Here is a 56,811-nt window from a genome sequence, read left to right as displayed (position 1 = left end):
CAGCTTTTCATGGACGAGGACCGGATAAGGCACGTCATCGACTATCACGCATTCCACGCTGCCTTCGATCCCCTCGATATATTCTTCGAGCAGAATGCTTTCGCCCGGTGCATAGCGGACCGGGGCAGCGCCCGCGAGGCGGATCTCGTGCGGCGCGCCGAAGAAGTCCGCCACCGTGACTGCATTGCGTTGCGACGTGAAGCGGTGGTAGTGGTCCGACAGTTCGCCCTCATCCCGACAGCGGGCCGTGAAAGCCGAACCCGCGCCATAAGGCGGCTTCGCAATCAGCGGATAGCCCACCTCCGCGGCCGCCTCGCGCAGCGCGGCTGCATCGCTGCACAGGGCATGGCGGACCGATCGAACGCCGTGCCGCCTCAATAGCGAGCGCATCAGGAACTTGTTGTTGCAGGCCGCAACGGCCGCCGGCTCCGAATGCACCCTGCCGGTCAGCCGGCAGACTTCCGCCACGATCGCGCCGACCTCGCCGAGCATCGAGGCTTGCCCAGCATGACAGAACACCGCCTTGATGTCGTAACGCGCATCGAGACGTTCGAGCAACGCGAGCAGCGAATCGGCCGTAAGCGTTTCGAGCGGCCAGACCTCATCGGTATCCGGCTCCGCGCCGGCCATGGACCCCGCCGGGCGCATCACGGCGGTGAGGCACGCAAAGCCCATTTTGCGGGCGGCGTCGAAGTGACGGTGCCCGTATGCAGTCACCGAGGGCACCGGGCTTTCTATCTGCACGAACAGCACCGCGGCTTGCCGCCTGGCGTCATCCGGACGGGAAATCAACTTGCTCATGCTGTATCTCCCGTTAATTGTCGATCCAGTCGCATGTTTCGCCCTGCCAGTTCACGAACCGGTAGATGCGCTGGCCGTCCGCCTCGACGAACTGCGGAATGTCGTTCTCGCTTTCGAACAGGGGCACGGTGAACTTGCCTTTGGCATGAGGCAGCACGTACTCGGGCATTGCGATGTTCGACACGCGCCGCTTCAGGCGCTTCATGATGCGGATGGCATCGCGGATGGACGCCTTGTAGACCGACGCGCCCGGCGAGAACGGCATGAAGTGATACAGGTAGTACGGTTTGACGCCGCAGCGATACAACTCGATGAACAGGCGATGCAGTGTCGCTTCGTTGTCGTTCACGCCGCGCAGGAACGGCATGTTGGAAAAGACGATGGGCACGGCCGACTGGATGCGCTTCACCGCGTGCATGAACGCCGGGCTGAGCTCATCCGGATGGCAGACATGCACGCCGAACGAATTGACCCGATGGCGTTTCAGTATGTCGATCAGTTCGTCCGTGATGCGGTAAGGATTAAAGGTCAGCGAGCGGGAATGGATGCGGATCAGGATGTCACGGTTCAGGTTCCGGAGCGCGCCGAGATGCTCATCGAGCTTCGCATCTGACAGCATCAGCGGGTCGCCGCCACTCAGAATGACTTCCTCGACCGCTGGATTGCGCGCCACGTACGCCACGCTGTCGAGGAAAGTGTCGCGGCTCGCCTTGCTCTTGTCGCTGTTGACTTCCAGCGTTCTCAGCGCCTCGAAACAAAACTGGCAATACGTATTGCAGGTATTGACCATGCGCAGAATGACGCGATTGTCGTATTTGTGCTGACAGATCGGCGTTTTCATCTCATGGGATAACTCCCAGTTCTCCGACTCACCGTCATATCCGCCCGCGGCCTCTTTATCCCAGAACGGAACGACCTGACGCCATAGCGGGTTATCGACGATGCTGGTGTACTTGTTGTTATCGAGAATCAGGCGGAGATAATAGGGCGTAATCTGGAGTTTGCGGCCCTGAAGATTATGCTGAATGCGTTGACTCAACTCTTCCGGAAAGTCGCCGCATGCGTTGCGCAGCGTCGCCTCATCGCGAATGGTATTCCTTTGATGCCAGCGCCAGTCCTGCCATTCGGAACACTCGGCATCCTTGAATTCAGGCATCGCCAGGGATATTTCAATTGCATCTGGTGTGGAAACCGACATTCTTTTTTCACGCTCTCGTTGATGTGGCGCATTGAATTTCCTATGGAAGGCCTTATGAAGGCCTGCCATGGATTAATTTCCTGTCGCCATGCTGAATTGAACGATCAAACGCCTTGCATCAACCAGGCGTCTGATTTCATTTTCACCGCCTGCGAAAAATTCTAAATTCGGGTTTCAATTACAGCAATACCCGCGAAGCAAATTGACATTCGTGGACTTATCGAAAGCCGGGATTAAAACCAATTACATTGCTTTCATATGGTTTGATAGACGGGCGCTGCATGCCGCGGGTCTGGAGATTGCTCAAATGCTTCCATTGCCGCCCACTCAGGAGGCCGACATGCCAACCCCATCCAGACCCGAACACGTGAACGCGGAAGAAATGGACGAGCCCACGGGCACGCCCACTCAGCAACGCGATCTCGATGCCCGCGAGAAACGCGGCCATGAGGATTCGGAAAACGCGCTGCCCTCGTCGCAGGAAAAGGACCGCGTGCCGCCCGATTCCACGCGTTAAACCCTGCACGAAGCTGAACGATGATCGCATGGCAAGCCCTGCTCGCCGGCGCGCTGATGGGCGCCGTGGTGTGCTACGCGCACTACGAGATCCCGCAATTCACCAGCGGCGCCGGCAAACGCCGGATCGCGCATCTGGTGCTGATCGTGGTGGGGATTGCATTCGGCGCGATGGGCGCTCTGACGCTGGATTTGCCGTTGCCGCGCTGGCTGGTCTTCGTGCTCGGCTTCGGCATCGTGCATGTGCCCGCCGCCGCCATCCTCGCGATCAAACGCCGGGGCGGCGCGGGAATGTCCTGACAGCTTGCTCAATTGCCAACATCGGAGAACGCATCATGTCTACCGAAAGCTATATGCGCAATGGCCACACCGTGAATATCGACATCGATCGTGATCCGACCGGGCTATGCACCTGGTCCTACACGATCGATGCCGATGGTTACACTGAGATGCGTGACCGCCCCGTCAAAACCGCCGAAGCCGCGTTGCACGCGGCCAAGGAGCACGCCAACGCGAAGGCGGACATGCTGCCGGCCGGTTAGTCCGCGGTTATCCAAGACGCTCCGGTGGTTGGCTGTTCGGCGGATCGCCGAACGGCTGCGGTGCATCAGGTGTGCGGTCCGGCGGCGGCGCCGGATCCGGGTCGCTGTCGGGCGTCGGAACGTGCAGGTGTTGCGCGCGTGCTTGGGTGTAGTCCATTCGATCCATCCTCGTCCAGATGACATATCCAGTCCGGCGATGAACGCATTCGCCGTGCCGCGTCATGGCAGAAGTGTCGAAGAGTCGATCTCGTTCAGCTTGACCAGCTCATCGCGCCGCGTGTCGCACGCCTCACGCACGTCCCGCGCGAACCCTGTCCAGATGGCGAACGCAGCCAGCGAGAAACTGCCAAGCACGAGAAACGCCACCGGATAGCCGTACTGATGCGCAAGCCAGCCGCCAAGCAGCGGACTCAGGCACGCACCGCCCGCCTCCACGCCTTGCACCGCACCCTGCCCGAGATTCACGCGCCCCGTGCCATGCAGCAGATGCACGATCAGCGACGGCACCGCGACGCTTTGCAGGCCCGCGCCGATGCCGTCGAAGACCTGCACCGGCAGGAGGCCCCATAACGGCGGTGCCCACGCGGCTGTCATGGCGCGCAACGGCAGCGTCGCGAGCGTGACGAGCAGGATCCACCAGAAGCCCCAGCGACGCGTCAGGCGGCTTGCATAGGCGGCCGCAGCAAGCATCACGACCTGCGAGATCACGATGTTGGCCGCCGTCACCTGACTCGGATCCGCCACGTGCGCCGAGGCGACCGCGAGACTGTAAAGCGGCAGCATCGCCGAATTGCCGAGATTGAAGAGCGCGAGCGCGGCGGCCAGCACCAGCAGCGGACGATTGCGCCACAGCACGGAGAAACCTTGCGCGCGGATGTCGGAGGCATCGTCGTCATCGTGGCGGGCGAGGCCGCGCGCGAAATGCCGATGCACCGAGCGGCCAGGAATCCAGAACGCGGTGGCGATACACGCCAAGCCGAACCCCGCGCTCAGCGCGAAGATCCACGGCATGCCCAGCGTCGCGCCGAGCCATCCCGAGAGCAGCGCCGCCGCGATGTTGCCCGCGTGATTCGCGACCTGATTGCGGCCGAACTGGCGATCGAAGTTCTGCCGTCCGACCATGCCGAGCGTGAGCCCCACCAGCGCCGGGCCCATCGCCGCGCCGCCGATCGCCGTCGAGATCTGCGAAAGCGTGACGGGCCAGAAGCCCTGCCACATCCAGATGATGAGCGCCGCAACGATGCTGAGACCGCTTGCGAGCGCGACGATCATGCGCCGGTAGGTGCTGGCATCGACGAGCGCGCCCGCCGGCGCCGTGACCAGCATGGCGACGATGCCGCCCATGGTCAGCACCGAGCCGATGCGGTCGGGCGTCCAGCCATGCGCCTGCAGAAAGATGCCGAGAAACGGCCCGACGCCCGCCTGCACGTCCGCCGCGAAGAAGCTCAGTGCGAGCAGCGGAACAGTCGGCTTCACATCCTTCACCGGAAGTCTCTTCACAGCGCGACCTGCACGCCGAGCTCGACGACATCCTCGCTCCTGAGGCCATAGTATTCCGCGCTCGATGCGGAATGCGCCGACATCGCGCCGAACAGCCGCTCGCGCCAGCGCGACATCTGGCCGTGCGAGCAGCCGGGCACGGCTTCGTCGCGCGGCAGGAAGTACGTGGTGTGCTTCGGGTCGAAGCGCCAGCCGCCGAGTTGCCCTTCGAGCGAGGCAAGCAGGCGCGGCAGATTGGGCCGTTCGGTGAAGCCGTGCCGCGAGATGACTTCGTAGCAGCCCGCGCCGAGATCGCGTACTTCGATACGTGTCTCTTCATCGATACGCGGCGCGGATTCCGAGCGGTTCGCGAACACGATCACGGTCCGGTGCAGCACACGGTTGTGCCGCAGGTTGCTTGCCAGCGCGGCGGGCGTCGAGCCGGGCATGCTGCCAGGATAGACCGCCGTGCCGGGCACGCGCGCAGGAGGCTCGGGGTCGCGGCATGCATCGCGCAGGAAGTCAGCGAGCGGCTGGGCGTGCGAAGCATGCACCACCTCGAGCGCGCGGCCGCGATGCCAGGTCGCCATCGCGACGAACAGCACGATGCCGATCGTCACCGGAAACCAGCCGCCGTCCGGGAGCTTGTGAATGTTCGCCGCGACGAGCAGCGTATCGATGGCGAGCAGCGGTGCGCTGATCATAACGATGGCTATCCACCGCCAGCGCCACAGCTTGCGCGAGAGGCTCACCATCTGCATGGAGGTGACGAACATCGTGAGACCGACCGCGATGCCGTAAGCCGAAGTGAGTCGCGCCGAACTGCGGAACGTCAGCACGAGGAACAGCACGGCGGCGAAAAGCACCGCGTTGACGGCGGGCACGTACACCTGCCCATGTTGCGACGATGAAGTTTCCACCACGCGCAAACGCGGCAGAAAGCCGAGTTCAATGGCCTGGCTCGTCATGGAAAAGGCGCCGGAGATGACGGCCTGCGACGCGATCACCGTGGCGAGCATCGCGATGACCACGGTGGGGATGAGCGCCCAAGAAGGCGCGGCGAAGAAGAACGGCTGGCTGGCCGCGCCGGGCTGATACAGGATGGCGGCGGCTTGCCCGAAGTAGCCGACGATGATCGCCGGGAACACGACGAACAGCCACGCACGCCGGATCGCACGCTTGCCGAAGTGCCCGATGTCGGCATAAAGCGCCTCGGCGCCGGTCAGCGCGAGGATCACTGCGCCGAGCAAGGTGAATGCAAGCAGCGGACGCATGCGCACGAGGTCCCACGCGAACGACGGCGACAGCGCGCGCAGCACGTCGGGATGCTGCACGATGCGATATACGCCGACCGCCGCGAGATAGACGAACCACACCGACATCACCGGTGCGAACCATTTCCCCACGGCGGCGGTGCCGCGATGCTGGAACGCGAACAGCGCGATCAGGATCAGCAGCGCGAGCGGCACGACGAACGGTTCGAAGGTCGCACTCACCTGACGCAGCCCTTCGACGGCGGACAGGACCGACACGGCCGGTGTGATCATCGAATCGCCGTAGAACATGGCGGCGCCGAACAGGCCGGCCGTCAACAGCAAACGCGGCACATGGCGGCCTTCGCGTTCGTAGCCGGAGCGCACGAGCGCCGTCAGCGCGATGATGCCGCCCTCGCCTTCATTGTCGGCACGCATCACATAGCAGACATACTTGCCCATCACGACGATCACGACGGCCCACACGATCATCGAGAGGATGCCCAGCACCACGCGCGGGTCCAGCGTGCCCGACTCGCTCACGGCTTGTCGCAAGGCATAGATCGGGCTCGTGCCGATATCCCCGAACACCACGCCGAGCGCGCCGGGAACGAGGACCTTCAGCGACCGGTGCGACGAGTCGCGGCCGGGACGCGAGGCCGTTTGCTGTCCGGCAAGATGCCCGCGGGCATCGTTCGATGTCGATGTCATGCGGCGTGTGCGCTCCCTGATGCGTGTCGATCCCGTAGCAAAGCGCGTTCCGCGAACACGGTTTAGTGAATCCGCGTAATCAAAGGTAAGCGTTGCTTACACATGCTCACGTCATTTTAGAGAAGCTTTGCGTAAAGTCGCCTCCAACGATTCGCAAGGCGCGAAAAGTGCTGAAGGTGCGCAACAAACCGCCTGAGCGAATCGGCAATTTGCAAACACGGAGAGGAAACCACATGAAAAAAGCTCGAATCGTTGCCGCGCTCATCTGCGCGAACCTTGGACTCACGACGGGCGCGGCCTTCGCGCAGCCTGCGCCCGGCGGTCCGGATCAGCATCACGACATGCATGGCGGCCCTGGTGGTCCTGGCGGTCCTGGCGCGCATCAGGCTCGTGGGCCGCAAGGCGGCGCGGATCATGGTCCCGGTCCCGGGATGAACGGTCATCAGCCCGGCGGTCCTGCCGAGCACGCGAATCAGCCGCCGCCGCATGGGGAATGGCGCAAGGGTCAGCGCCTCTCGTCGGAGTATCGCGACCATGAGTACGTGGTCGACAACTGGCACGAACATGGGCTGCGTCAGCCGCCGCGCGGGTATCAGTGGGTCGGCGTCGGCGCGGACTATCTGCTGGTTGCGGTCGCATCGGGCGTGATCGCCCAGGTCATGCTCTCGCAGTAAGGTTTATTGCACGTGTCCGCGCGGTGCGCGGATACGTGCCGACCTTCCTTGTCTTCTCGTTGTCTGCACGCGGCAAGTCATTGATTGGTCGGTTCACCCGGATCTTCGACGCCCTTCTCGATGTTCTTCTTCTGATCGCCGTAATCCTTGCGATTCGCGCCGTTCGTGATCTCCACATCACCCTTCACCTTGCGGTCCTCGTTGCCCGTGACCGTGCCGACGGCGGTATCGACCCAGCCCTTGACCTGTTCCTTGATGCCTTCACGCTGATCCTTGTTCATGCTGTCCTCACGGCAACGTTGATCGTTCCTCGACCGCAGCAACGGCCATGCCCCGCAGCGACGCCCATACATTAAAAAGCCCGCCACAATGGGCGGGCAAGGATGCGCGCAACGAGAGGGACATTGCGCGCCTTCAACACCGTGTGCCGCAAGGCGTCCGTCATTCAGGTCCGAGGTCGGGGGGCGGCGGAGCGGGCGGCTCCTTCGGCGGCATCGACTGCCGGCGCATGCGGAACAGCAGCCTGCTCGAAGACGATACCCATGGCGATGTATTCAGTTTCCGTTGAACCGCAGGCCGGACAAGTGCCATCGTTCAACGCATCGTCGGAATAGATGAGCTTGTTGCACGCAGCGCAGCGAATCAGCATCTCGACTCCTGACAAATCGAATCAAGCTACTTTGTTATACGCCATAGCGCAGCGGCTTCCAATTGTTCGATATGCTCGCGTTCCGTTCTCTTCAGCGGGACGCGTCTCCACTTCATCTCACGAGATTCCATTCGGATCCCGAAGCCCCGGCCGCCAGTGCCGCTTCGTTGAAGGCGGGAAGAAGAGGTTCGTCGGGCCGTCCATGCCAGCGTACGTTGAACTTCTCCTCGATCAACCCGTCTGCTGTCTTCACCGATGCAGCCACGCTGAACAGCGTGCAACCCGACATCCGCAACGCTTCAGCAAGTGCTTCACGCGAGAAGCGTCCGCGCTGATAGGTGATGTGCAGGTCGGCCTGGTTCTCTCGCGGTATGCGCACTTCGAGCGCCTTGAGAAACCACAGCACGACAATGCCGAGCACGAGCCCGGCCACGCCGAGTCCCAGTTGACCGCCACCGAACAACAAGCCGATCACCGTCACGAACCAGAGCGTCGCCGCAGTCGTCACGCCTTTGACGAGGCCGTCCTTGCGCAGGATCGCGCCTGCACCGATGAATCCGACGCCAGAGAGAATGCCGAGCGGCAGGCGCATCAGGTCGAGTACCGCGAACGATTCCGGCGTCTTGCCCGCCTGAAGCAGCAGCGCGTTGACCTGCAGCATCGCGAGACAGGCAGCGAGACACACGAGCAGCGTGGTGCGCAGACCGGCCACCTTGCCTGACTCACCGCGATTGAAACCGATCAGGATGCCCGCCAGCACCGCCAGCGACAGCCGCATGCACACGTCTGTCCAGTGCAATGTCAGTGGCATGAGCGCCATATCGCCTGTTCCTTGAGTAATGTTGGCGAGCGCATCCGGCAAGCGAAGCCCGGCGCGTCGCCATAGTCATGACTGTCCAGCAATCGTCGAGCCCGTATGAACGCTGACTGCACGCGTGGCCAGCTTTCCAACTTCTTTCCGTCATCGAACAAGCTCCCGACAGAAGCCCCGTCGGCATGCGGTTTGCGCTGCACGGCTTGTCTGCGGTTCGGTATCCCGCGCTTTGGTTCACGACTTTCGGAGAGCTTTCCATGACCACCACTGTCGGTGATTTTCTGATCGACCGTCTGCATGCCTGGGGCGTGCGCCGCATCTATGGCTACCCTGGCGATGGCATCAACGGCGTGTTCGGCGCCCTCAATCGCTCGAAGGGCAAGATCGAATTCATCCAGGCACGCCATGAGGAAATGGCGGCGTTCATGGCGTCGGCGCATGCGAAGTTCACGGGCGAACTGGGCGTGTGCATCGCCACATCAGGCCCGGGCGCCGCGCATCTGATCACCGGTCTCTACGATGCCCGGCTCGATCACATGCCCGTGCTCGCGATTGCCGGTCAACAGGCGCGCGCCGCGCTCGGCGGTCACTACCAGCAGGAAGTCGATCTCCCCGCGCTGTTCAAGGACGTCGCCGGCGCGTTCGTGCAGCAGGCGAGCGTGCCCTCGCAGATCCGGCATCTGGTGGATCGCGCGGTGCGCATCGCGCTGTCCGAGCGCAAGGTGACCGCGCTCATCCTGCCCAACGACCTTCAGGATCTCGACTACGAGCCGCCCGGCCGCAAGCACGGCACGCTGCATTCGGGCGTGGGTTATCGCGCGCCGAAGACCGTCCCTTATGACGAAGACCTGCAACGCGCAGCCGACGTCCTCAACGCCGGCAAGAAGGTGGCGATTCTCGTCGGCGCAGGCGCGCTCAAGGCCACCGACGAAGTCATCGCCGTGGCGGACAAGCTCGGCGCGGGCGTCGCGAAGGCTCTGCTCGGCAAGGCCGCGCTGCCCGACGACTTGCCCTTCGTGACGGGCTCCATCGGTCTGCTCGGCACGGAGCCGAGCTACAAGATGATGATGGAATGCGACACGCTGCTGATGATCGGCTCGGGCTTTCCGTATGCCGAGTTCCTGCCGAAGGAAGGCGCGGCGCGCGGCGTGCAGATCGACCTCAAGGCGGACATGCTGAGCATCCGCTATCCGATGGAAGTGAACCTCGTCGGCGACAGCGCCGAGACGCTGCGCGCCCTGCTTCCACTGTTGCAGCAGAAGACCGAACGCGGCTGGCGTGAGGACATCGAAGGCTGGTTGGCAAGTTGGTGGAAGACGCTGGAGAAGCGCGCGATCGAACCGGCGAAGAGCGGCGTGAATCCGCAGCGCACCGTGTGGGAGCTGTCGCCGCGCGTGCCGTCGAATGCGATCGTCACGAGCGATTCAGGCTCGGTCGCGAACTGGTATGCGCGCGACCTGAAGGTCAAGCGCGGCATGCTGTGCTCGCTGTCGGGCGGGCTCGCTTCGATGGGCGCGGCCGTGCCCTATGCGATTGCCGCGAAGTTCGCGCATCCGGAGCGGCCCGTGATCGCGCTCGTCGGCGATGGCGCGATGCAGATGAACAACATGGCCGAACTCATCACGGTGGCGAAGTACTGGAAGCAGTGGAGCGATCCGCGCTGGATCTGCATGGTCCTCAACAATGAGGATCTGAACCAGGTCACCTGGGAGCAGCGCGTGATGGAAGGCGACCCGAAGTTCGAGGCGTCGCAGGACATTCCTTCGGTGCCTTATCACAAGTTCGCGGAGCTGATCGGCCTGAAAGGCATCTACGTCGATGACGCCGAGCGCATGGCCGCCGTATGGGACGAAGCACTGGCTGCGGACCGTCCGGTGGTGATCGAAGTAAAGGCCGACCCGAACGTGCCGCCGCTGCCGCCGCATATCACGATGCAGCAGGCAAAGGCTTTCGCGACCACGCTGATGAAGGGCGATCCGAGCCAGGCCAACGTGATCGTCGATACGGCGAAGCAGGTGCTCGGCGCGGTGTTGCCGGGACACAAGGACAAGTGATCCATGCAGCTGTCTAAGCGTGAGGCGCCGATCGAAACGATCCGGGCGCGCGCCTACACCATTCCCACCGACAAGCCCGAAGCCGACGGCACCTTCACCTGGGACGCGACGACCCTGATCGTCGTGGAGATCGTGGCGGCCGGCAAGACGGGCCTCGGTTACACCTACAGCGATGCGAGCGTCGCGAAGATGATTGAAGCCACGCTCGCGCCTGTACTGCAGGGCGAGGACGCATGGCACATCGACGCACTGTGGCAGCGCCTGCAACAGCGCGTGCGCAACATCGGTCGCTCGGGCGTCGCGGCGACCGCGATCTCCGCGCTGGATTGCGCGCTGTGGGACGTCAAGGCCCGCCTGCTCGACATGCCGCTTGCGCGTCTGCTCGGCATGGTGCGCACACGGGTGCCGCTATATGGCAGCGGCGGCTTCACCACCTATAGCGACGACGAGATGCGCGAGCAACTCACGCGCTGGGTGCATGAGGACGGCTGCCGCTGGGTCAAGATCAAGATCGGCAGCGAGCCTGCGCGCGATCCGCATCGCGTGGCGGTGGCGCGTGAGGCGATTGGCGCGCAGGCGGGCCTGTTCGTCGATGCAAACGGCGCGCTGACGCGCAAGCAGGCGCTGCATTGCGCGCAGATCTTCGCGGAGCAGGCGGTCGAATGGTTCGAGGAGCCGCTGTCATCGGACGATATCGCCGGGCTCGCCTCGCTGCGCGGCGTGCTGCCCGCGCGCATGGAACTGGCGGCCGGCGAATACGGCTACACATTGGACGACTTCCGCGTGCTGCTCGACAACGCGGCGGTGGATGTGCTGCAGGCCGACGTGACACGCTGCGGCGGCATCACCGGCTTCCTGCGCGCGGCCACGCTGTGCGATGCGTTTCATCTACCGCTCTCGGCGCATTGCGCACCGGCGATGCATCTGCACGTCGCCTGCGCCGCTCCGCGTCTGCGGCATCAGGAATGGTTCCACGATCACGTGCGCATCGAGCAGATGTTGTTCGACGGCGCACCGCGCGCGGTGGACGGCGCCATCACGCCAGACCTGTCGCGGCCCGGCTGCGGGCTCGAATTCAAATATACGGATGCACACCGGTACGCGGTGTGAAGCACACGGGGCACGGCATGAAGCAATTCACGGCAGGCAATCTGGCAGTGGCGGCCGGACTCGCCGCGGCGGGCGCCGCTTTCATCGGCATGAGGTCGAACCGGCGCGCGGCGCCCGTGCAGACCCATATCGACACGGCGCGCAGTTTCAATCGCAGCTCGGCGCTGCTCGCGCTCTCCGTGCTGGCGGACAGCGCGATGGAACATTACCGCGGCTCCTATGACAACCCCGCGATGGTCACGCCGCTCGTGGTCTCCGCGCTGTCGCTGCTCGCGGGTGTGCATGGCGGACGCGATCACGAGCCGCAGCGGCACCCGGTGCGCGATTCGGTGTATCTGGGCGCAGCGCTCGCGGGCGTCGCGGGCACGGGCTTTCATCTGTACAACATCACGAAGCGTCCCGGCCAGTGGAGCTGGCATAACCTCTTCTATGCCGCGCCCATCGGCGCGCCGATGGCGCTGCTGCTGTCGGGCGCGCTCGGCGCGGCAGCGGAGCGCCTGCGCGACGAACCGCAACACGAGCCGCGACTCTTCGGCCTGCCCGCCGGGCAGGCGCTGGCGCTGCTGACGAGTGCGGGACTGATCGGCACAGTGGGCGAAGTCGCGTTGCTGCATTTTCGCGGCGCGTTCCAGAACCCCGCCATGTATGCGCCCGTCACCATTCCGCCGCTTGCCTCCGCGCTGCTGCTGCACACCGCGCTCGCCGCGCCGCGTCCGCGCTGGTTCACGCGGCTCTGGCTGCGCATGACGGCGGCGCTCGGTGTCATCGGCGTGGGCTTCCATGCGCGCGGTATCGCCCGCAATCAGGGCGGCTGGCGCAACTGGAGCCAGAACCTGTTCAACGGTCCACCGCTGCCCGCGCCGCCGAGCTTTTCCGCGCTCGCGCTCGCGGGCCTCGCTGCGCAGCGTTTGCGGGAGACCGAGCGATGAACCTGCCCCGCTATCCCGGTTATGACGTGACGGACAAGCGCGAAACGCCGTCATGGGACGAGGTCACGCGCGGCGTGATCGACGAACGGCTCGCAACGCCCAAGGAGCCGCGCTTCCTCGACGCCGTTGAATGGCGCGCGCTGACGGCGCTGTGCGCGCGCATCGTGCCGCAGGATCATGAACGCGAACCCGCGCCGCTGCCCGCGCTGATCGATGCGAAGCTCGTCAGGGACGTCGGCGATGGCTATCGCGATGCCCGTCTGCCGATGCTGCGCGACGCGTGGCGCATCGGTCTCGCCGCGCTCGACGCGGAAAGCCGCGCGCGCCATGAACTGCCGTTCGCGAGCATCGACGCAACCGGCCAGCACGCGCTGCTGCTTGACATGCAGCACGGCGCCCTGCACAGCGACGCGTGGCGCGGCATGCCGCCCGCCCTGTTCTTCGCGATGCGCGTGCTGCATGACATCTGCGGCGCGTACTACTCGCATCCGCGCGCATGGAGCGAGATCGGCTTCGGTGGCCCGGCGAATCCACGCGGCTATGTGCGCATGGTGTTCGACCGCCGCGATCCCTGGGAAGCCGCCGAAGCGAAGCCCGGCGCGGAAGCGCGTGCGCTGAAGGAGAATCGCCGTGTCCGATGATCCGCAACAGATCCCGCGCGGCAAGCATGGCCGCGCGCCCGATGTCTTCCATCAAGGCGCATGGCTGCCGATGCGCGAATACGATGAAAGCGAGGAAGTGGACTTCGCGATTGTCGGGACGGGGGCAGGCGGCGGCACGCTGGCCTGCCGTCTCGCCGAGAAAGGTTTCAGTGTGGTGGCCTTCGACGCGGGCGCGTGGTGGCGTCCGCTCGAAGAGTTCGCCTCGGACGAGACGCATCAGTCGAAGCTCTTCTGGACCGACGAACGCATCTGCGACGGAGAGGATCCGCTTCGCCTCGGCAACAACAACAGCGGCCGCGCGGTGGGCGGCAGCACCGTGCACTTCGCGATGGTGTCGCTGCGCTTTCGGCCGGAGTGGTTCAAGGCGCGGTCGCTGCTCGGCTATGGCGCGGACTGGCCGCTCGACTGGCGCGACATGTGGCGCTATTACGCGGAGGTCGAGCAGGCGCTGAAGGTCGCGGGTCCGGTCACGTATCCATGGGGACCGAAGCGGCCGCGCTATCCGTATCGACCGCACGAACTGAATGCGGCCGCGCTCGTGCTTGCGCGGGGCTGTGAGGCGCTCGGCATGGACTGGACGCCCACACCGCTCGCCACGCTCTCCGCGCCGCGCGGCGATGCCCATCCATGCGTGTATCGCGGCTTCTGCGTGTCGGGCTGCGCAACCAACGCGAAGCAGAGCGCGCTCGTCACGTGGATACCGCGCGCCGTGCAGGCGGGCGCCGAGATCCGCGATCTTGCGATGGTCGGCCGCATCGTCATGGGCGACGATGGCCGCGCTAAAGGCGTCGAGTATTTCCGCGAGGGTCGCTGGCGCTTCCAGAGGGCGCGCAACGTCGTGGTCGCGGGCTATGCGATCGAAACGCCGCGCCTGTTGCTGATGTCCGCCACCGACCGTCATCCCGAGGGCCTTGCCAACAGCTCGGGCCTGGTCGGCAAGAATCTGATGGTGCAGTTGAACCAGGCCGCGTGGGGCACGATGGAGGAGGAAGTGCGCTGGTACAAGGGCCCGCCTTCGCTCTCGATGACGGAGCACTGGAATTACGAAGACAAGGGCAAGGACTTCTTCGGCGGCTATTGCTACATGAGCCAGGGGCCGCTGCCGGTGGCATGGGCCTCGGTGCAGAACGGGCGCGGGCTGTGGGGCCAGGCGCTGGTCGACGAAATGCGCAAGTACAACCATCAGGCGGGGCTGAAGATCGTCGGCGAAACGATGCCGCAGGAGCGCAACCGCGTGACGCTCGCCGATCAACGCGACCAGTACGGCCTGCCGGTTGCGCGCGTCACCTATTCGCTCTGCGACAACGACAGGCGCATGGTCGCGCATGCGCTCGGCACCATGAGCACCGCGCTCGAAGCCGCGGGCGCACGCGAGGTCTGGCGGCAGGATGACGATACCTGTCATCTGAACGGCACCGCGCGCATGGGCGATGATCCCGCGACGAGCGTCGTCGATGCCGACTGCCGCAGCTGGGATATAAAAAACCTGTGGATCTGCGACGGCTCGGTGTTTCCGACCGTCGGCGGCGTGAATCCGTCCCTGACGATTCAGGCCGTCGCGCTGCGCACGGCGGACCGCATCGAGGCGCTGGCGGCGCGCGGGGAGCTTTGATCGAAGGGAGAGCACGCGATGAACACGCTCGACATCGACCGTCTGCGGCCCACGCAGATGACGCACGGCGAACGACAGATCAGGCAGAAAGCCGAGGCTTATCGGGCGCTGCATGCGCGCGACCTGAAGATGGCGATCGCAGAGAAGCCTGTCGCCATCGTGCTCGGTCCCGATGAAGCGCCGTACGTGATCGACCATCATCATGTCGCGGGCGCGTTGCTGCGCATCGGTGTAACGCGCGTGCCGTTCGTGCTGCTCCGTGATTTCTCGTCCCTGTCATCTGCCGAGTTCTGGCTGACGCTCGACAACCGCTCATGGACTTATCCCTACGATGCCGCGCGCCGCCGAGTCGCGTTCGAGGACATGCCGCACCGGCTGGCCGATGCACAGAACGACGAATTCCGCAGCCTCGCCGCCTTCGTGCGCGACGCGGGCGGCTATGACAAGACCGATGTCCCGCTCGCGGACTTTCGCTGGGCAGACTTCTTTCATGCGCAGTTGCCCTTCCCCGCGAACGACGCGGAGTTCGATGCCCTGCTCCAACCGGCACTTGCATCAGCCCGCAGCCCGAAGGCCGCGGGCCTGCCCGGCTTCATAGGGGATGCGCGGCGATGAAGTTCTTGAACGCTGCATACTCCGGCTTCTGCGTCGTGCCGTCGTTCAGCATGACGCCGTAGGGGCCCTGACCGGTCGGCGGGTCGTCGTAAAGCTCGTACATCTGCAACGACTCGATATCGTATTGCGGCGCGATGGAAAGCAGCGTGCCGAGCATGTCGCTGCTCAGGAAGGCTGCCGCCTGATCCTGCGTGCCGGGAAAGTCCGGACGGATGCCCACTTCGTTGATCCATATCGGCTTGCCGAACGACTTGAGCGTGCCGATCACGTCATGGCAACCGGAGCCGCCGCATGCATGACGCATGTCGCCCTGTTCCGAATACCAGTGCCATGCGGTGATGTCCCACGTCACGACGGGATGTCCGCCGGTGCCGTCCGGTTGCGTGCCGCTGGCGAGCATCTGGTCGAAGCCATAGTGCATCCACGTATTGCCGCCGATGATGATCTTCCCCGCCGGATCCACCGACTTGATGCCGGCAATCATCCCGCGAATGATGCCGCGCGCGATCTGGAAGCACTGGTTGTCGTAGTCGGTGGTGTGCACGCCGTCCACCCAGCCGACGAGACATTGCGGCGCCAGTTCGTTCGTTACCTCGTAGTACGCATACTTCTGCACGCCGACAATCTGCTGCGCCAGCGTGTACGACTTCTGATAGGCGGTGTCCTCGTCGGTGAAGTCCTTCACCACTTGCAGCAGCACCGGATAGACCGTCACGCCGGAGGGCAGCATCATCTGCGCGACGCTTGCCAGCTTCACCGCGTCGGCCTGGCTGGAGACATCGTTGCGATACATCGAGACGTTGAGATCCTTCAGTTGCGCAAGCTGCTGTTGCGGGCTGGAGGTGGCGTAGGCGTCGGCGGCGTTCACGTGGCCGTTCATGCCGTAGAAGATGCTGCCGGCCGGTGCGATGACGGCTGCGGGGGCGCTGGAGGTGGTGGCCGCGGGCGATGAGGCGGGAGTAGGAGACGATGCAGGGGTAGCGGACGCCGTCTGATTACCGTCGTTGTTTCCGCCGCCACCGCCACCGCATGCGCTCAGCGCGACGGTGACGGCGGTCACGCATGCAACCGATAACGATGGCAGGCGACGAGTTTGTTTTGGAATGAGAAGAACCGTAGAAAGCAGAGATGTCATGCGCATGAGTAAAGGCGGGATCCTCGTGATGGCGATGCAGGGAAGCGCCTGACGGACGCCTATTCGACTGAACAAACGGACGCTGGCGGTCCGTCGCGTGGGAACGCCATACATCAGAGAAGTTCAACCCGATTCGGTGCGGAAAGGCCCCGCGCGACGGTAAGCAAATCGTTGGGATCACGGATTGCTGAAGGTGGACAAACAGCGGACTCGGCGTCAGTGAGTTCACCACGTTCACTCATGTCGGGAGACGGCTGCGAATGCCTGCCACGCACCACACGACCCATCGTGCCGGGCGGCTGATTCGCAACACTCGCGCCGCGTCGGCAGCGCTCCTTGTGCTCGCCCGCCAAACAAGCGCCCATGCCGATGCACCGCTGAACTACTTCCTGCACGCCGATGGCCCCGCCGCCGCACCCACCATGCGACTCGGCTGGGCGCTCGCTGCATTGGCCGTCGTCGTGGCGGTGATCGTCAGCGTGCTGTTGATCGGCGGCATCCTGCGCAGGCGTCCGCCGCCCACCGAACACGATGCGCGCCACGTGCAAGGGGAAGGCGGCGGGCTGCATTGGGTATGGATCGGCACGGGTGTGTCGTCGGTCGCGCTGTTCGCGGCCCTCGCCTATGTACTGGTCACGCTCGAATCGGTGGCATCGCCGCACAGACCGCCCGCGCTGACGCTCTCCGTCACCGCCTATGACTGGTGGTGGAAGATCGACTATGCCGGCGACCCGGCAGTGACCACGGCCAACGAGATTCATATTCCTGTCGGCGAGCCGGTGAAGATCGAATTGCGCAGCGCGGACGTCATCCACGCGTTCTGGGTGCCGCGTCTTGCAGGCAAGACCCAGACGATACCGGGCGTCGTCAACGAGCAATGGATACAGGCCGACAAGCCGGGGATCTATCGCGGGCAATGTTCGCAATTCTGCGGGGCACAACATGCGCACATGGCGTTCGAGGTGATCGCCGAGCCGCGCGCGCAATTCGACGCCTGGTACGCAAGGCAGGCCCTGCCGCACGACGCGGCCACGAACCTGAGCGCCGGAGCCAGGCTGTTCGACGACAAATGCGCGGGCTGTCACGCCATCCGCGGGTCCGATGCGAACGGCAAGCAGGCGCCCGATCTCACGCATCTGAACTCCCGCAGGCTGATCGCGGCCGGCTTGCTGCCGAACACGGCAGAGAACCAGCTCGACTGGATCCAGCATGCGCAGCGCATCAAGCCGGATTCGCTGATGCCCTCGATTGCGCTCAGCCCGGCGGATGCCGCCGCGCTGTCCGCCTACCTTCGCACACTGCAATGACCGAACCCGCCACCTCTCCTCCGCCATTGCGGCGCTCGCTCAAGACAGGCCGCGTCGAGCCCGGCAGCGCCGACGAACGCGCCTTGCGCGCGCTGTGGGAGACGCCGCCCGGCTGGCGCGGCTTCTTCTCGACGGTCGATCACAAAAGCATCGGCCTGCGTTACCTCATCACGGCATTCGCGTTCCTGCTGGCAGGCGGCGTGGAGGCGCTCGTAATGCGCGTGCAACTCGCGCGGCCCGACGCGACGCTCCTGACACCCGAGCAATACAACCAGCTCTTCACGATGCACGGCGTCACGATGATCTTTCTCTACGCGCTGCCCGTGCTGTCCGGCTTCTCCAACTATCTGTGGCCGCTGATCCTCGGCGCTCGCGACATGGCGTTTCCGCGTCTCAACGCGCTGTCCTACTGGATCTTCCTGTTTGCCGGGTTGTTCCTCTATGCGAGCTTTCCGTTCGGCGAAGCGCCCAATGCAGGCTGGTTCAACTATGCGCCGCTCGCGGGACTGACCTACAACACCGGTCCCAACATCGACGTCTATGCGCTCGGCATGGTCCTGCTCGGCATCTCGACGACGGTCGGCTCGATGAACTTCGTCGTCACGTTCCTGCGCATGCGCGCGCCGGGCATGTCCATTGACCGCGTGCCGGTGCTCGTGTGGGGCACGCTCACCGCATCGGGCGGCAATCTGCTCGCGGTGCCCTCGGTGAGTCTCGCGTTCTTCCTGCTGTGGCTGGACCGGCGCATCGGCACGCATTTCTTCGACGTGGTGAACGGCGGGCGCGCCCTGCTCTGGCAGCATCTGTTCTGGATCTTCGCGCACCCGTGGGTCTACGCGGTCGTGCTGCCCGCCATGGGCATCGTCTCCGATGCACTGCCCGTGTTCTGCCGTCGGCCGCTGGTGGGCTATCTGCCCGTCGCGCTCTCGACGGTGGCTACGATGGTCGTTGGCTTCGTCGTCTGGATCCACCATATGTTCGCGACCGGCATTCCGGCACTCGCGCTGTCGTTCTTCGGCGCGGCCAGCATGGTGATCGCGATTCCGAGCGCGGTCGCCACTTTCGCATGGATCGCGACCATCTGGACCGGCAGGCCAGTGTTCCGCGTGCCGTTCCTGTACTTCGCGGGCTTCGTGTTCCTGTTCGTGATCGGCGGACTGTCGGGCGTGCTCACCGCCGCCGTGCCGCTCGACTGGCAACTCACCGACACGTATTTCGTCGTCGCACACCTGCATTACGTCTTGCTGGGCATCAACGTATTTCCGGTCATCGGCGGCATCTACTTCTGGTTTCCGAAGTTCACCGGACGCATGATGAGCGAACGCATCGGACGCATCGGGTTCTGGATCCTGTTTGCAGGCTTCAACGTCGCGTTCTTTCCGATGCATATCGCCGGTCTGCTCGGCATGCCGCGCCGCATCTACACGTATGCGCCCGACATGGGCTGGAACACCGTCAACATGATCACGTCGATAGGCGCGTTCCTGTTCGCCGCCGGCGTGCTCGTGTTCATGTGGGACCTCCTCTACAGCCTGCGGCGCGGGCCGGTTGCCGGAGACAATCCGTGGGACGCGCCGACGCTCGAATGGTCCACGTCGTCCCCGCCGCCGCCGTATAACTTCGCCGTCGCGCCGCGCATTGCGAGCCGTCATCCGCTATGGGAAGCGCGCATTTCAGGCCGCGCGCAATCGCAGCTTGCGCAGGGCTATGTGCTGAATCAGGGACGCGAGGCGCTGGGCACTACCGTGCTCGACGGCGACCCCGACGTCATCCTCAAGATGCCCGAAGACTCCTATGCGCCGTTCTGGCTGGGCGTGGCCTCGTTGCTGTTTTTCACGGGGCTCGCTTTGCAGGCGTGGTGGTTCGCGGGCCTCTCGCTGCTCGGATGCGGCGCGGCGATCGTCGCATGGCTGTGGCCGCAACGCGAACTCGGTCAGCGCGACGACGTGCCTCACGCGGAGGCCGCATCATGAGCGAACTCGCGGAAGCCTTGCCGGAACGCGCGAACCTGCCCGTCGGCAGTCCGGGGCAGCGCTCGGGCGGCTGGTGGGGATGTCTCACGCTGGTCGCGACCGAAGCCGCGCTGTTCGGCTATCTGATCTTCTCGTATCTCTATCTCGCCTCTCAGACCACCGAACGCTGGCCACCCGAAGGCATGCCGAAACTCGGGCTCGGCATTGTGAACACCGGCATTCTTCTGAGCAGCAGCGTCTTTGTATGGGCCAGCGAGCGCTTCGTGCGCAAGGGACGGCGCGGCATGGGCGTGCTGATGCTCGTCATCGCGATTGCGCTGGGCGCGGCGTTCGTCGCAATCCAGATGAAGGAATGGGCCGATCATCCCTATGGCCTGACGACGCATCTGTACGGCTCGCTGTATTTCACGATCACCGGCTTTCACATGATGCACGTGCTGGTGGGGCTGATCGTGCTCGCCTTCCTGCTGCTGTGGACCGCGCTCGGTTACTTCGACAGGGCGAGATCGGCGGCGCTGAGTATCGGCGGGCTGTACTGGCATTTCGTCGATGTCGTGTGGCTCTTCATCTTCGCGACGCTTTATCTGTCGCCCTATGTGCTGGCGCGATGACATCCGGTCAACATCCTGCGCGCCCCGGTGGCCTCTCGCTGACTTTCGGTCTGCTGCTCGCGCCGTTCGCGTGGATGACGCAGACGACGCTGGGCCAGACCTTGTCCGCGTGGGGCTGCTTTCCGCATCAACGGCCCGTGCATGCGCCCGCGCTGCCGTGGCTCGAACAGGGACTCGCGATGACGGCGCTGGGCGCACTGGTGATCGGCGGCGCGGGCGGCGTCATCGCATGGCGCAACTGGCGGCGCACGGGGCAGCTTGCATCCGAGCTCAAACAGCAGGGCTCGATCGACCGGCATGCCGCGCGCGATGCCTTCATTGCGCGTGCGGGCGCGCTGGCGAGTGCGCTGTTCGTGTTCGCGCTGATCGCCACCGATCTCGCGTGGCTGCTCGTCTCGCCCTGCGGAGGAAGGTGAACTCATGATCCGCCGCCTTCTATCCATATGCCTGACGTTGTTCGCGTGTGCACCATGGGTCCATGCTCAGACGCCGGACACGTCGCCGGGGCTCGTCGCGCGTGGCGACTATCTTGCCCGCGCCGCCGATTGCGCCGGTTGCCACACCGCCGCCCCGGTGCCGGGCAAGCCTCAGCCGCATCCGTTCGCGGGCGGGCTGCCGATGGGTTCGCCCTTCGGCACCATCTGGTCCAGCAACATCACGCCCGATCCGGTGCATGGGATCGGGGGCTATCGCTATGAGGATTTCGCGCGCGCGTTGCGCGAAGGCGTGGCGCCGGGCGGCAGGCATCTGTACCCGGCGATGCCCTATCCATCGTTCTCGAAGATCAGCGACGACGACTTGCATGCGCTCTACGCCTACTTCATGCATGGCGTCGAACCGGTAGCGCAGGCCGCGCCCGAAACAAAACTGCCGTTCCCGTTCAACCAACGCTGGGCCCTGACCTTCTGGAACTTCGCCTTCGCGCCGGGCAAACCCTTCGTTGCCGATCCGAAGCGCGACGCACAATGGAACCGGGGCGCCTATCTGGTGCAATCGCTCGGCCATTGCGGCGCGTGTCATACGCCGCGTGGCCCGGCCTATGACGAACTCGGCTACACGGACGGGTCGCCCGCCTATCTCACAGGCGGCACCAACGATCACTGGCATGCGCCGAACCTGACCGGCTTGCCGGGCGCGGGACTGGGCCGCATCTCGGCGGCGGACCTCGCCGCCTTTCTCAAGACCGGCCATGGCGCGGGACTGGCCACCTTCGGCGCCATGGTGCAGGTTGTCGAGGACAGCACGCAGTATCTCGACGATCAGGATCTCGACGCCATCGCCTCGTATCTGAAGAGCCTGCCTGCTCACGGCGAAGGGGGCACCTACGATGCTCATTCGCGCGAAGCCCGCCAGAGCGTCGCAGCGCTGCACACCGGCGAGCAGGAGCGACCCGGCGCGGGACTCTATCAGGGTACCTGCGCGCGCTGCCATCAGGCCGACGGCATGGGCGTTCCGCTCAAGTATCCCCGCCTGGCCGGCAATCCGGCGGTGCTGTCGCAGAAGCCGGATTCGCTCGTGCGGCTCGTGCTGCAGGGCGGACGCGCGCCGTCCACCGTCCATGGTCCTGAACCGAAGAAGATGCCCGCGTTCGCTGACCAGCTCACCGACACGGAGATAGCCCGCGTGCTGACCTTCGTGCGCTCGACTTGGGGCAATAACGCGCCGCCGGTCACGACGCGCGATGTCAGGACGATGCGCGAAGCGGTGGGAGGCGGCTCGACACACTGAGCCGCGCGCCAAGGCACAGCCATTGCGCCTGGCGAATGACCTGAACGACCGACACTCGATGATGCAGAAGCCTCCCCGACGCCTGCTGGTCATCTCCCCGCATCTCGACGACGCCGTTTTCAGTTGCGGCGCCCTGCTCGCTGCGGAAACCGATGCGTTGGTCTGCACGGTGTTCGCCGGAACGCCCGAGATGCCGATGGTGACCGGCTGGGACACGGAGTGCGGTTTCAGCGATGCTCACCAGGCCATGGAAGCACGTCGCGCCGAAGACATTGCGGCGCTGGAGATACTCGGCGCACGCGCCAGGCATCTCTCGTTCCTCGATTCGCAATACGCGGAGGACGGAGCGCAAACGATGCAAGCGATCGCTGACGCGCTTGCCGACGTGATCCACGCGGGTCGCCATGACGCCGTCCTGATCCCCGCAGGCCTGTTCCACTCCGACCATGATCTCGTGCACCGTGCCGCGCTCGCCGCCTGCATGGCCGATGCGTCGCAGCGCTGCATCGCGTATGAAGATGGCCTGTACCGGCGCATGGACGGGCTCGTGCAGCAACGTCTGGCGGCTCTTCAAAGCGACGGAATGGAAGCCACGCCCTGGCTCGAAACCATCGACGTAGCGGGCCTGCCTGGCTATCTGGAAGGGAAGCAGCGCGCAGTCCAATGTTATGCGAGCCAGTTGAGAGCGTTCGGTCCGCACGGTTATGACGACGTGCTCGCACCCGAACGCTTCTGGACCTTGCGAACGAAGCATCGCGATGCGTGAACCCGCAATGCTTGCCGATTCCGTGGGCACACGTCTCACCGTGGTCGTGCTGACCTACAACCGTGCCGATCAGGTGCTCGACACGCTCGCAAGACTTACCGCGCTGCCTGATCGCATCCACCTCGTAGCGGTCGATAACGCTTCCTCTGATGGCACCGCTGAACGCATCGAGGCCGATTTTCCGGATGTCGAACTCATCGTCGCGCCGGGCAACCTCGGCGCGGCGGGACGCAATCTCGGCGTAGCACGCGTGCAGACCGAGTACGTTGCCTTCTGCGATGACGACACCTGGTGGCACGCCGGATCGCTCTCACGTGCCATCGACATACTTGATGCGGCCCCGCGCGTCGGCGTGCTGAATGCGCGCGTGGTAGTAGGCGAGCCAGGCGCGACCGACGAAACCTGCGAACGCATGCGCGTCAGCCCCTTGGCGCACGATGGCTTGCCGGGGCCTGCGCTGATCGGCTTCATGGCGGGCGCTTGCGTGTTCCGCACCAGCGTATTCCGGCAGACGGGCGGATACGAGCCGAGACTGTTCATCGGCGGAGAAGAAACGCTGGTATCACTCGATGTTCTGAGCGCTGGTCATGAGATCGTCTATGCAGACGAACTTGTGCTCCACCACCATCCGTCACCGCTTCGCGACAGCGCCCAGCGGCGCAAGCTCCTGGCGCGCAACGCAGCCTGGGTCGCATGGATGCGCCTGCCGTGGCGCGAAGCGATCATGACGACCCGCGATGCGTTTCGCACCTTGCGCGCGGAAGCATCGTTAATCCGCGGGCTGCCTGAACTTCTTCGCGGCATCGCGTGGGCCGCCGCAAGACGCCGCGTCATCCCTTCACGAGTCCAGGAAATGCGCCGCATCGTCCGCGACGATGACCTGCGCCAAGTGGTTGAAACCTCATCCCGCCACGCATTCCGTTTTACACGCGATTCTTGAAAGCGCGTTCGCTGCGCAACGCACCCAACGATATTCGGTTCGTCTCCATGCGAACCGCAGATCGTTTCATAGTCCTCCGTACGTTCGCAACGAGTGGCATAGCGAATGCTGAAAGCTATCGACTGATCCACGCGACGACGCACCGCGCCCATGCGGAGAGGGATCTTGTGAAAAGGGGACATCCGTGAAGATCGCGTTGATCAGTGAACATGCTTCGCCACTGGCGGTGGCAGGTGGAGTCGATAGCGGCGGTCAGAACATCTATGTCGCCAACGTCGCGCGGCAACTTGTGCGCCTCGGTCATGATGTCGATGTATTCACACGTTGCGATCGTTCGTTGTTGCCGCTTGTCTCGCGTTTCGAAAACATCCGCGTGATAAACGTTCCGGCGGGGCCGCCGGTGCAGTTGCCCAAGGAGCAGCTTCTACCGCACATGGACGCCTTCGCGAACTTCATGATCGAGTTCATGAAGCAAGAACGACAGCCCTATTCCGTCGTGCATGCGAATTTCTTCATGTCGGGTCTGGTCGGCTTGCGCATCAAGGATGCGCTCGGCGTGCCGCTGGTCACCACCTTCCATGCACTCGGGCGTGTGCGGCGGCTGCATCAAGGCGAATCGGACGGCTTTCCCGATGCGCGCTTCGCCATCGAAGACGAACTGGTCAGCCGTTCCGATTCCGTCATCGCCGAATGTCCGCAGGATGAGAACGATCTGATGCATCTCTATGACGCCGATCCCGCACGCATTGATCTCGTGCCGTGCGGCTTCGACCGCACCGAGTTTCATCCGCTCGACAAGGCGCAGGCACGCACACGGTTGGGCTGGCCACAGGATCGCTTCATCGTGTTGCAACTGGGACGGATGGTGCCGCGCAAGGGCATCGACAACGTGGTGCGCGCAATGGGCGCCTGCCACGCCACGCACGGCGAAGCGGCCGAGCTCTATATAGCAGGCGGCAACTCCGACGAACCCAACGAGGGCGCCACGCCGGAGATCGGCAGGCTGCGCGGCATCGCGCGGGAATGCGGGGTTGAAGCGCATGTGCACTTCGTGGGCCGTCATGGACGCGGCGAGCTGAAGCACTTTTATAACGCCGCCGATGTCTTCGTGACGACGCCCTGGTACGAGCCCTTCGGCATCACGCCGCTGGAAGCCATGGCGTGCGGCACGCCGGTGATCGGCGCGGACGTGGGCGGTATCCGCTATTCCGTCGCGCATGGAGAGACCGGCTTGCTGGTGCCGCCGAGGCATCCGGACGCGCTCGCAGAAGCACTGGTCACCTTGAAACGCAACCCGGCCCTGGCCCGCAGGATGGGCGATGCCGGCCTGGCACGCGCCCATGCCATGTTCACGTGGTCGAGCGTGGCGCAGGCGCTTGCGCGGGTCTATGCACGCGTCAGCGGCGAAGATACGCAGACCGCCACGGCGCTCCAGATGAGCAGGGCCGCCCGATGATGCCGCCCGCAAGACCCGCCGTCTTCATCGATAAGGACGGCACGCTGCTACACGACGTACCGTGGAACGTGGATCCGGAACGGATGCGGCTTACGCCCGGCGCGTTCGACGCACTGCGCCTGTTCACGTCGCTCGACCTGCCGCTGTTCATCATCAGCAACCAGAGCGGCGTGGCGCTCGGCAAGTTCAGCCGCGAAGCGCTCGATCCAATGGAAGCTCGCCTGCGGACGCTTGCTGCCGAAGCGGGTGCTGCGTTCGAAGGCATCTACTGGTGTCCGCATCATCCGCAAGGCGTCGTACCCGAATATGCGATGCAGTGCGACTGCCGCAAGCCCGCGCCCGGCCTCATCATGCGGGCCGCACGCGAGCATCGCATCGATCTGGCGCGCAGCTGGTTCATCGGCGACATACTCGATGATGTGGAAGCTGGACATCGCGCGGGCTGCCGCTGTGTGCTGATCGACAACGGCAACGAAACTGAATGGCTGCGCGGTGAAGGGCGTGAACCCGACATCGTGGTGCGTGACATGCATGAAGCCGCGCTCGCGATCGTGAACGCGGAGTGCCCCGCATGAAGCGCGACACGGAACAGCCGGTGTCCATGACGCCGGTCATCGCAGCGCACGCCCGCAAGAGCGCGGCGAACGCTCCGCGCGAATGGGGCGCGGACGTGAAGCGCATTCTCTGCATCCGGCTGGACAATCTCGGCGACGTCCTGATGACCACGCCCGCGCTGCATGCGTTGCGCAACGCGCAGCCGGGCCGCCATCTGACCTTGCTCGCTTCGCGTTCGGGCAAGGCGGCGGCGCCGTTCATCGATGCCATCGACGATGTGATCGAATACGACGCGCCCTGGGTCAAGCAGGATGCGCCCATCGACCCGCTCGCTGACCTGGCCATGCGCGCGCGTCTCGACGAAGCGCGTTTCGATGCGGCCGTGATCTTCAGCGTCTATAGCCAGAACCCGCTGCCGGCGGCCATGCTATGTCATCTCGCTGGCATTCCGTTGCGGCTCGCGCATTGCCGTGAGAACCCCTATGGCCTGTTGACCGACTGGGTCGCGGAAAGCGAGCCGCAACTCGGCACGCGTCATGAAGTGGAACGGCAGCTTGCGCTGGTCGCGCAGGTGGGCGCACGCGCGGACGATACCCGCATGCGTTTCAACGAGCAGCCCGCCGATGTCGCTTCGCTCGCGCAGAAGCTGCTAGCACGCGACGTGGATATAGATGCGCCTTTCATCGTCGTGCATCCCGGCGCCACGGCGGAGTCGCGCCGTTATCCCGTCGAGCGCTTTGCGCAAGTGATCGCGTGTCTCGGCGAGCAGTTGAACGTGCCGGTGTTCGTCACCGGATCGGCAAGCGAAAGCACGCTCTGTCGCGAAGCTTGCGGCGCCAGTCCGCACGCCATCGACCTCTCGGGCACGGTGTCGCTCGGCGAACTGGGCGCGCTCATCCGCCGTGCGCGCGTGCTGATATCGAACAACAGCGGCCCGGTGCATCTCGCTTCGGCGCTCGGCACGCCGGTCGTGGATCTCTACGCGCTCACCAATCCGCAGCACATGCCCTGGCAGACGCCGCACCGCGTGCTCTATCACGACGTGCCGTGCCGCTGGTGCTACCGCAGCGTGTGTCCTGAAGGCCATCACGCCTGCCTGCTGGGCGTGCCGGTGCAGGACGTCGTCGATGCCGCGCTGGCCCTGCTCGAAACCGAACTCCCACCCATCAACACGACCACACAGGTTTTCTAGTCATGTACACACTGGGTATCAACGCCGTTTATCACGACAGCGCGGCCGCGCTCATCAAGGATGGCGTGGTCATCGCCGCTGCCGAAGACGAACGCTTCACGCATGTGAAGCATGCCAAGCGGCCCGTGCCGTTCTCGACGTGGCAGCTTCCCTTCGATGCCATCGACTATTGCCTGAAGGAAGCGGGCATCGAACTGGCCGATGTGGATCACGTCACCTATTCATACGATCCGCATCTGTTCTCGGGCATGCCCAAGGATGCGAAGGCCAGCATCACGCTGCCGATGATGCCTTCGGAACAACCGCTGTCCAATCCGTCCGACTCGCCGTGGGACCCGCTGTTCCTGAGCTACATCGTCAATGCGCAGGGACAGTTGCGCGACGGCGCGCCGCATCATCTGCGCAAGCGCTTCGCCAGTGGCGGGCGTGTGCCGCGTTACACCTGGCACAACGTGGATCATCACCTCTGCCATGAAGCGAGCGCATTCCTCGCCGCGCCCTTCGATGACTGCGCCGTGCTCACGATGGACGGCCGCGGCGAAGGCGTGACGACGAGTCTCGGGCAGTTCGTCGATGGCGAATATCGCCGGCTGAAGCAGGTGGAGCTGCCTCACTCGCTGGGGCTCCTGTATGAAGCGGTGACGGACTATCTGGGCTTCCTGCACTCCTCCGACGAGTACAAGGTGATGGCGCTGGCATCGTTCGGCAAGCCCGTGCATGCGGATCAGTTCCGCGAGATCGTCAGGTATCGGAACGACGGAAGCTATACGGTGGATGCGCCGCGTCTCGTCGAACGTTTCGGTCCGGCGCGCGAACGCGGTGGTCCGCTCACGCAGCATCACTACGACGTCGCGCACTCGTTGCAGGTCGTGCTGGAGGAAACCGCACTCGAACTTGCGAAGTGGCTGCACGCGAAAACCGGCCTGTCCCATCTGGCGATGGCCGGCGGCGTCGCGCTCAATTGCGTGATGAATGCGCGGCTGCGCGATCGCGGCCCGTTTGCCGATGTATGGGTGCAGCCCGCGGCGGGCGACGCCGGTACGGCGCTGGGCGCCGCGTTGTGGACCGACTGGCGCGAGCGGAGCATCGCGGGCGAACCCGGCCGCAAGTGGCGCATGAATCATGCGTATCTCGGCCCATCCTTCGCCGACGATGACATCGAAACCCTCCTGAAGTGGACGCGCGCGCCGTATCGCAGGCTCGATGACATCGCTGCGGAAACCGCCGACCTGCTTGCGCAAAACCGCGTGATCGGCTGGTATCAGGGACGCACCGAGTTCGGACCGCGTGCGCTCGGTGCGCGTTCCATCCTGGCCTCGCCCATCGATGCAACGATGCAGGCGCGCCTGAACGAGATCAAGGACCGCGAGGACTTCCGTCCGGTTGCGCCCGTGGTGATGGAAGAACACGCCGCCGACTGGTTCGTCGATGCGCGCGTCGCGCCCTACATGCTGTTCATCTTCGACGTGCGCGAGGACATGAAGGACCGTATTCCGGCGGTGACGCATATCGACGGCACCGCGCGCGTGCAGACCGTCAACCGCTCGCAGCATGCGCTCTATTACGACCTGCTCGCGGCCTTCAAGGCGCGCACGGGCGTGCCGGTGCTGGTCAACACGTCGTTCAACACGCGCGGCGAGCCGATGGTGAACTCCCCGCGCGATGCGCTCGAATCGTTCTGGACCTCGCCGCTGGATGCGCTGGTGATCGGTCCGTTCCTGGTCGAGAAGCCGGGGTTGCGCGCATGAGCACCTGCACCGGTCTCGTCGATCACGACGGCACTGCCGCTGCAGGCGATGCAAACGCGGCGGACCGTGGGGACTTCATCCCTGAGGTATCGGTGGTCGTGCCGACCTACCGTCGTCCCGCGATGCTCGAACGCTGCGTACGCGCGCTCGCCGCGCAGCAATACGACGCGGCGCGTTACGAGATCATCGTGTGCGACGACGGCCCGGACGCTGCCACGCAAGCCTGCGTGCAACGTCTGGCGCATGAGCACGCGCCGCAGGGTCTGCGCATCCGCTACGTGCCCGTCACGGCGACCCAAGGGCCGGCGGGCGCGCGCAACGCGGGCTGGCATGCTTCGCTTGCACGGCGCATCGCCTTCACCGACGACGACACCATCCCTGATCCGCATTGGCTCGCTAACGGTGTCTGCGCACTCGACGCCGGCGCGGACGCGGTCTCCGGCCGTATCGTCGTGCCGCTGGGACCGCGTCCGACCGACTACGAATGCGATGCAGCCGGACTCGCCACGGCCGAGTTCGCCACGGCCAACGCCTTCGCGACCCGTGCCGCGCTGGAGCGCACCGGCGGTTTCGATGCACGCTATACCGCCGCGTGGCGCGAGGATTCGGATCTGCAGTTCGCGCTGATGCAGGCGGGACTGACGATCGCGCGCGCGGAAGATGCGATCGTGCTGCATCCGGTGCGTCCCGCGCGCTGGGGCGTATGCATCTCCCAACAGAAGAAGAGCCAGTTCGACGCCCTGTTGTTCAAGAAGTATCCAGACCTCTTTCGCGCGCGCATTCGACGCGGCCCGCCGCTGCTGTATTACGCGATGCTCGCGGCGCTGGCGACCGCGCTGCTATCGTTCATTGCCGGTGCGCCTCGTGTGGCGGTCACGGCACTGCTCGTCTGGGCCGCACTGACGCTAGGGTTCGGCGCGCAGCGGCTCAAGCGCACCGCCCACACGCCCGCGCATATCGCGGAGATGCTGTGGACTTCGGCCATCATCCCGACTCTGTCGATCTACTGGCGCATCCGCGGCGCGCTCCGCTTCAAGGTGCTGTTCCTATGAATGCCGGACCGGTACAACGCATCGTCATTTTTCGCGCGCTGCAACTCGGCGACATGCTGTGCGCCGTGCCCGCGCTGCGAGCGCTGCGGCGCGCTCATCCGCACGCGCACATCGCGTTGATCGGCTTGCCATGGGCCAGCAGCTTCGTCGACCGATACGCGCATCTGCTGAATGAACTGATCGTGTTTCCAGGCGCGGTGGGCTTTCCGGAACAGGAAGAAACCGACGCACATCTGCCCGCCTTCCAGCAGGCCATGCGCGAGCGCCGCTTCGATCTGGCGATTCAGCTGCACGGCAGCGGCGGCGTGGCGAACGATATCGTCAAAGGCTTCGGTGCACGGCTGAACGCAGGTTTCCTCAAGCCCGACGAAGGCATGCGCGCAGGCGTGTTCATGCCATGGCCCGACGAGCTGCCCGAATCGGCGCGCTATGCGGCGCTGCTGCAACGCCTCGGTATCGATGCAAGCGATCTGTCGCTCGAGATTCCGCTCACGGTGGAAGACGAACGCGAATGCGCCGCGCTCATCGAAGCCTGTGCGATCGATTGCAACCGCCTCGTGCTGGTGCATCCGGGCGCGCAACTGCCGTCGCGGCGCTGGCCCGTCGAACGCTTCGGCGAGGTCGCGCGTGAGCTTGCTCGCACGGGATGGCGTATCGCCGTCACAGGCAGCCCGGGCGAAGCCGCGCTCACCGCGCATGTGACGCAGAACGGAGGACCGAATGCCATCGATCTCGCCGGTGCGACCTCGCTCGGCGGACTGGCGGCGCTCGTCGGCCGGGCGCGGCTGATCGTGTGCAACGACACCGGGCTGTCTCACGTCGCAGCCGCGATGCGCACGCCGAGCGTGGTGATCGCGTCAGGCAGCGACACGCACCGCTGGGCGCCCACCGATCACGCCCGGCATCGCGTGCTGGCCGACTGGCCCGCATGCCGTCCGTGCGCGTTCCGCGTGTGCCCTTATGAACACGAATGCGCGACCAACATCGGCGTGCCCGCCGTGCTCGATGCCGCCCGCGCGCAACTCGAAACGACCTTCCGCAAGGAGACGCTGATCCATGCCCATGACTAGCTCCCGGCGCTTGCGCGTGCTGACATGGCACGTGCATGGCAACTATCTCTACTACCTGAGCCAGACGCCGCACGACTTTTACCTCGTCACGCGCCCCGGTTATCCACCCGGATATGCGGGCACGGCGGGCGCGCTGCCGTTCGGCGCAAACGTGCATGAGATTCCGGCCAGCGAAGTGCAGTCGCAGTCCTTCGACGTCGTCCTGTTCCAGCACAAGCAGCAGTGGGACGACGACCGCATCAACCTGTTGAGCGATGCGCAGCGGCGCTTGCCACGCGTGTATATCGAACACGATCCGCCGCAGGAAAATGCTTTCGAACAGAAGCACTGGGTCCAGGATCGCGACACGCTGCTCGTGCACGTCACGCACTTCAACCGGCTCATGTGGGACAACGGCGAAACGCAGACGCGCGTTATCGAGCACGGCGTGGTCGTGCCGGAAGGCGTGCGCTACAGCGGCGAACTAGAGCGCGGCATCGCCGTCATCAATCACCTGCGGCAGCGCGGCAGGCGGCTCGGCAACGATGTTTTCGCGCATGCGGCCGAGCGCGTGCCGCTCGATCTCGTCGGCATGGACGCGCAGTCTGCGGGCGGCATCGGCGAGATTGGCAACATGGAGCTCGCCGCGTTCGTCGCGCGCTATCGCTTCTTCTTCAACCCGATCCGCTGGACCAGCCTGGGACTGGCGATCGTCGAGGCGATGACCATCGGCATGCCGATCATCGGGCTGGCCACGACCGAACTCGCAGCCGTCATTCGCAATGGCGAGAACGGTTTTGTCGATACGAATCCGCTTGCGCTCATCGATGCCATGCAACGCCTGCTGCGCGACCCCGCCGAAGCGCGACGTCTCGGCGAAGGCGCGCGCCGCACTGCGTTGGAACGATTCCATATCGCACGCTTCGCCCATGACTGGGACGAAACCCTGCGCCACGTATGCAGCTGAAATTGATCTTCAAAGGAATGGCGACATGAAAGAAGCCTATAGAAAGCGGATTCTGGTGACGGGCGGTGCGGGCTTTCTCGGCTCCCACCTGTGCGAGCGGCTGCTTGCGCAAGGTCACGACGTGCTGTGCGTGGACAACTTCTACACCGGCACGAAGGACAACATTGCGCATCTGCTGGACAGCGCGAACTTCGAACTGATGCGCCACGACGTTACGTTTCCGCTGTATGTGGAAGTGGACGAGATCTATAACCTCGCGTGTCCCGCGTCGCCCATTCACTATCAGCATGATCCGGTGCAGACGACCAAGACCAGCGTGCATGGCGCCATCAACATGCTCGGCCTGGCGAAGCGCGTCCACGCGAAGATCTTCCAGGCATCGACGAGCGAAGTGTATGGCGATGCCCACGTTCATCCGCAGCAGGAAGCGTATTGGGGCAACGTGAATCCCATCGGCCCGCGCTCCTGCTACGACGAAGGCAAGCGCTGCGCCGAAACGCTGTTCATGGACTACCGGCGCCAGCATGGACTCTCGATCAGGATCGCGCGCATCTTCAATACCTATGGTCCGCGCATGCATCCCGCCGATGGCCGCGTGATTTCCAACTTCATGATGCAGGCGCTGTGCGGCCAGCCGATCACCGTCTATGGAGAAGGCTCGCAGACGCGCTCGTTCTGTTATGTCGACGACATGGTCGACGCCTTCATTCGCCTGATGAACACGCCCGACGACGTCACCGGCCCGGTGAACCTCGGCAATCCGCATGAACTGTCGATGCTCGACATCGCGCGGCGCATCATCGAGTTGACGGGGTCGTCGTCCGAGATCATCTTCAAGCCCCTGCCGCTCGACGATCCGTGGCATCGCCAGCCGGACATCTCGCTTGCGCGCGACTTGCTCGGCTGGGCGCCGTCCACGCATCTCGACGAAGGCTTGCGGCGCACCGCGCAGCATTTCCGCGGCATCATCGAAGCCGCCGATGCACGCGCCGCGCATGCCGCTTAAACGCTGCGTGCGGTGACGCCCTCGATGGTGGCAATCAGCTTCGGCGCGGGCACAGGCTTGGTCAGGTGGGCCTGGAAGCCCGCCGCCTGCGCCCGTGCGCGCGCCTCGGCCTGGGCAAAGCCCGTCAGCGCGATAGCCGGCATGCGCTCGGCCAGCGACGCGCCGCGGCTTGCCTCTTCCTCGCGTATTAGCCGCAATACGTCATAGCCGTCCTGATCGCCGCCCAGCACGATATCGCACAGCAGGACGCCAGGCCATTGCGCCGTCGGCAGAGCGCGCAGCCGCGCCAGCGCTTCGTCGCCGGACGCACATGACACGACCTGCGCGCCGACGGTCTCGAGCACGGCTTCGAGTGCATCGCGGGCTTCTTCCTGATCGTCCAGCACCATGACCGTGATGCCCGTGAGCGCATCCTCGGCGGTACCGGCATTGATGTGGGCATCGTCGAGCACGGGGCGCAGCGGCATCGTCGCGACATAGGCCACCTGCCTGTCGATGGTGCGCGCCGCGAAGCCCCCGCCAATCTCCGTCAGCGCCTTCTCCAGCCGGCGCATCTGTTGCCGCGACAGTTCCACCGGCGCGGCGCGCTGTCCCATCACCACCAGCGACGCATGATTGCCCTCGCGGAACACGCGCAACTCGACGCGTTCGCCACGTGTCGCCGTGCCGATCTGCACGCGGCACAGCTCCGCGACGATCTGCTGCAACACGCCCGCGTCGCCCGACACGCGCAAGCCTGGTTCAGTCATCACCGTGTAGAGATTCACGCCACGCGCCGCAATCTCTTCATGGAGCGCATCGATCACGCCGCTCACCAGCGTATCGAGCCCGACCGCTTCCGCCGATATCTTGCGCTGCGCATGTTCGAGTTCGCCCTGTTGCCATTGCAGCGACCACATGCGGGCATACACGCCATCGAGCGTGAGCAGGTCGTCATGCTGTCCCTGTTCGACGATGCGTCCATGCTCCATCACGAGGATCCAGTCCGAATCGACGACGGTGGACAGACGATGCGCGATCACAATCGACGTGCGTCCCTCCGCCAGCCGGTCCAGTTCGTTCTGGATGGCGCGCTCGGAACGCGTGTCGAGTGCGGACGTGGCTTCGTCGAACACGATGACGCGCGGATTCTTCAGGATGGCCCGCGCTATGGCGATACGCTGCCGCTCGCCGCCCGAGAGCCGCACGCCGCGTTCGCCTACGCGCGTGTCGTAGTGATCCGGCAGGCGCTCGATGAAGCCGTCCAGCTGCGCGGCGCGCGCCGCCTGCACGATCTCGGCGCGCGTGGCGTCAGGCCGTCCATAGCCGATGTTGTAGGCAATCGTATCGTTGAAGAGCACGGTGTCCTGCGGCACGATGCCAATGGTCGCGCGCAGGCTGTTCTGCGTCACTTGCGCGATGTCCTGACCGTCGATGCGAATGGCGCCCGACGTCGGTTCGTAGAGACGGAACAACAGCTTCACGAGCGTCGACTTGCCCGAGCCGCTGCCGCCCACCACCGCGAGCTTCTTGCCCGGATGCGCGCGGAAGTCGACATCGCGCAGGATCTGCCGCGCCGGATCGTAGCCAAACTCGACATGCTCGAACTCGATCTCGCCCGCCGTCACGACGAGCGGCTTCGCACCGGTCTCGTCGATGTCCTCGCGCACGCGCCCGCGCGACAGCAGGATGTTGAACATGCGCTCGACGTTCACGATGGCGTCGTTGGTCTCGCGAAACACGAAGCCCAGCGTGTTGAGCGGATTGCACACTTGCACGATGTAGGCATTGACCAGCACGAGATCGCCGACGCTCATCGTTCCCGCGACCACATGCTGCGCCGCGCGCAGCATCACGGCGGCAATGCCCCCGGCGATGATCGTGCTTTGCCCTACGTGCAGCAGCGTCAGCGCGCGCTGGTTCGCGACACGCGCGTGAACCCATTGTTCGAGCACGCCCGACAGACGCCCGCGCTCCGTGTCTTCGCTGGCGAAGAACTTGACGGTTTCGTAGTTGAGCAGGCTGTCGACGAGGCGGCTGTCCGACTGCGCTTCCAGCGCGTTGACGGCGCGCTGGAAGCGCATGCGATAGCGAGTAAAGATGAGCGTCCACACCGAGTACAGCACGAAGGTCACGCCGATGATGGCCATGAACTCCAGCGAGTAGCTGCTGACCATCACCGCCACGACGGTACCGATCTCGATCAGCACCGGCACGATGGTGAACAGCGACGTGCCGAGCAGGAAGCCCACGCCATCCGCGCCTTTCTGGACATCGCGCACCACGGCGCCGGTTTCGCGCCTGGCGTGGAAGCGCGCGCCGAGCGCATGCAGATGCGCGAACGTTCGCTCCGTGAACGACGCGACGGTGCGCTGCGTGACGATGCTGAAGACGACATCGCGTGCTTCATTGAGCACATCGCCGAGATAGCGCAGCAGCACATAAGCGAGGATCAGGAAGACCGGAAAGATGACGGTCGATGCCGGGTGACTGAACTCGTCGATGACCCGCTTGAGCAGCAGCGGCACGGACACCACGGCAAGCCGCGCGGCGATCATCAGCACCAGCGCTGCCGCCGTCTGATAACGCCATGCCCAGACCGCGCGCCACAGATCGCTGACGATGCGTCGGCGAACGCGCGTGCGATCCCGGTCCTCTGTAACCGGGATCACTCCTTCCAGTCCTTGCGATTGGCCGTTCCTGGACCGGATGCACCACCGTGCTGCTTCTTCACGCGTTGCTCTTCGGTTCGCTTGAGCGTGGCGGGATCGGTGCCGGATTGTCCCGCCGCACCCGCGCCGCCCGCAATGCCTGCGGACTTGCCGGCGCCATCGTCGCTGGGCGCTTTGTTGCCGGGCGGTGCGCCGTTTTGCTGGGCCGAGGCGGCGCTGATGCACGCGCCCGTCAGTGCAGCAATGATTGCGGATTGCAGAAAGCGCTTCATAGGCCCCCTCCGTGGTTGCTGGCGAACGCGTATTCGTTAGCAACGCGTGCGCCAGCCATGGCGCCCGATGTCCGCAAATACGGCGGTCCGCAAATACCGGGTCAATCGGCAGATAAGCAGGAGCAAGAAATGCTGTACCGGGATATGCGCATGTCACGGAGACAATCATGTATTCCCTAGGCGCGTACTTCCTCGAAATCTTCCCGGAGTCCATTCCCGGCGACGGCTGGACCGGCGCCGCGCGGTTCTCGCGTCGCAGCGACTACAAACTCCATGCGGTCGTGACAACCGTTACCTTTCCCAGCCATATCTTCAAGCCGTCACGACGCCAGGCCGAAGGCGCCATTGCCGACTGGGCACGCGACTTCGTCAAGTCGAGCGGCGATGTGCTCGAATCATCCCTGCGGCTGGCCAGCAGAGTCTGAAGAGATCCCGCGAGGACCGCGCACGACGCGTTGTAACATTGGCGACCGGACGTCTTCTTGTGAGCGTCCCGAGCAGCGATTTCATCTGATCGAGGTCCGCCATGGCCCGCACGCGCGTACTGAACGAACTCAACAGGCTCAACCCGTTCATTGTCGATTGTGAAGTGCGCATCGAAGCGCAGCGGCAGCGGATCGACTGGATCAAACAAGGCGGCGGCAATGCCGAGGACTCCGAGAAGCTTCTGAACAATCTCATCTCCAGTTCCAGTGCGTTGACACGGCTTCGCCTGACGGACGTGGAAGAGCTTCGCGAGCGCGAAAACTGAGCAGCCCGGATCCATCGTCCTTTCGCGTAAAGCGTCTCTCGCGCGTCGTCGCCATCAACGCCGCGCATTCAACTCTGTTTGTCCGGCTCCGCCGCACTGCAACGCGCGGGTACATCCAATGCTGCGTCGACGTCATGGCCGCGCAAGCGGACCGCACTCTCGAACCCCAGCACTGGAGCTCTGAATGAAAGCCCTCGTTTACGAAGGACCGCGACAGGTCGTCGTCAAGGACATGCCTGACGCACGCATCGAACAGCCGAACGACGTGATCGTCAAGATCACCACCACCAACATCTGCGGTTCCGATCTGCATATGTACGAAGGCCGGACCAATATGGAGACCGGCCGCATTCTCGGTCATGAAAATCTGGGCGTGATCGTCGAAGCCGGTCCGGGCGTCACGCGCGTGAAGGTGGGCGACCGGGTGTGCCTGCCGTTCAACATCGGCTGCGGCTTCTGCAAGAACTGCGAGAAGGGCCTTACCGGTTTCTGTCTCACGGCCAATCCCGGCATGGCCGGCGCGGCTTATGGCTTCGCCGGCATGGGCCCGTATAGCGGCGGTCAGGCCGAATACCTGCGCGTGCCGTTCGCGGACTTCAATTGCCTGCTGCTGCCGCCCGATGCCGTGGAGAAGGAGAACGACTACGTCATGCTCTCCGACATCCTCCCGACCGGCTATCACGCCACCGTGCTCGCGGGCGTCGAAGCAGGCGACAGCGTTGTCATTTACGGCGCCGGTCCAGTGGGGCTGATGGCCGCGATGTCGGCGAATCTCAAGGGCGCCTCGAAAGTCATGGTGGTCGATTCGCACCCGGACCGCCTGAAACTCGCGGAGCGTCTCGGCGCCATTCCGATCGACGACAGCGACGGCGGCGGCGTGGACCGCGTGCTCGAACTCACGGGCGGCGAAGGGGCCGATCGCGGTTGCGAGTGCGTCGGTTATCAGTGCACCTGTCAAGGTCATGAAGTGCCGAATCTCACGATGAACAACCTCGTGAAGTCGGTGCGCGCGACGGGCAGCATCGGCGTGGTGGGCGTGTTCGTCGCGGAAGACCCGGGTTCGCCCGACGCGTTGATGAAGAAGGGTCAGCTCGCGTTCGACTTCGGTTCGTTCTGGATGAAGGGTCAGCGCATGGCGACGGGCCAGGCCAACGTCAAGGCCTACAACCGCAAACTGCGCGATCTGATCGAAGCAGACAAGCTGAAGCCGTCGCAGATCATTTCGCATGAACTGCCGCTCGAACAGGCGCCCGAAGGCTATCGCAACTTCGACGAACGCCGTGACGGCTGGACCAAGGTCGTTCTGAAGACCGCCGCCTGAGCTCTCGAACACTCGACCCATCAAGGAAACCGACATGACCGACAAAGACTATCCCCGTCCGCCGATGCCTCAGCAGCAGCAGGAAAGCCGTCCCGGACACACCGCTCCGATGAACCCGCAACCGGATCACGGCGAATCCAGCTACAGGGGCAGCGGCCGGCTCGCGGGGAAGATCGCGCTGATCACGGGCGCGGACAGCGGCATCGGCCGCGCGGTGGCGATCGCGTATGCGCGTGAAGGCGCGGATGTGGCCATTGCGTATCTGAACGAACATGCGGACGCCGAGGAAACCGCACGCCTCGTCAAGGATGCAGGCCGGCGCGCGCTGCTGCTGCCCGGCGACATCACGGACCGCGAGCATTGCAAACAACTCGTTGCGAAGACGGCGGAGACGTTCGGCCGGATCGACGTGCTGGTGAACAACGCGGCCTATCAGGCTACCTACGACAAGCTGGAAGACATCAGCGACGACGAATGGGACAAGACCTATTCGACCAACATCGGCGCGATGTTCCGCATCACGAAGGCGGCGCTCGCGCACATGAAGCCGGGCAGCGCCATCGTCAACACCACGTCGATCAACGCCGATTCGCCCAATCCCGGGCTGATCGCCTACGCGAGCACCAAGGGCGCGATCCAGAACTTCACGGGCGGTCTGGCGCAATTGCTGGCTGAACGCGGCATCCGCGCCAACTGCGTGGCGCCGGGGCCGATCTGGACACCGCTGATTCCTTCGACCATGCCGCCATCGAGCGTCGAGAACTTCGGCAAGCAGACGCCGATGAAGCGCCCGGGCCAGCCCGCTGAACTCGCCGCTGCTTACGTCATGCTCGCTGAGGACGATGCAAGCTATATCTCGGGTGCGACCATCGCGGTGACGGGCGGCAAGCCGATCATCTGACAGCGGCACTGCGATTGCTTTTAGAAGGATGTGACACGCTCCGCGCACTGGCGCGGGGCCTACGACCTGAAGGAGCGAGCGAACGAATCGCGGCACGCAATATCGTGGAACGCAGGCGACGCGGCGCGGTGCGTTCAGGCGTCGCGCACCTGCCACTCGATGCATGGCGCATCCCACACGCTGAACCAACTCACTCGGGCGATTCAGACGAAGAGGGCTTCGTATGCATTGCTGCACGCAACAGTTCCGCCAGCCGTTCCGCTTCATCGATGCGCGCCTGTTCGATCGCGATCTGATCCCCGTCGCCTGCGCGCTCAGCCCATTGCTGGCGTTCCCTGGCGAAGATCACGCGCTCGTGAACCGCTCGAATCGCCGACCAGATGGCTTCCTCCGAGCGCGATTCAATGCCCTCGGCCAGTGACATGCCCGTGAACGCATGCCCCGTATGGCAACGGTAGCGCAACGGGCGATCGCCGCGAACGCGCCACAATGCCCCGCCACAGTCCGGACAGGTGAGCGCGGAGCGTTCACCGACTTCATCGAGGGCGTCGAGATCCGCCAGACCGCTGGCTGCGATCAGCGCCTCTTTCTCATACATCGGTTTGTTGGCCTGCGCGATTGCCGGGGCTTCGCCTGACGGTCCGCCTTTCACGGCCTGCCGGATGCATTCCGCCAATTCCTCCTCCGTGCACAGCCTGTCCGCGCCGCAGGATTCGAGCGCGGCCCGAGGCATCCCGGTCGCCTCGCAATCGTCAGGATCCTGCACGATAGCGAAACCGCTTTGCGCGCGAATGTTGGCGAGTCCCACGGCGCCGTCGTCGAGATCGCCGCTCATCACCACGCCGATCACGCGCGCACCGTATTCCATCGCGGCGCTGCGGAACAGCGGATCGACGGCAGGCCGCGCAAAATTTTCCTTGGCGCCGTCATTGAGCCACATGCGACCTTGCGACAACACGAGATGCCGGTCCGGCGGCGCAATGCAAACCGTGCCGCGCTCAATGGGTTCGCCGTGGCCGGCATAACGCGCCGGCAGGCGTCCCCATGAAGTCATCAGTTCGGGCAGCACGCTGGCATGACGTCCGATATGCAGCACGACGAACAGCGCCGCAGGCAGGTCAGCGGGCAGTTGGCTGATGAGCACCTTGAGCCCTTGGAAGCCGCCTCGCGACGCACCGATCACTACAATATCCCGTTCCGCCATATCGCCTCCTTGCTTAAGGGAAGCAGCAATTCGCGGACCGGGACGCGGCCTTCATATTCCGAAACAGGCCGAAACAAGGCATGCGTTATGAACCCCCTGCGGCCAGCAGCGTGTCCAGCATGTGCAGCAGGTCTGCAAGATCGACCGGCTTGCTCAGGTGCGCGTCGAAGCCCGCCGCACGCGCGGCGCGCCGGTCCTCGTCCCGTCCGAACGCGGTCACCGCGATGGCCTTGAGGCCGACCAGCGCAGGATCGGTACGAACCCTCCTGATGAGCTCGTAGCCGTCGATGCCCGGCAGCTGGACGTCCGAGATCAGCACGTCCACCTTGCCCACCCGAAGCTGTTCCAGCGCCTGCTCGGCGCTCGTGACGGTCTGCACGCGCGCCTGCTCCAGTTCGAGCAACGTCGCGAACGAAGCGGTCGCCTCGATGTCGTTATCGACGAGCAAAAGGCGCGCGCCCGCCACCGGCCGAACACGGTCTTCCTGCTCTTCCGGCGACGCGTCCTGATGCGCCGCGCCCGGCAGCCACACCGACAGCGTGGCGCCATGTCCCACGCCGTCCGAATGGGCCTCGATGCGCCCGCCATGCATCTCGACGAGCTGCTTCGCGAGCGACAGTCCGATACCCAGGCCGCTCGACGTGGGATTGCGTCCGCCTTGCCGGTACATCTCGAAGATATCCGCCAAAGCCGACGGATCGATGCCCTGTCCCGTATCAACGACGTCCACACGCACCATGTCGCTTTCACGCGCGACGCGAATGTCGATGGAACCGCCGCTATCAGTGAACTTCAGCGCGTTCGACACCACGTTCCAGAAGATCTGTTCGCTGCGCACAGCGTCGGCGAAGGCATAGACCGGCTCGCCCGGCGTGCTCAGGTTCAGGCGGATGCCGCGCTGCGCCGTTTCGCTCTCCGTGGCCTCGGCGATACGCGCCAGCACAGCAGCGACATCCAGCGGCGCGATGGACAGCGCCAGCTTGCCGGTGCGCACCCGCGACAGGTCCAGCAGATCGTCGATGATCTGCGCCTGGCCACGCACCGCGCGCTTGATGGAATCCGCTGCTTCGCGCACCACTTCGATACCGCGCGTTTCGGGCAGGCGCGGCAGGATCTCCGCCTTCATGCCGATCAGGTTGAGCGGATGCTTCAGCTCATGCGACAGCACCGCGATGAAGTCGTCCTTCAGCTGGTTCGAGAGCGTTTCCTTCTTGCGCTCGGCGTGTTCGTGCGCGAGCGCCTCGCGGTTCGCGTCCTCGCGCAGCTTGCGTTCGGTCAGGTCGCGCACGATCTTCGCGAAGCCCGTGAACGACGGGTCCGAGATCGGCGTCACCACGCCGCTGCAGTACACCCGGCGTTCGTCGCGCGTGATGTGCCAGCGGTCGTCGTCGGCGCGGCCTTCGCGTGCGGACACCTCGCGTTCGCGCGCCGGAATGTGCGCCTTGCGGTCGATCGGATCGTAGATCAGCGCGATGTTCTTGCCGACCACTTCCCGCTCCGTGAAGCCGAAGATGCGCTCGGCCCCCGCGTTCCATGTGACGATCACGCCGTTCGGATCCTGCAGGATGATCGCGTAGTCGTTGGTGGACTGCGCGACCAGCCGCAGGCGCTGCTCGCCGATGCGCGCCGATTCCTCGGCCAGATGCCGCGCCGTGATGTCGATCAGGGTCAGCACCGCGCCGTCGATGCGGTCGTCCGCCGTGCGGTACGGCAGCAGGCGCATCAGATACCACTTGCCGTCCGAGCTTTCCACTTCGCGCTCGATCAGCTTGAGGGTTTCGAAGGCCTGCTTGACGTCGTCGGCGAGGGACGAGTAGCGCAGCGAATGCGTGATGTCGAACAGCGAGCGGCCAACGTCCACGTCGATCAGCTTGAACACGCGCGTCGCGCTCGTGGTGAAGCGTTTCACGCGGATCTGCTTGTCGACGAAGACGGTGGCGATCTCGGTCGAGGCAATGATGTTCTGCAAGTCGTCGTTGGCCTTCGCCGTGTCTTCCACGCGCGCCTGCAGTTCCGCATTGACCGTGGTCAACTCCTCGTTCACCGATTGAAGCTCTTCCTTGCTGCTTTCGAGTTCCTCGGTCGCGGAGCGCAACTCCTCGTTGATCGCCTGCAATTCCTCGTTCGAGGCCTTCAGTTCCTCGACCGTCGTCTCGTGTTGCTCGATGGTCGTCGCAAGCTGTTCGCGCGTGTGCTGAAGTTCGCGCTCCAGCTGCATCAGCAGCGGATCCTGGCCGCGCCCTTCGGGCAAGCCTCCGTCCGCCATATGCTCCTGCACTTCGTCGAACAGCACGAGGAAAAAGTCTGCGTTCACGCCCGTGTCATGGAACGGTCGAACGGTCATGTTGACCCACACGGTGCGCCCTTCCTGCAACAGCTTGACGCGCCGCGCCTCGACACTGCCGCCGGTCTGGTGCGCGCGAAACAGCGTCGTGCGCAGATCGAGCCGCAGTTCGGGCAGCACGAGCGCCATGATGTTCGAGGACAGCTCGCCGCCGCCGTGCCGCAGGAAGCGTCCGGCCGTCGTGGAGAGATGCACGATGTTCGAATCGCGATCCACGACCACGCTCGGCGGCGCGTATTCCTCGAGCACCCGCTGGTGCAGCGCGGCGAAGGAAAAGCTGCGGCGCTCGGGGGTTTCCGGTCCGCTGCTCAGGCTCGATTGCGTTGCCACGGCCGCGAGATCCTCGCGTGGCATGACGTTGCTGAGCCCGAGCGACGGGAACGCAACCGGCGGCTTCACCCGGTTGAGCACCGTGCGCGCGCGGTAGATGCGGCTTTTCTTGTCGACGATGGTGAAGAGGTCGTCGGCGGTATCGGCGGATTCGGCGGTGCCAAGGAACAGATAACCGCCCGCACGCAGCGCGAAGTGAAACAGTTCGAGCACCTGGCGCTGCACCGCGCGATCGAGATAGATCAGGACATTGCGGCACGAGATCAGGTCGAGGTGCGAGAACGGCGGATCGCGCAGCAGGCTGTGCGCGGCGAACAGAATGCGTTCGCGCACCGACTTCACGATCTGATAGCGTCCGCCTTCCTGCTTGAAGTAGCGGCGCAGGAGATCGTTGGGCACGTCGCTCGCAATGGAGCCCAGATACGAACCGGAGCGCGCCTGCGCGATGGCGGGCTCGTCGATGTCGGTTGCGAAGATCTGGTAGGTCGCCTCGAAGCCCGCGATCTCGCGCGCCTGCGCCAGCATGATGGCGAGCGAATAGGCTTCCTCGCCCGTCGAGCAGCCCGGCACCCAGACGCGGATCTGCGCCTCGCTCTTGTTGGCGTCCAGCAGATGCGGCATGACATCGCGCCGCAGCGCGTCGAAGGCATCGCGGTCGCGGAAAAACTGGGTCACGCCGATCAGCATGTCCGCCAGCAGTGCCGTGGTTTCGTCCGGGTGGGCGCGCAGATGCTCGCGGTATTCGCCGATGTCGCGCAGACCGTTCACCTGCATGCGCCGCTCGATGCGCCGCAGGATGGTGGCGCGCTTGTAATGACGGAAGTCGTGACCGGTGCGCACGCGCAGCTGCATGAGCACGTCGGAGAGCGCGCGCTCGGCGCCGACGACTACCGGCGAAATCTCCTTCTCGGCCAGCTCGCCGCCCTCCACGGCGGGAAGATGAATCTTCTTCGCGTTGGTCCAGAGGTCGAGCAGTTTTTCCGGCATTTCGGCCGCGGGCAGGATGAAGTCGACCTGGCGGGTGGAGATGGCATGCTGCGGCATCTCGGCGAAATGCGCGTCTTCCGGCTTCTGCGCGACGGTCATGCCGCCGCTCTCCTTGATGCGCGAGAGGCCTGCGGCGCCGTCCGATCCCGCGCCCGACAGCACGATGCCCACCGAACGCGTGCCATGCTCGGACGCCAGCGTGGCGAAGAAGTGATCGATGGTCGTGGGCGAGGTTTCCTTGCCGGCACGGTCCACGGATTGCAGCGAGGTGCCGGTCATTTCAACGTGCTGCCCGGGCGCGTTGATGTAGATGTGGTTCTTCTCGATGGTGGTCGGCCCCGTCACCTGCCTGACCGGCATGTCCGTCACGCGCTGCAGCACCTCGTCGGCGAAACTCATGTGGTCCGCCGGCAGATGCACGATCACGACAAACGCCATGTCCATCTCGGCGGGCGCGTTGTCGAAGAAGTTGAGCAGCGCCTCGATGCCACCCGCGGATGCGCCCATGCCGACGACGGCAAACTGCAAGGGCTCGATATTCGTGGAAGCCGGCGCCTGGGAACCGCTGCTCGTCATGTGCTCAGGCCCTCCGCCCGAATCTTGTGTACTGATGGGTTGCCCATGCTCGTTCGTATGGTGTCGTCTGGTTCATGCTGCCCGATGGATGTGCGTGGGGTCCTCCGCGCGCACGGGCCGTGCTGGCGTCGCGCTGCGGCTCTCGCTGCGACCGGATTGTAGTGTACGTAACATCCCTTTTCAGGCTGTGCAATGTGCACATGCCGGTGAGTGCGCCGCTCTTGCGAACGGGAAGGCGCTTCAGAGAGGCCTGAACCAGGCCAGGGCAGCCAGTTCCCTATTTGGCGTCATTGACAGCGAGTGGCTGAGGCACGGCGTCCTCTTGCTGCGCGGCATCCGGCGCCTGCCGATGGGCGTTGCGCAGACGCATGATGGTCTGGCGCGAGGTGTTGAGCGCGCGGGCAATTTCCGTCACGGTACGGCCCGCGCCCAGGGAGTCGATGGCCTGCTGCTGCTGCGCCGGGGTAAGCGAACTGGGACGTCCCTGCGCGACGCCGCGTTCCTTCGCCGCATTCGCCGCTTCGCGGGCTCGGCTGCGGCGGGTCACGCGCTCCAGGTCCTCGGCGAGCCGGAGTGCGTCGATGAAAGGCTGTCCTTCGGCGGCACAGAGATCTTGCTTGCCATAGGCGAGACACACCGTGACGATGCCGCGCCGCCCGAGCTGTTCGATGGTCGCGAGGACGTCGGAGACGCTGTTGCCGAGGCTGAGGAGCTGGGTGGTTACGAGCGTATCGCCCGCCTGCAGCCGGCGCATCGCGCGCTGGAAGGCGGGCCGCGAGGACATGGGCGCCGTGCAGCTGCAGCACTCCACGAACACCGCGCTCATGTCGACAAAATAACCTGCCGCGTCGATCTCGAAGAGGTCGCGCTCGTGCATCGGGACACCTCTGCTTTCCTCAAATACATAAACAACAAGTGCCATGGCCTGACGTTCTCTCCGGTCGGATGATGGCGCGCGGTTCAAATCACAGCGGCCGATAGGTGCAGTATGGCAGTACGAAAGGCGCGTTCAACGTACAAAATGCGACCAATCCGTACGCGTTTGCGCAAACTTTGGAATGAGCCGGTGCGCTCACTCAGGCTGCGGCGGGATGCCACAGACGGTGGTCTATTTCGTCCTTTCCTGCGGACAGCGCGAAGGCGCTCGCTTCTTCTGCGGAGTCGAAATGGCCCAGCACGCCGCTGGCGCGTTGCTGGCCGCGATCATCGCAAACGATGGCCATCGCCGCGTATAGGCCGCCGTCGAAGGCTGCCATGGGGATGACGACAAAGCCACGATATTCAAACCGGGTCTGCTTCATACGGCCCTCCGCTCTCTCATGTCGCTTTGTCTTTTTTCGCCCTTCTCTGACCGGCAACTCGGATGCCAAGGGCCATGCGCCGATTTTCTCTCTACCGAAAACGTTTGCGATCCGGGAAAACCAGCGGCCATATCTGTCCAGATCAGGTCCTTTCCGGCATATCGTGCCCGGGCTAGAGTTCAGGGCGTGCGAGATCCGCATTCACGACGGCGTCGCCACGCGCGAGAGCGGCGGCCACTGCGTCGGATTTCGTGGCGAACGGGCCAATGGTGTCAACGCCGTCGAACGGAAACAACAACCGGCCATCCGTCTTCCTGACCACCTTCAACGTGCCGAAGAAGCCGCTCGCCGTGCTGCCCCGATAGGAGGCATAGATCTGGAAGTCGTCCGCACTGGTCCCCGGCCTGGGTTCGACATGACGTGCCGGGAACAGGACCAGCTTGGGGCGCTTGCCGCTCGATTGAGTCACTGGCTCACCGCTGAGGGATATCGACGTCTCGATTGTGATTCAACGAGAGTGCACGCGTGGCGTCCTTAAGCCATGCTTTAGTGGCGCCGGAAGGGCATACGGATTGCGAACCGCAGCGGATTCACAGGCAGGAGGCGCCTGAGCGTAGCGCTCGTTACGATGTGCACCACGGCCTGCCGGGGCCACGCATTTCTTGCGAAGCACGGCGGCGAATGGGGACTGCCCGTGCAACCGGGGCACGGGCATCGAAAGGATGCCGGTGGAAGGTACCGCGGTGCGCTGGCCGGAGGGCAAGAGTCCGTTTGAAGCGGTAGCGCGCGAGGGCATGACCTTCGGTGCATGGCGCCGCGTATCACCTGTCCGCGCACTTCAGACACGAACGCAACGGCGGTCCGATGACCGAACCTGCCGCCGCGCCCGACTTAAGCAGATAAATAGGCCCGTTGTGGGCCGCCTCAATCAAGCAAGCTTGATCTTCTTTTCCTGCGGATACGCCGTCTTGCGCCAGTCGCCCGACTGCGGGATCGGCAAGCCGAGGTTTTCGCGCAGCGTGCCGCCCGTGTAGTCCTTGCGGAACAGGCCGCGACGCTGCAGCTCCGGCACCACCATGCGCACGAAGTCCTCATACGCGCCGGGCACGTGCGTCGGCGCGATCACGAAGCCATCCACGGCGCCTTCCGTGAACCATTGCTCCATCTGGTCCGCGACCGTCTTCGGTGTGCCGCAGAACACCGGGAACTCGTCGATGCGCGCGCGCTTCGAAAAGTCCACGAAATCCCGCACCGACGGATTCTTTTTGCCCGAAAGCGTCACCACGCGATCGCGGAACCCGGTCCAGCCGGAAATCGCGGCCATTTCGGCGTCGCTGAACGGATCGTCGTAGCCGCGCTTCGAAAAGTCCGTGTTGAGCACTTCGCACAGCAGCGCGAGCGAGTCGATCGGCTTGGCGAGGGCGTCGATGTATTCGCGTTCCTTCTGCGCGATCTCGTCGGACTCCGCGACGATCGTGTAGCACGCCGTCGAGATCTTCACGTCGTCGGGGTTGCGGCCTGCATCGGCGAGCGCCTGCTTCATCTCCGCGTACTGTTTCTTCGCCACTTCGAGCTTCGGATAGACGACGAAGATCAGGTCCGCCCAGCGCGACGCGAACGCGCGGCCACGGCCGCTCTGTCCCGCCTGGATCAGCACCGGATGGCCCTGTTGCGAACGCGGCACCGTGAACGGGCCCCGCGACTTGAAGAACTTGCCCTGGTGATCGAGACGATGCACCTTCGACGGATCCGCAAAGCGGCCGCTTTCCTTGTCGAGAATCAGCGCATCGCTTTCCCACGTATCCCAGTGGCCCATCACCGTTTCGACGAACTCGTCGGCGCGGTCATAGCGCAGGTCGTGTTCGAGATGCGCGTCCTGCCCGAAGTTCGCCGCTTCCGAATCGTTCAGCGACGTCACCACGTTCCACGCGGCGCGGCCCTTGGTCATCAGGTCGAGCGTGCCGAACGTGCGCGCGATGTGGAACGGCTCGTAGTAGGTCGTCGAGTAGGTCGCGCCGAGGCCGAGCTTCGAGGTCGCCATGCCCATCGCGGTGAGGATCGAGACCAGGTCCATCTTCACGGCGCGCACGCCGTGCTCGACGGTCTGCGCGTGATCGTTGCCGTAGATGTCGGGCATCGCGAGGCGGTCGTCGAAGAAGGCGAGGTGGAACTTGCCTTCCTCCAGCGTGCGCGCGATGCGCTGGTAGTACTCGGGCGTCGTGAAGTCCTGCATCGCCGCGCTGTGGCGCCACGAACCGGGATAGGTCGAGCAGTTCTGCGCCTGCAGAAAGCCGATCAGGGTCATTTGCTTCTGGGTCATGTCAGGTTCCTCGTGAATCGTGAAAGTGGTTCAGGCGCGGGCCGAGACTTCGCTGATTTCCGCCACGCTGTCGTGGTGGCGAATCGGCTTGCGCGTCATGAAGAGGCTGACGAGCGCGCCGGCCAGGGCGAGCGCCCCCGCGATATAGAACGCGTTGTTGTAGCTGTGCGTGATGGCGACGACATAGCCCGTGGCGATCGGCGCGATCATCGCGAACGATGCGCCGCCGGTGATCAGCAGGCCCGTGCCGCGCCCCACTTCCGCCGACGAAGGCAGCAGGTCGCCGATCAGTGCGATGTTCATCGCCAGCGCGGCTTGCGCGCCGGTCAGCGAGAGCGTGAAGACGGCGACCATCATCCACACGTCATCGACGAACGGCGTGACGAGCACGACGGACGTCAGCAGCATCGAGGCCGCCACCATGGTGCGGCGTCCGCCCTTGTTGATGGCATCGACAGGCAGCAGGCGGTCGCTCAGCTTGCCGATGCCGAGCGCGAGCAGCACCGAGAGCGCATACGGCAGCGCCGTGAAATAGCCGCTCTTGACGATGTCGAGATGACGCTCGGTCTGCAGGTAGCTCGGCAGCCAGGTGAGAAACAGGAACTGCGCATAGGAGCCGAAGCCTTGCGTGATGAGCAGGCCCCAGACGCTCACGGACTTGAGCAGGTCGGGGATGGAGAGCGTCGGGCCGGTAGGCGTGTCGGGCATGCCGCCGTTGCGCTCGCGCAGGATGTGCGCGCGCTCTTCCTCGCTGAGGAAGGTGGCGAGCTCCGGCTTGCGGAACCACTTGAGCCAGCAGACGAGCCAGATCGCGCCCGAGCTGCCGACCAGGATGAAGCCCGTGCGCCAGCCGAACAACTGCACCGCGAAGGCGACCACCAATGCACCGATGGCCGGGCCCGCATACGAGCCGCTGTTGAGCACGGCCGCCGCGATGCCGCGTTCGCGTGCCGGCATCCATTCGCGGATCACCTTGCCGCCCGCCGGATACGACGATGCTTCGCCGGCGCCCATCACGAGACGCGTAACGAGGATCGACGCATAGCTCCACGCGAAGCCGGTCGCGACGGTGGCCACCGAGAACACCGCCATGCCGATGGCGTTGACGTAGCGCGTGCCCCAGCGGTCGAGTGCGAGGCCCCACAGGATCAGGCTCGCGAAGTATGTCCAGATGAACGAGGACAGGAGGAAGCCCATCTGGATCGGGCTGATGCCGAACTCGTGCGCGATGGGCTGCGCGGCCACCGACAACGCCACGCGGTCGATGTAGTTGATGCTCGTGAGCGAAAACAGAAAGATGTAGATAAAGATGCGGCGATTTTTCATATGTCTCCTCCGGAAATCCGTGCGCACACTGGCGTGCGCCGGACGGTCTCGTGCCTTTTGCGGATGGGTGATGCGCCTGACTCGTTGTGGTTACGCGATGCCCTCCGCCATGAGTGCCTCGACCCGCAGCCCGTACACGCGATTCGCCGTGCCCGCGAGCAGCTTGCGGCGCGCCGCGTCCGGATAGCCCGCGCTCAGCAGCTTGAACGCGTTCCACACGGAGACGTAGTTGCAGCTGCCCTTGTCGACCGGGAAGTTGCTCTCGAACATCGCGCGGTCCGCGCCGAACAGTTCGATGCAGGTGCGCACATAAGGCGTCCAGCGTTCGACCAGCTCGACACAGCTCGCGGGCTTCGCGGCATCGGCGAAAGACAAGCCGGTGCGCGGCATCGCCAGCCCGCCGATCTTCACGGCCACGTTATCGTTCGCGGCCACGCGTCCGAGCGAGCGGCTCCATTCCTCGCGCACCGCGGCGCGCTGATCGGCATAAGGACCGATGCCCAGCGGACCGCCGCAATGATTCAGCACGATGGCAAGGCGCGGATGACGGCGCGCGAGTTCCGCGGCCTGGTCCAGTTGCGTGTGATAGACCCACAGATCGAGCACGAGGCCCATCTCCGCGAGGATCGCGCAATAGCGGTCCAGCTCGGGCGAGGCGATCAGGCGTTCATCGGCGCCGCCATGAGGCGCGGCGAAGGCCGGATCGGCATGCCATGCAGCGCGGACCCGCACGCCGCGCATGCGGCCCTGGCCGTCTTCGAGATGCGCTTCGAGCACGCCTTGCGGATTCGCGACGAAAGGATCGCCATACGCGACGATGCCCTTCACGAGCCCCGCATGACCTTGCTGCAATTGCGCGGCGGCCTGTGCCTGCGCCACCGCGAAGCGCGTCTCGCCGAGCGGCTCGAAACCGGCGGGCGCGTCGTTGTCGAAATGCGCCTTGCACTCGACGAACACCGTGGCCAGCACGCGATGCCCCGCGTTCACATCCGCGACGAGTTCCGGCGCGTGATAGAACGCGCTCTCGACATCCCACAGATGATGATGCGGATCGATGATCGGCAGTTCCGGCTCCACGGCCGGCTCGGCGACCTGCGCGAGCCATTCGGGCCGCACGCGCGGGAAGTTGGCGTGTTCGTATTTCGCGTCGAACATGCGCGCTCCTCAGGCCGTCAGCGGCCAGAAGCCGCCGAATTGCCCGCTCAGATAGATGAGCGGCGCCATCGGCTGCTGCGATTCGATCTCCAGATGCTCGACCGCGCCGATCAGGATCGCGTGTGTGCCGTACTCCACGGTGTCGTGCACGCGGCAGGTGATCGACGCAATGCTGCCGTCGAGTGACGGAAGATTGTGGTCGTTCATGCGCCATGCGCCGTTGGCGAAGCGGGCGTCGCCGTCCGGCTTGCGCGAGAAGGCCACCGCGAGGTCCGCATGCTGCTGCGTCAGCAGGTTCACGCAGAAGGTGCCGCTGCGCAGGAGGGCATCGAACGCCGATGCGTGCCGGTTCACCGAGACGACCAGCGCGGGCGGGTCCATCGTCAGCGAAGTGACGGCGGTGACGGTCATGCCGTGGCGCACGCCTTCATGCACCGTCGACACCAGCGCCACGCCGCCCGCGAGCCGGCGCATCGCCTGGCGAAAGCCGTCCTGCAAGGTTTCTTCGATAACAGGCGACGCGGCGGGCCGCGTCTGGAGATCGGCTTCGCTCATTGCGTGTTCTCCAGCTTGATGGGGATGTCGATATCGAGCATCGGCGCGTGCTGCTGCGAGCCGTACACGTCGGTATCGCCGATATCGCCCGACGAGATCAGGCGCGGCAGCGTCGCCTTGAACGCGCGTGCTGCGCGATACGGCGTGAACTGCACCTGCTCCGGCTTCACGCCATACAGGCGCGCGAAAAGTTGCGGCGTGAGCACGCCGGTGGCGGCGACGCGGTCGAAGATCTCGTCGGTTTCGAACACAATGTCGAGCGTGACCATGAACGGTCCTGCATTCTTGCTGCGGCACACGCTCGCAAAATCCTTGATGGCTGGCATGTCAGGCTCCGATGGTTTCGTAGCGGATCGGGAACAGCGACAGCGCGTTCTCCGGCTCGAGCAGATGGCACACGGAAAAGCGGTAGACCTGACCGAGATCGAGGTCGGACGGCGAGAACGGGATCGCCATGTTGCCTTCCTTGCAGAGCCGGCCCGGGAATTCCGAGTGCAGGATCGTGGTGCGCGCAATCGCCAGCACGGCCTTCGCGGTATCGCGGTCCTGCGCGACCACTTCCGCGACGATCGCCGTTTCGTGCGCATGGCGTTCGACCTGCGGCAGCGGTTCGCGCTCGCCCATCACGCCGTTCTGGCCGTAGACGCGGAAGTTGAGCGTGTAGGTGTCGGAGGGCGCGCCGAACGCGGTCGCCTTCTCATCGACAATCTCGCGCGAGCGGGCCAGATAGCGGTCCATCTGCGCTTGCAGCACCGGATCACGCGTGGCGCACAGCGAGATGACGCGATGCCCGCGCGCCTCGACGCCTTCGAGCTTCACCGTGTACTTCGCGGGCTTCCAGCGCATGCCGGACACGCGCACCGCGCGTTCCGTGACGGCCTCGAACGAACATTCGGAGGTGTCGAGCATGCCGCCCGGCTCGTGGTGATGAATCGGGCTGCTGTTCTCGTGCAGCGCGAAGTACGCCACCGAACGCGGCGTGCAGGCCTGCTCGGGGTGCATCGGTTCGAGTTCGACGTGATCCTCGCGGATGGTCGCGAGCAGACAGCCTTCGCGCTTCGGCAACGCGGGTTCGGCGCCGCATTCCAGCATCTTGCCTGCGTACCAGCCGAGCGCCGGCGAGAAACCCGCGCGGATGGCCATGGCGGCCCACGGCGCCGGGTCCGTGCTGCGGCCCGAGAGAATCACTTGCGCGCCGGCGTCGAGAGCGGTGATGTACGGCTCCGGTCCCATCGCGCCGACCACGCGCACGGCCTGTTCGACGAGTTCCGGCGTCAGTTCGGGCAGGCCGTAGAGCGGCCGTGTCTTGCCGGCGTTGACGTGTTCGAGCAGCACGTCCTTGGGCAATTCCGAATTGATCACCGCGAGCTTGAATGACAGACTTTCTTCCGCGGCGATTTCCTTGACGATATCGACCATCATCTGGAGATGCGGATCGCCGCCGGCGCCGCCGCAGGTGCTGACGATCACCGGAATGCCGCGCGGGACGGCGGCGGCCAGCATGATGCGCATGTCGCGCTTGGTCGCCATGCGCGAGGTGAAGGACTCGCCCGAGGCGAGGTAGTACGGCCCCGGGTCCGAACTGCCGCCGTCCGCGCCGATGAGATGCGGATTGCGCGCAAGCCCTGCTTCGAACGCGCTCTGCGCGAAGCCATAGCCGAGGATGGCCGTACTGCTGAGCAACCTGAGTTCTTCCATTGTGTGAGTGTCTCCGTTGTGCTTCTGGATGGAATCAAGCGTAATCAGATGGAACGGCGGCTGCTCGCATACCTGTTATGCATATCGGCCCGCTTCAGGCGACAATGCCCGGCAACAGAGGAGAACGAGGAGACCCGCACGTGGAGTTGAAGCAGCTGAGGTATTTCATGGTGGTGGCGCGCGAAGGCAGCGTCTCGCGCGCGGCCGCGATTCTCGGCATCAGCCAGTCGATGCTGACGCGCCATATCCAGATGCTCGAACAGGAACTGGGGCCGCCGCTGCTGTATCGGCACGGCCATGGCATGTCGCTCACGGAGGCCGGGCAGAAGTTCCTCGCGCGCGCGAACGACATCCTCGAACGCAGCGACGAGGCCGTGAACCACATGCAGGCCCTGCGCTCGGTGCCGGGCGGCACGGTCACGATGGGCATCCCGCCGATGCTCGGCGACTTCCTGCTGGTGCCGCTCGTCAAGCGCTTCCGCGCCGAGTTCCCCGAGGTGCGCCTGCGCATGCGCGAGGGCTTGTCCGGCTACATGCTCGAATGGCTGCTGAGCGGCCAGCTGGATATCGGCGTGCTGTACAACATCGGGCCGCACAGCACGATCAGCATCGAGCCGCTGCTGTCCGACGACCTGCTGCTCGTCGGTCCGCCGGATGCGAGCATCCTCCAGCCGGCGATGGAGCCCATCCGCTTTGCCGACGCCGTGCAGCTGCCGTGGATACTGCCGGCGCGCCCGCATGGGTTGCGCACGCTCGTCGAGGATGCCGCGACCACGCGTTCCCTCACGCTGAACATCGCCTTCGAGATCGACGCGATGATGGCGATCTTCGAACTCGTCGAGGCCGGCCTGGGCTTTTCGGTCGCGCCGTATGCGGCCGTGCGCGGCCGTATCGAGCGGGGCACGCTGAAGGCCCGGCCGATCATCGAGCCGACGCTGCCGGGCGTGCTGTCGGTGGCGTTCTCGCCGAAGAAGGAAGCCACGCTCGCAATGAAGGCGCTGTATCGCATCGTGCGCCAGGAGACCGATGCGCTGGTGCGCGCGGGCGTGTGGCGCTCGATCGCCTGAACGAGCTGGGGCATACTGTCGGCGCGCTTGCTGTCGCGCCGCCGATTCCCTGACACCCCGAGACCCGATCCGATGTCCGATGCCACGCCCGAACGACGACCCGCCACCGCGCATGACGTAGCCCGCGCGGCGGGTGTCTCGCAGTCGGCGGTGTCGCGTGCGTTCACGCCCGGCGCGAGCGTCTCGCCGGCCACGCGTGAACGCATCGTCGCGGCGGCGCGCGAGCTGGGCTATCGGCCGAACCTGGTGGCGCGTTCGCTGATCACGGGCCGCGCGAACCTCATTGGCGTGACGGTGCCGGCCAATGAAAATCCGTTTTATCACGCCGCGCTCAACGCGCTCACGGCCGCCTTCGCGCGCGCGGGCTATGGCGTGCTGATGTTCACGAGCGACCCCTTGCGCGGCTCGGATCCCGTGCTCGATGAAGTGCTGCGCTATCGCGTGGATGCGCTGGTGCTGATCTCGACCAGCCTGTCCTCGCATTTCGCCGACGAATGCATGAACATCGGACTGCCCGTGGTGATGTTCAACCGCAAGACCGACAGCCAGGCCGCGTCCAGCGTAACGGGCCAGAACCGCGCGGGCGCGCGCACGCTCGCGGCGTTTCTGCACGCCGGCAAGCACAAGCGCTATGCGTATGTCGCGGGTCTCGAGAGCTCGTCCACGAGCCGCGATCGCGAGGAAGGCTTCTTCGATTACTTGCGCGAGCAGGGCGTGAAGGCCATTGAACGGCGCGTGGGCCAGTACACGGCGGCGGGCGCGGAAGAAGCGGTGATCTCGCTGCTGTCCGCCACGAAGCCGCCCGACGCCATCTTCTGCGCCAACGACCACATGGCGCTTGCCGCGATCAGCGTGGCGCGCGCACGCTTCGGGCTGAAGGTGGGCGATGAGGTGTCGATCGTCGGCTTCGACGATATCGACATGGCGCGCTGGCCCGTGTTCGATCTCACGACCTACAGTCAGCCGCTCGACGACATGGTGCAGCGCGCCGTCGCCGCGGTGCTTGCGCAACTGAACGGCACGCTCGATGCGGCGCTTCATGACGAAGCTCCTGGCGGGCTGATCGTGCGCGGCTCGGCGCGCAGGCCGCGCCGGGGCGTCGTGACGAACGACGACGGCACGCAAACCTGGGCCATGCCCGGGTAAACCTTAGCGTCGCTTTTCCCCACTGGAACTTGCCGATCACGCCAAAAGCGACTAATCTTCGCTCGTGTTGCATACGTATGCAATGAGTATGCGCTCCCCACATCAACGAACAGAGACCAGGAGATGTCATGGCCAAGTGGCTGAAGCAAGGTGCGACTGCGGAAGTGATCAAGTCGGCGGCGAAGGAAGTGCGTGAAACGGTGGAGGCGACGCTCGCCGATATCGAGGAACGGGGCGATGCGGCCATCCGTGATCTGTCGATCCGTTTCGACAAGCTGGATCGCGAGGACTATCGTCTGACGCAGAAGGAGGTTGACGACTGTCTCTCGCAGCTTTCGGCGCGCGACATCAAGGACATCGAGTTTGCGCAGACGCAGGTGCGCAACTTCGCGCGTCATCAGCGCGACTCGATCAAGGACATTGAAGTCGAGACGATGCCGGGCGTGATCCTTGGGCATCGCAACATTCCGGTGAATGCGGCGGGCTGTTACGTGCCGGGCGGAAAATATCCGCTGCTGGCATCGGCGCACATGTCGGTGATTACGGCGCAGGTGGCCGGCGTGCCGCGCATCATCACGTGCGCGCCGCCGTTCCATGGCAAGCCGGCGCCGGCGATCGTCGCGGCGCAGCACATGGCCGGCGCGCACGAGATCTATTGCCTGGGCGGCATCCAGGCGGTGGGCGCGATGACGATCGGCACGGCGAGCATTGCGCCGGTGGACATGCTGGTGGGCCCGGGCAATGCGTTCGTCGCGGAGGCGAAGCGCCAGTTGTTCGGCCGCGTGGGCATCGACTTGTTCGCGGGTCCGACCGAGACGCTCGTGATCGCCGATGAGAGCGTGGATGGCGAGATGTGCGCCACTGATCTGCTCGGCCAGGCCGAACATGGACCGGATTCGCCGGCTATCCTGCTGACGACGTCCGAGAAGCTTGCGAAGGAGACGATGGCGGAAGTGGAGCGCCTGCTGGGCATCCTGCCGACGGCGGATATCGCCCGTAAGTCGTGGGCGCAGTTTGGTGAAGTGATCGTGGCGGAGTCGGATGAGGAGATGGTGAAGATCGCCAATGATCTCGCGTTCGAGCACGTTCAGGTGATGACGCACGATGTCGATTACTTCCTCGAGAACATGACGAACTTCGGCGCGCTGTTCCTGGGTCCGCGCACGAATGTGTCGTATGGCGACAAGGTGATCGGCACGAACCACACACTGCCGACGAAGAAGGCGGCGCGTTACACGGGCGGCCTGTGGGTGGGCAAGTTCATCAAGACCTGCACGTATCAGAAGGTGTTGACGGACGAGGCATCGGCGCTGGTTGGCGAGTATTGCTCGCGTTTGTGCGCGCTCGAGGGCTTCGCGGGTCATGGCGAGCAGGCGAACCTGCGTGTGCGTCGTTATGGCAAGCGTGATGTGCCTTACGCAAGCGCGGTGGCAGAGAGCCCGGCGACGGCGCTCTGATGCGATGAACCGCACGCCGCGCTTCGAGTGGGGCGTGGCGTGCGGTGCGGGTTTCATCTGCTTGCTGGTACGCGTGCGGTTCAGACCGCCATGCACAGGTACTTGATGACGACGTAGTCATCGATGCCGTAGTGCGAGCCTTCGCGGCCGAGGCCGGATTGCTTGACGCCGCCGAACGGTGCGACTTCGTTCGAGATCAGTCCGGTGTTGATGCCCACCATGCCGTATTCGAGCGCTTCGGCCACGCGCCATACGCGGCCGATGTCGCGGCTGTAGAAGTAGGCGGCAAGACCGAATTCGGTGTCGTTGGCCATGCGCACGACTTCTTCGTCGGAGCTGAACTTG

The 56,811-nt window shown here is 64.7% G+C and carries 55 protein-coding genes (1 of these 55 cut by a window edge); 32 read left to right on the top strand and 23 right to left on the bottom strand.

The features are described from left to right. Together QCE62_RS16405 and QCE62_RS16400 are read right to left on the bottom strand one after the other, a co-directional pair. Nucleotides 1–801 carry the start of a 2OG-Fe dioxygenase family protein gene (locus tag QCE62_RS16405; RefSeq protein WP_309920385.1) on the bottom strand. The gene continues 1,329 nt to the left of window position 1, outside the view, so only the first 801 of its 2,130 coding nucleotides appear in the window; its start codon is at nt 799–801; its stop codon lies off the left edge, out of view. Nucleotides 802–814: 13 nt separating this feature from the next. Beyond that, nucleotides 815–2,068 (bottom strand): radical SAM protein, encoded by a 1,254-nt coding sequence (locus tag QCE62_RS16400; RefSeq protein WP_309920382.1) that lies wholly within the window; start codon nt 2,066–2,068, stop codon nt 815–817. A 271-nt stretch (nt 2,069–2,339) separates the two neighbouring features. Between QCE62_RS16400 and QCE62_RS16395 the strand changes: the two genes are divergently transcribed. The 3 genes from QCE62_RS16395 to QCE62_RS16385 are packed head-to-tail and all read left to right on the top strand — an operon-like array spanning nt 2,340 to nt 3,057. Further along, the gene (locus QCE62_RS16395) at nt 2,340–2,516 is read left to right on the top strand and encodes a hypothetical protein (RefSeq protein ID WP_309920380.1); all 177 of its coding nucleotides are present in this window, start codon (nt 2,340–2,342) and stop codon (nt 2,514–2,516) included. Between the two features lie 20 nt (nt 2,517–2,536). Next, the gene (locus QCE62_RS16390) at nt 2,537–2,815 is read left to right on the top strand and encodes a hypothetical protein (RefSeq protein WP_309920376.1); all 279 of its coding nucleotides are present in this window, start codon (nt 2,537–2,539) and stop codon (nt 2,813–2,815) included. Nucleotides 2,816–2,850: 35 nt separating this feature from the next. Then, complete coding sequence (locus tag QCE62_RS16385) at nt 2,851–3,057, top strand: hypothetical protein (RefSeq protein ID WP_309920373.1); 207 nt, start codon at nt 2,851–2,853, stop codon at nt 3,055–3,057. Between the two features lie 7 nt (nt 3,058–3,064). Here the strand turns inward: QCE62_RS16385 and QCE62_RS16380 are convergent, their stop codons facing one another. The 3 genes from QCE62_RS16380 to QCE62_RS16370 form a co-directional block, all read right to left on the bottom strand. After that, nucleotides 3,065–3,214 (bottom strand): hypothetical protein, encoded by a 150-nt coding sequence (locus tag QCE62_RS16380; protein WP_309920372.1) that lies wholly within the window; start codon nt 3,212–3,214, stop codon nt 3,065–3,067. Nucleotides 3,215–3,276: 62 nt separating this feature from the next. After that, nucleotides 3,277–4,557 carry an MFS transporter gene (locus tag QCE62_RS16375; RefSeq protein WP_309920369.1) on the bottom strand — a complete coding sequence of 427 codons (1,281 nt, stop codon included), beginning with the start codon at nt 4,555–4,557 and terminating at the stop codon, nt 3,277–3,279. Further along, complete coding sequence (locus QCE62_RS16370) at nt 4,554–6,500, bottom strand: KUP/HAK/KT family potassium transporter (RefSeq protein WP_309920367.1); 1,947 nt, start codon at nt 6,498–6,500, stop codon at nt 4,554–4,556. Before QCE62_RS16370 ends, QCE62_RS16375 begins: the two co-directional genes overlap by 4 nt. Nucleotides 6,501–6,733: 233 nt before the next feature. Between QCE62_RS16370 and QCE62_RS16365 the strand changes: the two genes are divergently transcribed. Beyond that, nucleotides 6,734–7,174 carry an RcnB family protein gene (locus tag QCE62_RS16365; RefSeq protein ID WP_309920364.1) on the top strand — a complete coding sequence of 147 codons (441 nt, stop codon included), beginning with the start codon at nt 6,734–6,736 and terminating at the stop codon, nt 7,172–7,174. Nucleotides 7,175–7,251: 77 nt separating this feature from the next. Here QCE62_RS16365 and QCE62_RS16360 read toward each other — a convergent pair whose 3' ends face one another. The 3 genes from QCE62_RS16360 to QCE62_RS16350 form a co-directional block, all read right to left on the bottom strand. Further along, nucleotides 7,252–7,455, bottom strand: coding sequence for a CsbD family protein (locus tag QCE62_RS16360; RefSeq protein ID WP_309812200.1), 204 nt, complete (start codon nt 7,453–7,455; stop codon nt 7,252–7,254). A gap of 164 nt (nt 7,456–7,619) precedes the next feature. Next, nucleotides 7,620–7,823, bottom strand: a complete 204-nt coding sequence (locus QCE62_RS16355; protein WP_309920361.1) for a hypothetical protein — start codon at nt 7,821–7,823, stop codon at nt 7,620–7,622. A gap of 112 nt (nt 7,824–7,935) precedes the next feature. Next, nucleotides 7,936–8,643 carry an MgtC/SapB family protein gene (locus tag QCE62_RS16350; protein WP_309920359.1) on the bottom strand — a complete coding sequence of 236 codons (708 nt, stop codon included), beginning with the start codon at nt 8,641–8,643 and terminating at the stop codon, nt 7,936–7,938. Nucleotides 8,644–8,894: 251 nt separating this feature from the next. On the opposite strand from QCE62_RS16350, the gene QCE62_RS16345 reads away from it, so the two are divergent. From QCE62_RS16345 to QCE62_RS16320, 6 genes are read left to right on the top strand one after another with little or no spacing between them, the layout of a single operon-like run. After that, a complete protein-coding gene (locus tag QCE62_RS16345) occupies nt 8,895–10,691 on the top strand; it encodes a thiamine pyrophosphate-requiring protein (protein WP_309920357.1) in 1,797 nt (598 codons plus the stop codon). Between the two features lie 3 nt (nt 10,692–10,694). Next, the gene (locus tag QCE62_RS16340) at nt 10,695–11,801 is read left to right on the top strand and encodes an enolase C-terminal domain-like protein (protein ID WP_309920354.1); all 1,107 of its coding nucleotides are present in this window, start codon (nt 10,695–10,697) and stop codon (nt 11,799–11,801) included. 17 nt (nt 11,802–11,818) lie between these two features. Next, nucleotides 11,819–12,730: a hypothetical protein gene (locus tag QCE62_RS16335; RefSeq protein ID WP_309920351.1), complete on the top strand. Its 912-nt coding sequence runs from the start codon at nt 11,819–11,821 to the stop codon at nt 12,728–12,730. After that, nucleotides 12,727–13,371 carry a gluconate 2-dehydrogenase subunit 3 family protein gene (locus tag QCE62_RS16330; RefSeq protein WP_309920349.1) on the top strand — a complete coding sequence of 215 codons (645 nt, stop codon included), beginning with the start codon at nt 12,727–12,729 and terminating at the stop codon, nt 13,369–13,371. Before QCE62_RS16335 ends, QCE62_RS16330 begins: the two co-directional genes overlap by 4 nt. Continuing rightward, nucleotides 13,361–15,004 (top strand): GMC family oxidoreductase, encoded by a 1,644-nt coding sequence (locus QCE62_RS16325; protein WP_309920347.1) that lies wholly within the window; start codon nt 13,361–13,363, stop codon nt 15,002–15,004. Before QCE62_RS16330 ends, QCE62_RS16325 begins: the two co-directional genes overlap by 11 nt. An 18-nt stretch (nt 15,005–15,022) precedes the next feature. After that, entirely contained in the window at nt 15,023–15,619 is a 597-nt protein-coding gene (locus tag QCE62_RS16320; RefSeq protein WP_309920343.1) for a ParB/Srx family N-terminal domain-containing protein, read from the top strand. Here the strand turns inward: QCE62_RS16320 and QCE62_RS16315 are convergent. Continuing rightward, on the bottom strand, nt 15,597–16,679 hold the full coding sequence (locus tag QCE62_RS16315; protein WP_309920340.1) for a lipopolysaccharide biosynthesis protein: 1,083 nt from the start codon (nt 16,677–16,679) through the stop codon (nt 15,597–15,599). The two genes, QCE62_RS16320 and QCE62_RS16315, sit on opposite strands and share 23 nt — an antisense overlap. Nucleotides 16,680–17,014: 335 nt before the next feature. Here QCE62_RS16315 and coxB point away from each other — a divergent pair, with 335 nt between their 5' ends. From coxB to QCE62_RS16240, 15 genes are all read left to right on the top strand, one after another. After that, nucleotides 17,015–18,061, top strand: a complete 1,047-nt coding sequence (coxB, locus tag QCE62_RS16310; RefSeq protein ID WP_309920337.1) for a cytochrome c oxidase subunit II — start codon at nt 17,015–17,017, stop codon at nt 18,059–18,061. Then, on the top strand, nt 18,058–20,034 hold the full coding sequence (gene ctaD / locus QCE62_RS16305; protein ID WP_309920334.1) for a cytochrome c oxidase subunit I: 1,977 nt from the start codon (nt 18,058–18,060) through the stop codon (nt 20,032–20,034). Before coxB ends, ctaD begins: the two co-directional genes overlap by 4 nt. Beyond that, nucleotides 20,031–20,645, top strand: coding sequence for a cytochrome c oxidase subunit 3 (locus QCE62_RS16300; RefSeq protein ID WP_309920331.1), 615 nt, complete (start codon nt 20,031–20,033; stop codon nt 20,643–20,645). Before ctaD ends, QCE62_RS16300 begins: the two co-directional genes overlap by 4 nt. Next, entirely contained in the window at nt 20,642–21,061 is a 420-nt protein-coding gene (locus QCE62_RS16295) for a hypothetical protein (RefSeq protein WP_309920329.1), read from the top strand. The genes QCE62_RS16300 and QCE62_RS16295 overlap by 4 nt, the downstream gene beginning before the upstream one ends. A gap of 4 nt (nt 21,062–21,065) precedes the next feature. After that, nucleotides 21,066–22,373, top strand: a complete 1,308-nt coding sequence (locus QCE62_RS16290) for a cytochrome c (protein WP_309920326.1) — start codon at nt 21,066–21,068, stop codon at nt 22,371–22,373. A gap of 58 nt (nt 22,374–22,431) precedes the next feature. Beyond that, a complete protein-coding gene (locus tag QCE62_RS16285; protein WP_309920323.1) occupies nt 22,432–23,139 on the top strand; it encodes a PIG-L family deacetylase in 708 nt (235 codons plus the stop codon). Then, nucleotides 23,132–24,079: a glycosyltransferase gene (locus tag QCE62_RS16280; RefSeq protein ID WP_309920321.1), complete on the top strand. Its 948-nt coding sequence runs from the start codon at nt 23,132–23,134 to the stop codon at nt 24,077–24,079. Before QCE62_RS16285 ends, QCE62_RS16280 begins: the two co-directional genes overlap by 8 nt. Nucleotides 24,080–24,263: 184 nt before the next feature. Next, nucleotides 24,264–25,535 carry a glycosyltransferase family 1 protein gene (locus QCE62_RS16275; protein ID WP_309920318.1) on the top strand — a complete coding sequence of 424 codons (1,272 nt, stop codon included), beginning with the start codon at nt 24,264–24,266 and terminating at the stop codon, nt 25,533–25,535. Continuing rightward, nucleotides 25,532–26,110, top strand: a complete 579-nt coding sequence (locus QCE62_RS16270) for an HAD family hydrolase (protein ID WP_309920315.1) — start codon at nt 25,532–25,534, stop codon at nt 26,108–26,110. Before QCE62_RS16275 ends, QCE62_RS16270 begins: the two co-directional genes overlap by 4 nt. Beyond that, nucleotides 26,107–27,282 carry a glycosyltransferase family 9 protein gene (locus tag QCE62_RS16265; protein WP_409017862.1) on the top strand — a complete coding sequence of 392 codons (1,176 nt, stop codon included), beginning with the start codon at nt 26,107–26,109 and terminating at the stop codon, nt 27,280–27,282. Before QCE62_RS16270 ends, QCE62_RS16265 begins: the two co-directional genes overlap by 4 nt. A gap of 2 nt (nt 27,283–27,284) precedes the next feature. Further along, the gene (locus tag QCE62_RS16260; RefSeq protein WP_309920312.1) at nt 27,285–29,030 is read left to right on the top strand and encodes a carbamoyltransferase C-terminal domain-containing protein; all 1,746 of its coding nucleotides are present in this window, start codon (nt 27,285–27,287) and stop codon (nt 29,028–29,030) included. Then, nucleotides 29,027–30,082: a glycosyltransferase family A protein gene (locus QCE62_RS16255; protein ID WP_309920309.1), complete on the top strand. Its 1,056-nt coding sequence runs from the start codon at nt 29,027–29,029 to the stop codon at nt 30,080–30,082. The genes QCE62_RS16260 and QCE62_RS16255 overlap by 4 nt, the downstream gene beginning before the upstream one ends. Next, nucleotides 30,079–31,152: a glycosyltransferase family 9 protein gene (locus tag QCE62_RS16250; RefSeq protein WP_309920306.1), complete on the top strand. Its 1,074-nt coding sequence runs from the start codon at nt 30,079–30,081 to the stop codon at nt 31,150–31,152. Before QCE62_RS16255 ends, QCE62_RS16250 begins: the two co-directional genes overlap by 4 nt. Next, nucleotides 31,139–32,098 (top strand): glycosyltransferase family 4 protein, encoded by a 960-nt coding sequence (locus tag QCE62_RS16245; RefSeq protein ID WP_309920304.1) that lies wholly within the window; start codon nt 31,139–31,141, stop codon nt 32,096–32,098. Before QCE62_RS16250 ends, QCE62_RS16245 begins: the two co-directional genes overlap by 14 nt. 25 nt (nt 32,099–32,123) lie before the next feature. Beyond that, nucleotides 32,124–33,104, top strand: a complete 981-nt coding sequence (locus QCE62_RS16240) for an SDR family oxidoreductase (protein WP_309920301.1) — start codon at nt 32,124–32,126, stop codon at nt 33,102–33,104. Here the strand turns inward: QCE62_RS16240 and QCE62_RS16235 are convergent. Next, the gene (locus QCE62_RS16235) at nt 33,101–35,752 is read right to left on the bottom strand and encodes an ATP-binding cassette domain-containing protein (protein ID WP_404987402.1); all 2,652 of its coding nucleotides are present in this window, start codon (nt 35,750–35,752) and stop codon (nt 33,101–33,103) included. The genes QCE62_RS16240 and QCE62_RS16235 overlap by 4 nt on opposite strands. Further along, on the bottom strand, nt 35,752–36,027 hold the full coding sequence (locus QCE62_RS16230; RefSeq protein WP_309920297.1) for a hypothetical protein: 276 nt from the start codon (nt 36,025–36,027) through the stop codon (nt 35,752–35,754). The genes QCE62_RS16235 and QCE62_RS16230 overlap by 1 nt, the downstream gene beginning before the upstream one ends. 167 nt (nt 36,028–36,194) lie before the next feature. On the opposite strand from QCE62_RS16230, the gene QCE62_RS16225 reads away from it, so the two are divergent. From QCE62_RS16225 to QCE62_RS16210, 4 genes are all read left to right on the top strand, one after another. Continuing rightward, nucleotides 36,195–36,452: a hypothetical protein gene (locus QCE62_RS16225; RefSeq protein ID WP_309920294.1), complete on the top strand. Its 258-nt coding sequence runs from the start codon at nt 36,195–36,197 to the stop codon at nt 36,450–36,452. A gap of 101 nt (nt 36,453–36,553) precedes the next feature. Next, nucleotides 36,554–36,778 (top strand): hypothetical protein, encoded by a 225-nt coding sequence (locus QCE62_RS16220; RefSeq protein WP_309920291.1) that lies wholly within the window; start codon nt 36,554–36,556, stop codon nt 36,776–36,778. A gap of 184 nt (nt 36,779–36,962) precedes the next feature. Next, on the top strand, nt 36,963–38,099 hold the full coding sequence (locus QCE62_RS16215; RefSeq protein WP_309920288.1) for a glutathione-independent formaldehyde dehydrogenase: 1,137 nt from the start codon (nt 36,963–36,965) through the stop codon (nt 38,097–38,099). 34 nt (nt 38,100–38,133) lie between these two features. Beyond that, nucleotides 38,134–39,000 carry a glucose 1-dehydrogenase gene (locus QCE62_RS16210; protein ID WP_309920285.1) on the top strand — a complete coding sequence of 289 codons (867 nt, stop codon included), beginning with the start codon at nt 38,134–38,136 and terminating at the stop codon, nt 38,998–39,000. Between the two features lie 190 nt (nt 39,001–39,190). Here the strand turns inward: QCE62_RS16210 and QCE62_RS16205 are convergent, their stop codons facing one another. The 11 genes from QCE62_RS16205 to QCE62_RS16155 all read right to left on the bottom strand — a co-directional run bounded on the left by QCE62_RS16205 (nt 39,191) and on the right by QCE62_RS16155 (nt 52,796). Next, entirely contained in the window at nt 39,191–40,204 is a 1,014-nt protein-coding gene (locus QCE62_RS16205) for a chemotaxis protein CheB (protein ID WP_309920282.1), read from the bottom strand. An 85-nt stretch (nt 40,205–40,289) separates the two neighbouring features. Then, nucleotides 40,290–44,441: a CheR family methyltransferase gene (locus QCE62_RS16200; RefSeq protein WP_309920279.1), complete on the bottom strand. Its 4,152-nt coding sequence runs from the start codon at nt 44,439–44,441 to the stop codon at nt 40,290–40,292. A gap of 277 nt (nt 44,442–44,718) precedes the next feature. Further along, on the bottom strand, nt 44,719–45,318 hold the full coding sequence (locus QCE62_RS16195) for a recombinase family protein (protein ID WP_309920274.1): 600 nt from the start codon (nt 45,316–45,318) through the stop codon (nt 44,719–44,721). 199 nt (nt 45,319–45,517) lie between these two features. Further along, a complete protein-coding gene (locus QCE62_RS16190) occupies nt 45,518–45,742 on the bottom strand; it encodes a hypothetical protein (protein WP_309920271.1) in 225 nt (74 codons plus the stop codon). Nucleotides 45,743–45,914: 172 nt separating this feature from the next. Next, nucleotides 45,915–46,175 (bottom strand): DUF6723 family protein, encoded by a 261-nt coding sequence (locus QCE62_RS16185; RefSeq protein WP_309922842.1) that lies wholly within the window; start codon nt 46,173–46,175, stop codon nt 45,915–45,917. Nucleotides 46,176–46,670: 495 nt separating this feature from the next. Continuing rightward, entirely contained in the window at nt 46,671–48,062 is a 1,392-nt protein-coding gene (locus QCE62_RS16180; RefSeq protein WP_309920267.1) for an LLM class flavin-dependent oxidoreductase, read from the bottom strand. 30 nt (nt 48,063–48,092) lie between these two features. Beyond that, entirely contained in the window at nt 48,093–49,388 is a 1,296-nt protein-coding gene (locus QCE62_RS16175) for an MFS transporter (protein ID WP_309920265.1), read from the bottom strand. Nucleotides 49,389–49,478: 90 nt separating this feature from the next. Then, nucleotides 49,479–50,543, bottom strand: coding sequence for an amidohydrolase family protein (locus tag QCE62_RS16170; RefSeq protein WP_309920262.1), 1,065 nt, complete (start codon nt 50,541–50,543; stop codon nt 49,479–49,481). Between the two features lie 9 nt (nt 50,544–50,552). Beyond that, the gene (locus QCE62_RS16165; protein WP_309920259.1) at nt 50,553–51,098 is read right to left on the bottom strand and encodes a flavin reductase family protein; all 546 of its coding nucleotides are present in this window, start codon (nt 51,096–51,098) and stop codon (nt 50,553–50,555) included. After that, entirely contained in the window at nt 51,095–51,424 is a 330-nt protein-coding gene (locus QCE62_RS16160; RefSeq protein ID WP_309812088.1) for a DUF4387 domain-containing protein, read from the bottom strand. Before QCE62_RS16160 ends, QCE62_RS16165 begins: the two co-directional genes overlap by 4 nt. A gap of 1 nt (nt 51,425) precedes the next feature. Further along, nucleotides 51,426–52,796 (bottom strand): acyclic terpene utilization AtuA family protein, encoded by a 1,371-nt coding sequence (locus QCE62_RS16155; protein ID WP_309920257.1) that lies wholly within the window; start codon nt 52,794–52,796, stop codon nt 51,426–51,428. A gap of 140 nt (nt 52,797–52,936) precedes the next feature. Here QCE62_RS16155 and QCE62_RS16150 point away from each other — a divergent pair, with 140 nt between their 5' ends. The 3 genes from QCE62_RS16150 to hisD all read left to right on the top strand — a co-directional run bounded on the left by QCE62_RS16150 (nt 52,937) and on the right by hisD (nt 56,466). After that, on the top strand, nt 52,937–53,863 hold the full coding sequence (locus QCE62_RS16150) for a LysR family transcriptional regulator (RefSeq protein WP_309920253.1): 927 nt from the start codon (nt 52,937–52,939) through the stop codon (nt 53,861–53,863). Nucleotides 53,864–53,935: 72 nt separating this feature from the next. Next, nucleotides 53,936–55,009, top strand: a complete 1,074-nt coding sequence (locus tag QCE62_RS16145; protein WP_309920250.1) for a LacI family DNA-binding transcriptional regulator — start codon at nt 53,936–53,938, stop codon at nt 55,007–55,009. 128 nt (nt 55,010–55,137) lie between these two features. Then, nucleotides 55,138–56,466, top strand: coding sequence for a histidinol dehydrogenase (gene hisD / locus QCE62_RS16140; RefSeq protein WP_309920248.1), 1,329 nt, complete (start codon nt 55,138–55,140; stop codon nt 56,464–56,466). A gap of 80 nt (nt 56,467–56,546) precedes the next feature. Here the strand turns inward: hisD and QCE62_RS16135 are convergent. Beyond that, the coding region (locus tag QCE62_RS16135) for an aldehyde dehydrogenase family protein (RefSeq protein WP_309920245.1) at nt 56,547–56,811 on the bottom strand (265 nt) is incomplete at its 5' end.

Origin of the sequence: Caballeronia sp. LZ033 (assembly GCF_031451265.1) — a bacterium.
Taxonomy (GTDB): domain Bacteria; phylum Pseudomonadota; class Gammaproteobacteria; order Burkholderiales; family Burkholderiaceae; genus Caballeronia.
Note: the sequence above shows the minus strand (reverse complement) of the source record. Positions and strands in the feature narration are given on the sequence as shown.

What these genes read in the sequence shown, in the direction of transcription:
- QCE62_RS16380 (WP_309920372.1), bottom strand. Translation starts at nt 3,214, where the DNA reads ATGGACTACACCCAAGCACGCGCGCAACACCTGCACGTTCCGACGCCC.
- QCE62_RS16335 (WP_309920351.1), top strand. Translation starts at nt 11,819, where the DNA reads ATGAAGCAATTCACGGCAGGCAATCTGGCAGTGGCGGCCGGACTCGCC.
- QCE62_RS16395 (WP_309920380.1), top strand. Translation starts at nt 2,340, where the DNA reads ATGCCAACCCCATCCAGACCCGAACACGTGAACGCGGAAGAAATGGAC.
- QCE62_RS16270 (WP_309920315.1), top strand. Translation starts at nt 25,532, where the DNA reads ATGATGCCGCCCGCAAGACCCGCCGTCTTCATCGATAAGGACGGCACG.
- QCE62_RS16210 (WP_309920285.1), top strand. Translation starts at nt 38,134, where the DNA reads ATGACCGACAAAGACTATCCCCGTCCGCCGATGCCTCAGCAGCAGCAG.
- QCE62_RS16265 (WP_409017862.1), top strand. Translation starts at nt 26,107, where the DNA reads ATGAAGCGCGACACGGAACAGCCGGTGTCCATGACGCCGGTCATCGCA.
- QCE62_RS16195 (WP_309920274.1), bottom strand. Translation starts at nt 45,318, where the DNA reads ATGCACGAGCGCGACCTCTTCGAGATCGACGCGGCAGGTTATTTTGTC.
- QCE62_RS16170 (WP_309920262.1), bottom strand. Translation starts at nt 50,543, where the DNA reads ATGTTCGACGCGAAATACGAACACGCCAACTTCCCGCGCGTGCGGCCC.
- hisD (WP_309920248.1), top strand. Translation starts at nt 55,138, where the DNA reads ATGGCCAAGTGGCTGAAGCAAGGTGCGACTGCGGAAGTGATCAAGTCG.
- QCE62_RS16205 (WP_309920282.1), bottom strand. Translation starts at nt 40,204, where the DNA reads ATGGCGGAACGGGATATTGTAGTGATCGGTGCGTCGCGAGGCGGCTTC.
- QCE62_RS16200 (WP_309920279.1), bottom strand. Translation starts at nt 44,441, where the DNA reads ATGACGAGCAGCGGTTCCCAGGCGCCGGCTTCCACGAATATCGAGCCC.
- coxB (WP_309920337.1), top strand. Translation starts at nt 17,015, where the DNA reads ATGCCTGCCACGCACCACACGACCCATCGTGCCGGGCGGCTGATTCGC.
- QCE62_RS16300 (WP_309920331.1), top strand. Translation starts at nt 20,031, where the DNA reads ATGAGCGAACTCGCGGAAGCCTTGCCGGAACGCGCGAACCTGCCCGTC.
- QCE62_RS16215 (WP_309920288.1), top strand. Translation starts at nt 36,963, where the DNA reads ATGAAAGCCCTCGTTTACGAAGGACCGCGACAGGTCGTCGTCAAGGAC.
- QCE62_RS16355 (WP_309920361.1), bottom strand. Translation starts at nt 7,823, where the DNA reads ATGCTGATTCGCTGCGCTGCGTGCAACAAGCTCATCTATTCCGACGAT.
- QCE62_RS16160 (WP_309812088.1), bottom strand. Translation starts at nt 51,424, where the DNA reads ATGCCAGCCATCAAGGATTTTGCGAGCGTGTGCCGCAGCAAGAATGCA.
- QCE62_RS16350 (WP_309920359.1), bottom strand. Translation starts at nt 8,643, where the DNA reads ATGGCGCTCATGCCACTGACATTGCACTGGACAGACGTGTGCATGCGG.
- QCE62_RS16285 (WP_309920323.1), top strand. Translation starts at nt 22,432, where the DNA reads ATGATGCAGAAGCCTCCCCGACGCCTGCTGGTCATCTCCCCGCATCTC.
- QCE62_RS16225 (WP_309920294.1), top strand. Translation starts at nt 36,195, where the DNA reads ATGTATTCCCTAGGCGCGTACTTCCTCGAAATCTTCCCGGAGTCCATT.
- QCE62_RS16340 (WP_309920354.1), top strand. Translation starts at nt 10,695, where the DNA reads ATGCAGCTGTCTAAGCGTGAGGCGCCGATCGAAACGATCCGGGCGCGC.
- QCE62_RS16245 (WP_309920304.1), top strand. Translation starts at nt 31,139, where the DNA reads ATGCCCATGACTAGCTCCCGGCGCTTGCGCGTGCTGACATGGCACGTG.
- QCE62_RS16280 (WP_309920321.1), top strand. Translation starts at nt 23,132, where the DNA reads ATGCGTGAACCCGCAATGCTTGCCGATTCCGTGGGCACACGTCTCACC.
- QCE62_RS16155 (WP_309920257.1), bottom strand. Translation starts at nt 52,796, where the DNA reads ATGGAAGAACTCAGGTTGCTCAGCAGTACGGCCATCCTCGGCTATGGC.
- QCE62_RS16145 (WP_309920250.1), top strand. Translation starts at nt 53,936, where the DNA reads ATGTCCGATGCCACGCCCGAACGACGACCCGCCACCGCGCATGACGTA.
- ctaD (WP_309920334.1), top strand. Translation starts at nt 18,058, where the DNA reads ATGACCGAACCCGCCACCTCTCCTCCGCCATTGCGGCGCTCGCTCAAG.
- QCE62_RS16295 (WP_309920329.1), top strand. Translation starts at nt 20,642, where the DNA reads ATGACATCCGGTCAACATCCTGCGCGCCCCGGTGGCCTCTCGCTGACT.
- QCE62_RS16175 (WP_309920265.1), bottom strand. Translation starts at nt 49,388, where the DNA reads ATGAAAAATCGCCGCATCTTTATCTACATCTTTCTGTTTTCGCTCACG.
- QCE62_RS16230 (WP_309920297.1), bottom strand. Translation starts at nt 36,027, where the DNA reads ATGAAGCGCTTTCTGCAATCCGCAATCATTGCTGCACTGACGGGCGCG.
- QCE62_RS16180 (WP_309920267.1), bottom strand. Translation starts at nt 48,062, where the DNA reads ATGACCCAGAAGCAAATGACCCTGATCGGCTTTCTGCAGGCGCAGAAC.
- QCE62_RS16250 (WP_309920306.1), top strand. Translation starts at nt 30,079, where the DNA reads ATGAATGCCGGACCGGTACAACGCATCGTCATTTTTCGCGCGCTGCAA.
- QCE62_RS16385 (WP_309920373.1), top strand. Translation starts at nt 2,851, where the DNA reads ATGTCTACCGAAAGCTATATGCGCAATGGCCACACCGTGAATATCGAC.
- QCE62_RS16370 (WP_309920367.1), bottom strand. Translation starts at nt 6,500, where the DNA reads ATGACATCGACATCGAACGATGCCCGCGGGCATCTTGCCGGACAGCAA.
- QCE62_RS16255 (WP_309920309.1), top strand. Translation starts at nt 29,027, where the DNA reads ATGAGCACCTGCACCGGTCTCGTCGATCACGACGGCACTGCCGCTGCA.
- QCE62_RS16390 (WP_309920376.1), top strand. Translation starts at nt 2,537, where the DNA reads ATGATCGCATGGCAAGCCCTGCTCGCCGGCGCGCTGATGGGCGCCGTG.
- QCE62_RS16190 (WP_309920271.1), bottom strand. Translation starts at nt 45,742, where the DNA reads ATGAAGCAGACCCGGTTTGAATATCGTGGCTTTGTCGTCATCCCCATG.
- QCE62_RS16360 (WP_309812200.1), bottom strand. Translation starts at nt 7,455, where the DNA reads ATGAACAAGGATCAGCGTGAAGGCATCAAGGAACAGGTCAAGGGCTGG.
- QCE62_RS16260 (WP_309920312.1), top strand. Translation starts at nt 27,285, where the DNA reads ATGTACACACTGGGTATCAACGCCGTTTATCACGACAGCGCGGCCGCG.
- QCE62_RS16330 (WP_309920349.1), top strand. Translation starts at nt 12,727, where the DNA reads ATGAACCTGCCCCGCTATCCCGGTTATGACGTGACGGACAAGCGCGAA.
- QCE62_RS16290 (WP_309920326.1), top strand. Translation starts at nt 21,066, where the DNA reads ATGATCCGCCGCCTTCTATCCATATGCCTGACGTTGTTCGCGTGTGCA.
- QCE62_RS16400 (WP_309920382.1), bottom strand. Translation starts at nt 2,068, where the DNA reads ATGGCAGGCCTTCATAAGGCCTTCCATAGGAAATTCAATGCGCCACAT.
- QCE62_RS16320 (WP_309920343.1), top strand. Translation starts at nt 15,023, where the DNA reads ATGAACACGCTCGACATCGACCGTCTGCGGCCCACGCAGATGACGCAC.
- QCE62_RS16365 (WP_309920364.1), top strand. Translation starts at nt 6,734, where the DNA reads ATGAAAAAAGCTCGAATCGTTGCCGCGCTCATCTGCGCGAACCTTGGA.
- QCE62_RS16165 (WP_309920259.1), bottom strand. Translation starts at nt 51,098, where the DNA reads ATGAGCGAAGCCGATCTCCAGACGCGGCCCGCCGCGTCGCCTGTTATC.
- QCE62_RS16240 (WP_309920301.1), top strand. Translation starts at nt 32,124, where the DNA reads ATGAAAGAAGCCTATAGAAAGCGGATTCTGGTGACGGGCGGTGCGGGC.
- QCE62_RS16345 (WP_309920357.1), top strand. Translation starts at nt 8,895, where the DNA reads ATGACCACCACTGTCGGTGATTTTCTGATCGACCGTCTGCATGCCTGG.
- QCE62_RS16220 (WP_309920291.1), top strand. Translation starts at nt 36,554, where the DNA reads ATGGCCCGCACGCGCGTACTGAACGAACTCAACAGGCTCAACCCGTTC.